Origin of the sequence: Corynebacterium tuberculostearicum (genome assembly GCF_013408445.1) — a bacterium.
Taxonomy (GTDB): domain Bacteria; phylum Actinomycetota; class Actinomycetes; order Mycobacteriales; family Mycobacteriaceae; genus Corynebacterium; species Corynebacterium tuberculostearicum.
Genome location: NZ_JACBZL010000001.1, coordinates 1089582 through 1147252 on the forward strand (window position 1 = coordinate 1089582; position 57671 = coordinate 1147252).

Sequence of the window (57671 nt, forward strand, 5' to 3'; positions counted from 1 at the left end):
GCGCCCACCAGTCTTTCTTTGCGACGACGCGGTTCGACTCATTCTTCCTTTTCCACACGCCTATAGAGGCAGTCCCATGCTGTCCCGGTGTGGAAACTTTTATTTCACTGCGATAGTGATCACTGACCAAACTGCGGTATTTCTGGAAGCACCGCCGTAGCAGTTCGGAATTATGCTCTGCAAGGTCGTCAGAAACGGTAGAGCGAAGCTTCTTCTTAGGCACCGCCAAAAGGTAAATGGACATCCTAGCTCCTAGATAGTTTCCGTAGGCTCAGACTCCTTGACGGCAATATTTTGCCCGGTCAAGGCTTCGATCCATTCGGAAATAATTTTCTTAACCCCCCAACGGGAGGCGTATTCACGTGCCTTTTGGCCCTCTTCTGCAAATGTCTCCGGTTCACGTAGGGCGAGTACGCGATCGATTGCGAGGTCACTACCTCCATCTACATACGGACCAAAAATGTTCTTCGCCCCTTCTCTCTCCCACACGATGGGGACTGCACGCGAGGCCATTCCTTCTGCAGGCGCAAGATGGAAACTTTCCTCATCACTTGGCGACAACACGATGCCGATCTTCCTAAACCAAGACGCCATATCTGGCCCAAAATCTTCAAACACTACGTGATCCCGTAGTCGCTCGTTCGAGGCAATAGATGAGAAAAAATCTAGATACAACTGCTTCTGCAGCGGCTTACTCCATTCGTGAGGGTATTCCCATGGGGCCCTGCCTCTTATGTGAAGGATGTACCGGTCGTCTTGTTCCAATAGCTCTTCAAAAAATGAAACAGCTCTATCTGGTCGCTTCAAGAAGGGAACGTAGCCGACCAGACCAATATGGAACTGAGCTCCAAAAAGCTTTTCCCGGTCAAAGTCCACTAAATCAATTGCATTTGGAATTACCCGAGTAGCCGTGGATTGGAGCGGAAGTCGTTCCAGCGCCAATTCCTCGTAATGCTGCGAAACGAAAATCAATTCGTCCACGGCCTGCCAGTCGATTTCCTTCATCCATGGACCGGGACCACGAAGTTCGAATCCATGTAGACGACTAATTAGCCTCTGCCCTGCTCGCTTATGCTCTGCATACCAGCGAACTGACGGACCACGGACCTGACCCCTGTTTGGTGGACACCTGATATCCAGCCCAGTCGGGCTGGAAGAAAGGTAATCTACCACCATGTCCAGGTACTCCGAACAGTTCAAACGCGATGCCGTGGCCCTCTACGAAAACAATGAGGACCTCTCACTGAACTCAGCATCAGCAGAGCTCGGTATCAACCGTGCCTCGCTGCATTCTTGGATCAAGAAGTACGGCACCGGCAAACGTGCCCGCACAAAAAGCATGCGCGACAAGGTCCAAGCAGCGAATGATTCCGAACGGATCCGCCAGTTAGAAAAAGAGAACGCAAAGCTGCGCGAAGAACGTGACATCCTGCGCAAGGCCGCGAAATATTTTGCCGAAGAGACTCACTGGTGATCCGCTTCCAGTTTGTCTATGACCACCGAACCGAATTCTCGGTTAAGCGGATGTGCCAGGTGTTAAAGCTCAATCGCTCCTCGTTCTACAAATGGGTGCAAACCCGCGAAGAACGCAGGTTAAAGACGTGTTCGGATGCTCTTATTGGTGCAAGAATCAAGACCATCTTCGATGATGAATACGGGCTTTATGGTGCTAAACGCATCGCTGCAAGCCTTAAAGCCGATACGAGCTTTGGCCCGATAAATCACAAGAAAGTCGCACGAATCATGAAATCCATGGGACTTAAAGGCTTTACCAAACGCCGCCGATGCGTCACTACCAGGCGTAAGCCTGGTCACCGCGTCATGCCAGATCTAGTAGGCCGCAGATTCACAGCTGACAGGCCAAACCACGTCTATGTAGGCGACATTACGTACCTGCCGTGTAAGGGCGGCAAGAACATGTACCTGGCCACGGTCATCGACGTCTACTCGCGCAAACTTGTCGGACATGCACTCGCCGATCACATGCGGGTATCACTGGTTATCGAAGCTTTGTCCCATGCCAGGAAAGTCCGCGGAAGCCTTAAAGGGGCAATTTTCCATTCTGATCACGGCAGCGTGTACACCTCACAAGCCTTTAGGAACTATTGCTCGTCGTTGGGTGTGCGCCAGTCTATGGGAGCGGTAGGAACGAGTGCTGATAACGCCCTAGCAGAATCGTTTAACGCCACGCTCAAGCGGGAAATCTTGCGTGACAGGAAAGTCTTTGACAATCCGATCTCCTGCCGCCAAGAAGTCTTCCGGTGGTGCATGCGCTACAACACACGCCGACGGCACTCCTGGTGCAATCTTTCAGCTCCTGACGTCTTTGAAGCCGAGAATTCAGCTACACTGACTAGAGCAGCATAGCTAACCCCCGACGTGTCCACTTTCCGGGGGTCAGGCCCCACACCATTCGCAAAATACAACGTCCGCCCAATCGACTAGTTTTCGGCTGCGTTCTTCGTCATGCTGATGCAGAGACGACCACACGTCCTTCTCGAGTATGAACCGTGGATCCTTCTCAAGCGCATCCACTAATTCGCCCATGAACTTGAAATCGTGGGATGCGATTACGACCTTAATCGCATCCATAGGCACTGCACGCTTACTAGAACGGACTATGCCGGCCGCTTCGAAGTAGCCAGTTAGACGATCTACCGCTGAATCCATTGAAAAGTTTGCTACCTTGCCCCGAACCTTTGGGCTCATTAGGTCAATAGAGTTTGCGGTTTTCGCAATGACCTTTGCGGCATCCACTGCGGTAGCTTGCGCATCGATAAAGAATGGATAATCGCTACCGAAGAGAGCACGGGAGTCTTCGTTAAAGTTAACTAAGGCAGGAGTTCCAAGGGCAGAATATTCTAACGCCTTTGTGGAAACCTCAAGGCTTGAATCTAGTACCGCTGTCCGCCAACCTAATCCAATATGGGCGGACGAAATGGCTGCCATGGATTCATCCCGAGATACACCACCTAACCATTCAACTCCGCTATCAGCATCTGCCGCTGCCTTCTCTAGCGCATCTTTCATCTGAATGTGCCAAGAAGGTTCTCTCTTATCCCTATTTATCTTGTCTCCGACAACTAATAGCTCTGAGTCGATTCCCAACTTTCTCAGATGCTTGGGAATCTCCAGCATTTCGAGTGTCTTCCAGTCCTTAGCCATCTTTCCCGCATAGACAATGCGGAGCTTGTCCGACTGTTCGTAGTTCTCCCCGCGTTTCTCCTTGGAAAACGCCTCACTCGGTACCATCGGAAGCATCAAGCAGGTCTTCCCTGCCGCGAATGGAGCGATCGATTCTAGATAGCTTCGGGCCGCTTCAGTTTGTACAAATACTCTCCGAGAGTTCGCCGAGATTCTTTGCAAACGGCCTACATTGGTTTTAGAAAGCTTGGTGATTGGGAAAGGAAGATCCGTTATATAAGCCCAAAGTATCGGCGCCAAGGTCGAAGAGCGACTTAATGTGTGTGCCAAATTCAGTCCTCGAGAAACGAGGATGTCAGCACCGACCTTATTCGTCAACGATTCAAGGACAGGAACCGCGGCTTCCTCGTTGAGTGGAGAACTGGTGTCCGGAGGAAGATGTAGAACGACGTTTTCAATCTTGTCTACGGACTGTAAGAGACGATAGTTATCCGGCTTCATTTTGAGCTGGAGATGGACCTCATCGCATGTCTTTGAAAGCGTTTCGGTTATTGACATGAGCCAAATGGACGAACCATCGACAACATTCGGGCTGATGTCCCCATAAACTACAGCTATGCTCACTTCTTAACCTCACTTACACGCGTATGCGTCGATGGCCTTTATCACTGGGTTCGCCATTTCGGCGCTCCGAGAATCTTTCCTTGACTTCTTAGAAAGCACAACATCAGCGGCGTCACGCAAAACGCTCGTCATGTGTGAAGCTGGTGCATTAGCCACTACCGCCGTAACGACATTACCGTTTCGTTGCGCTTTCATAATCTGGCTATGGAGCTCCTGGAAAAGATGCGTTCCCTGAGCTGAAAGACTCCCGAACCAGCGACCAGAGGTTAAAGATGCTTCTTCGATAACGAGGTAGGAAATGTCGTTCCCTGCCTTCGCCAGGTCAACGGCAGAATCTATTTTCCGGACGGAGCAAAAGTCTGAAAGAATTTCACGTAGTTCGGAAGAGCCTAAAACGGCCACTACTCGACTCACTTCGCTGGCAGGATAGAGCAGTTCCCGTAGTTTTTCCTTGGAACCCTCCCCAGTGTCTTGCAGCGCCGCCTGTCGCCCAGCCACATGGGAGTTGGGCTTTTCGACAGGCTTCGATGCAGAGATACGCCTAGGCGAAAAATAGGATAGAGGTTCTGAGCTTCTGCCCCCTGAGCCTGTCTCCCCGTCCCGCCATTCCTCGACCGCGGAATTGATTTGAGTGAGTTGCTCTTCTTGAAAGCGTTGACTTTCTCTCGATTTAGCTATACTCCCCGACATGTTTCGGAGCAGCGACAACTCCTTTGCAACGGACATTACATTGCGGTAATCCTGACGGCGTTGTGCCTCCACTCGTCGTGCCCAAGAAACGCTCAAGACCAAAATCAGAGCTGCTATTAACACCGCCAAGATCAGCAGCCCCGCGCGAACCATATTGCTCGACAGCACCGCGGCTATTAACAACACAGCGGCTAACACGGCAAGACTTGCAAGCGACTTGCCGGATTCCAACCTCTTCATCCCTAGGATCAGCTCCACATGCCACGTGTGTCAACGACATTCTTTCCTTCCAAGACGCTCTTTTCGAGGCTCTTGAAAGGTGTATGGTCCACTAAGACAGCAACCACGGGGCTTGAAGATATCGCGTGAGAAGCGTCAACTAGCTGCACGTTTTGATATGCGGTTAGACTCTCGGGCAGCTCATTCACATTAGGCTCAGCTACTAGGATGTTTTTCTCTGGCCACTTCTCGGCCATTTGTTGCACGATAGACAGAGCAGGGGATTCTCTCAAATCATCGATATCCGGCTTAAATGCTATTCCCAGTGCGGCGATTGAATCTGCGCCTTCGGCCTCGACTGCTTCAGTAATTTTGGCAATAACGTAGGCAGGCTTGCCGTCATTAACCTCCCTCGCCGTACGGATCAGCTTGGCTTCCTCCTGAGCCGAAGAAACAATGAACCAAGGATCAACTGCAATGCAGTGGCCACCCACACCAGGGCCCGGATTCAGAATATTGACTCGTGGGTGATGGTTGGCGAGTTCAATCAATTCCCAAACATCAATTCCAAGCTTGTCTGAGATGATTGACAGCTCGTTTGCAAAGGCAATATTCACGTCCCTGAACGAGTTCTCGGTCAGCTTTGCCATCTCAGCGGTTGTTGCATTCGTCAATAGCATCTCGCCATTGCAGAAAGAGGAGTATAGCTGTTTCGCCCTATCCGTCGACAGGGGATTTAGGCCTCCGATAACTCGGTCATTAGCGGCCATCTCCTCCATAATCTTGCCCGGTAATACCCGCTCAGGACAGTGTGCGACTAAGAGACGGTTAGCACTTTCAGGATCCGTCGATAGGTCCGGCCTTTCGGCTAAAAGAATTTCAGCCATCTTTTCAGTGGTCCCTGGAGGGGAGGTTGATTCTAGGACCACGAGCGCCCCCGGTCGAAGCACAGGAGCAATATTCTTCGCTGCCGCTTCGATGTAGGACATATTGACTGAATAGTCATCATTGAACGGCGTCGGGACAGCCACAATGAACGCGTCTGCTTCCGCTACTTCTGTATCAGCCTTGAGATGTCCATCGGCGACTACGCTTTTTAATAAAGCTTCGAAGCCAGGTTCAAAAAAGGGCATTTCACCATTGTTGATCTTCTCCACATGGCGCTCATTGATGTCCACCCCCACTACGGAGATACCAGAATCAGCGATAAAAGCTGCAGTCGGGAGACCAATGTATCCCAGCCCAACAACACAAACCTTGTTTATGGGTCCCAATTGTTTCTCTTCGATGCTCACTAAAACCCCTCCTCGGGAGAAAAAGTATTTTCAAATTTTAATTCGACGTTCTAGAACCGCAGTATATTATTCCACAAAGGGGACGCTCCTACATCGAAAACCCTTGGGGAGCACGCGGTCCATCTAGCATTCAACAGCCTCGAAATTCCGACCAATCCCCACGACCTGCCCGTTAGCCAGAAACGATGCATTTGAGACTTCCCAAGTATGTTGTCCAGCATTTCTCATCTGAACAAAGTTGAAGCGGTCTGTGGAATATATTTTCCCCCCTTTCCTCAAAAGAGAACGAATAAACGCAGTGTCTTCCCCTCGGGAACGCGCCTCAAATTTATTTTCCGCAAACGTATTGCGGGGGCCGAAGAAAGTAGGGCCAGCTACGAAGTTCGTCCAGCGATGTTCCCTCTCCGGCCGCCTAACTATCAGCAATTCTTCATTGCCCAAAAACGCATAGTTTGCCTGTTTGCCTACCAGGTCAGCACCAGAAAAGGACCACGAGTTATACATATCCAAAAGATATGAAGCAAAGTAAAAATCATCATCATCAAACTTGGCGATGAAATCGCCTGACGAAGCAGCGATACCTGCATTTAAGCACTCTCCTAGCGAGGAACTTCGCTCCTCCCTAAGTACACGGTATTGATGAACTTTCGCCTCCTCAGCGAAGTTTGCAATCTCCTTGTCACCAACTTGAATCCCGTGCAGAACCAAAATCAGCTCGACATCCACTCCGGATTGCCGACCTACCTGCTCAAATACATGCTTCAATTGCCCTTCCCGCACCGTAGAGCAAATAACACTAACTTTTGGTTTAGTCTTCAGACCTTCAAATTCAGAGGGACTAACTCGTTCCAAAATCTCCATTGCCCGAGTTGTATAGGTATGGCTCTCCCAGATCCTTCTTTGCGCCCGATGTACCAGCCTGTCTCTCAACTCAGGAGAATTAACCAAGGCACGAATAGACAACGTGGCTTCTTCCCTACTATCTACAAGCACTAATTCAGTAGAAGGAAAAGTCTCCTCAAGTGCCTTGCTCCATGTAGAGACTACAGGCGTGCCAGAAGCAAGAAGTTCAAACACTCTACGGGAGCACATACTGGGACTGTCGACTACAGAGTTTACATTTAGGAAGACTTTGAAATTCTTGTAAGCCGCAATCATTTTTTCGTACGGCAGAGACCCCACAACTCTTTGGGAAAACGGCTGCGGGAAAAGATAACGCTCGTCTTTTCCCTCGAATCTAGAGAAGATACGGAGACCGTCTTCAAGATGCCCTGATGCGTCCATAGCTCCGCCCAGCAGCATCTCCATTTGCTCACGGCGTTCTGGATATTTGTGAGCAAAATACATGCCTGCAAAAGCCACGTCTCCTTTCTGATAGTTAGGCATATCAGTCCGGATAGGGTTATGAATCGCAGGCTGAGCAGCAAAGCTCAAAGGCCACACTCGGTCATGCCCCAAAGCCTGCTTATAGGCACCTACCAAATTGACATCACTCGTAAACACGAAATCGAACAATCGTGCAGTATCCAAGAAGTCCTCAAAATGGGGAGGATCCTCTTTATTCCAGAAGGCCGTAGGAATCCCAAGTTGCTTACATTGCTCGACGATCACGGAAAGCGCGGTGCTGGGAGCGGCACCGCCAGTCAATTGGTATTTCCAGGCTCCTCCATTTCCGTCCCAAGCACTCTCGACCAAGAATAAATCAAGCTCAAGGGATTGAAGTTTCGATTCTTCCCCAGGCAAGATTGGCACGATTGTAAATTCCTCTCCCCATGCCAGGAGAGAAAATTCATCCATGATTACGCCAACGCGTAGGTCCTTGAATGGGCTTGTCCTGTTAGTTTTCCCTTGGGCGGTTACTGCCAGTGGGTCAAACGTAGCGGTCCTTTTGCTTACCGTTCCTACGTTAAATCGCCTTTTAGTCTGGCGTATTAATTCAGAAGGGCCTTCATCTCGGGCCACCTGACGCGCCCGTTTAAAATAGTATTCAGTTTTATTCACCATCTTGTTTATTCTTCCATTTTGAGTCACAGAGGCCACCCACTCCAACGAATTATTGTTTTGTACACTGCTTTGTTTAACCGATTCTCGTACGACAAATTGAGCATTGGCCAGATTATTCTCCTAGTATTGAACGGAAGACCTATTGAGGGCCCTAACTCATATTCGGAGTATCCCGCAGCAGCCCAACTGGTCATTCGATTTTCCCAATAATAGAGGTCATAGAAGCTTGCTAGCGACGGGGAGACTGAATCTAGCTGCGTATAAGCTATGTACTCCTCCATCTCTGCGACAAGGCGAGAATTGGAGGAAAATTTACTCGTCGTAAACTTTTCGGCTAGAATTTCGCCGTTTACTGGACTTTCAGTCCTATCTCTATAAAAGACTGTGCCGATTTCACCACCGATCCCAAAAAGGACTACGGATTCTTTGGGGAAGTTCTGCCACATAGTTTTGGCTAAAGCCGGAAAACGAGCCCAAGTAGGAAACGATCGTTTGTACGCGGAAGCAAACTTGGGCCTGACCCCCGGAAAGTGGACACGTCGGGGGTTAGCTATGCTGCTCTAGTCAGTGTAGCTGAATTCTCGGCTTCAAAGACGTCAGGAGCTGAAAGATTGCACCAGGAGTGCCGTCGGCGTGTGTTGTAGCGCATGCACCACCGGAAGACTTCTTGGCGGCAGGAGATCGGATTGTCAAAGACTTTCCTGTCACGCAAGATTTCCCGCTTGAGCGTGGCGTTAAACGATTCTGCTAGGGCGTTATCAGCACTCGTTCCTACCGCTCCCATAGACTGGCGCACACCCAACGACGAGCAATAGTTCCTAAAGGCTTGTGAGGTGTACACGCTGCCGTGATCAGAATGGAAAATTGCCCCTTTAAGGCTTCCGCGGACTTTCCTGGCATGGGACAAAGCTTCGATAACCAGTGATACCCGCATGTGATCGGCGAGTGCATGTCCGACAAGTTTGCGCGAGTAGACGTCGATGACCGTGGCCAGGTACATGTTCTTGCCGCCCTTACACGGCAGGTACGTAATGTCGCCTACATAGACGTGGTTTGGCCTGTCAGCTGTGAATCTGCGGCCTACTAGATCTGGCATGACGCGGTGACCAGGCTTACGCCTGGTAGTGACGCATCGGCGGCGTTTGGTAAAGCCTTTAAGTCCCATGGATTTCATGATTCGTGCGACTTTCTTGTGATTTATCGGGCCAAAGCTCGTATCGGCTTTAAGGCTTGCAGCGATGCGTTTAGCACCATAAAGCCCGTATTCATCATCGAAGATGGTCTTGATTCTTGCACCAATAAGAGCATCCGAACACGTCTTTAACCTGCGTTCTTCGCGGGTTTGCACCCATTTGTAGAACGAGGAGCGATTGAGCTTTAACACCTGGCACATCCGCTTAACCGAGAATTCGGTTCGGTGGTCATAGACAAACTGGAAGCGGATCACCAGTGAGTCTCTTCGGCAAAATATTTCGCGGCCTTGCGCAGGATGTCACGTTCTTCGCGCAGCTTTGCGTTCTCTTTTTCTAACTGGCGGATCCGTTCGGAATCATTCGCTGCTTGGACCTTGTCGCGCATGCTTTTTGTGCGGGCACGTTTGCCGGTGCCGTACTTCTTGATCCAAGAATGCAGCGAGGCACGGTTGATACCGAGCTCTGCTGATGCTGAGTTCAGTGAGAGGTCCTCATTGTTTTCGTAGAGGGCCACGGCATCGCGTTTGAACTGTTCGGAGTACCTGGACATGGTGGTAGATTACCTTTCTTCCAGCCCGACTGGGCTGGATATCAGGTGTCCACCAAACAGGGGTCAGGTCCCTTTCCCTCAAAAATGAACGGTTCCACTTTCACTACCTTGTGTTGCAGACCAGACAGCAAAGCTAGGAAATTGGCTCCTTGGAGATCATTGATCCCTAAAGGATCCTTTCTCTCCGCGAAAATGTAGGTCATAGCTTTCGTGAAGTGTTTTTGGAAAAGATCAATGCATGACAACAGAACTACCAAAGAATCTTGGCCTGAGGTCAAAGCGAGATAGGTTTTATCAGAGGAATTGAGCCACGCCGAAGTCTGCACCCTAAGCTCACCAATCAGAATGCGAGCGACCTCTTTTGGCGAATATTCTGCTGATACTCGGTGCTTTTCCAATGGGAAAATGCGGGAGTGCAGGGCCCTTTCTCCGTCAAAAGACAGCACACAATTAGCACTTACTAGGTCGGTGCAATCATGCGGCGTAATGCGGCCTGGCAACCATTTTCCCGCAGCACTCACATAGTCAGGATTTGAAAGAACCCAATATGCTCGCTTCCTCGAGAATTCTTCTATCTCTCTAGCGACCAACGCAGAATGCGATGCAGCGAAAAGTTGTTTATTTCTGACGGTCCAGTAACAACTTCTGCTTGCCATTGCATCTACGTGAATACGCCACTGGTCATCACGCCCGGCGATAAGGACGAACCGGCCCCCTAGCCACAGGACGTACTCATCAATCGCATCGAGGCTATTTCCAGACAATATTAGATCAGCAATACGGTCAGCGATGAGGTCACTATCAGATATTCCTTCTTCCGAGTCGATAGCAACCCCCAGCACGGCAACTGAGACTCCACGTTTCTGGGCCAATGCAACAGGAAGGTTTTCTTCAACCCGAAGGCGCCCCTCACCTAGAGCCAGCTCTTTCCAACGCGGTGAAGGCGGTGGTTGAAGAAACCCTTGGTTGCTGAACTCGTATCCACGCGAAAAAGCCCGCACTTCCCCGCTATTGCCAGACCTTCGCCGATTCTCTCCCACCGCAGCGTCTGACAACCCGCGCCAAGCTCTTTGCAGGGTGGATTTCGCGTTTTCGTCCAAATCCGGTCCGAGAAAGCGAGTACCCACAGTCGCCTCGACTCTGGAACGCCCCCGATATACTCGCGCTCTAATACCGTGCGGGATTTGACGAGCTCCCTTCAGCAAGGAAGCCAGCAAACCTTCTAGTTTCATATCTATGCCGCTAATTCCTAGTCTGGTGTACTGATTTCTTAATCTCGTACTCCATCGAAGCATACGCCGAACGAGTGAAGTGGAATGGTGCATTTCCCCACTTATGGTTCTCGTCAGCTACTGTGCCGTCGATCCTTGACACAGTAATCCCCAGTCTTTCTAGAACCACGTAATATTTACGGAACATCTCATTGTACTGCGAGGCAGATAAACCACGTATCCGGCCAGTCTTCTTATTGTCTGAGCGATACTCGGCCCATTCCGGTGCCAAGACTAGGCATTTTTGCTTCAAACCAAGAAAATCCAAAAACTCAGTAAATAAAGCTGCAGCCCCCTGCCAACGCTGGAAGTGCTCGGCGGACCCGAAAGGAATCTTTCTGGCCGTTTTCAGGATTTGGGGCACGCCCTCCAGCCGCCTAAGTTCCGCGCTATTGGTAGCAATGCTCCCATCTGGAAACTCCCAAACCCCGGTCCGTTCAACGACCAAGTCCCAGACAAAAACATCAATACCGTTTTTCTTCGATATTTCGCGCATGAGGTTTCCCGACAAATCACTCTCTAACATGCGCTGCTGGAAAGAGCTTTTCAGTTTGAAATCAGGAATATTGGATTTCGCGTCTGAGCCCACGGAAAGTAGAGACTGACGTGCCACATAGCGGAGCACTTTGAAGTCGGTGTGCTTAGCGAACTCAACAGTGTCCCGACTCACACACCCACCAAAAATAAAGGTACGGACAGGCGTGGCTTCTCCTTTGGAAGATGCCGGCTCAAAGTTTCCTAACTGCATACGATGATTCTAGACTATCCTCAGTGACAGTTTAGACCGTAACTACAGAGCAATCATCACAGTGGAGAAATTGTGGAATCACAATTGAACAACGACAGCGACAGTGCTCCCGAGGGGACCAACGCAAAACAAGAAAAGCCCAAGCGCGTTAAAAACGCTAGTTTCCGCAACTTGGAGCTCGTTGACGATTCCCAGTTATTTAACCTACAGAGCCGAGATAACCTAGCGTCTTATACTCGTCGTCTTCTTGACCGCCGACATTTCATCTTGGCTTATGCACGCAGTAAATCGCTTAGCCGAGGTAGAAATATGTTCCTCGGACGCGCTTGGCTTATCCTTCAACCGATCCTAGACGTGGCAGTTTATGCTTTCATTTTCGGCTACGTTCTTCACGTTTCCAGGGGAATGGACAATTTCATTGGATTCCTAACAATCGGTGTAATTTACCTCAAGTTCGCAACCGGCGGCTTATCAGCTGGCACTTCCATCATCCGTGGCTCAAAGGGGTTGATTAGCAGTTTTAACTTCCCCACAGCAGCCATCCCCATTTCGACGACCATTAAGCAAATGATCGACCATGCAATCCCCGCCATGGTTGCGATAATAGGCGCACTTCTTTTTCAGCTCGATAAAGGAGTTTCTTGGACCATCATTCTAGTGGTTCCCTTGTATTTCTTAATCCATTGCTTCTCGCTCGGTTGCATGTTCATTGTGGGACGAGCTACAGCATTTATTCCCGATCTAAAGTCAGTAGTGGGAATCATCAATCGAGGTCTCTTTTTCATCTCGGGTGTATTCTTCGATCTGAGCAAATTTGATAAAAATCCCCATATTCAAGCAATCATGCAAGCTAATCCCATTTACCAGTTTCTTACCGCAGTGCGGCAGCTGGTTTTGGACGGTGAGGTACCGCCCTTAGGCACTTGGCTGTATATTGCAGCTTGGTCATTCGGGCTATTGATTATTGGATACTTCTACTTTTGGCAAGCCGAGGAAAGGTACGCAGTTGTCAAATAACCCAACGGTTGTCGCTCGTAATCTCAAGAAGTCTTACTACCTTAATCGCTCCGGTTCTGAGCATGTTTTATCCAAAAAACTTTCGAAGCATACTGTGGAAGCAGTAAAAGACGTTAGCTTTGTAGCTTATTCTGGAGAATCGATCGGCATCCTGGGTAAAAACGGCTCCGGGAAGTCAACCCTTCTACGAATGATTGCTGGGTCATCAAAGCCCGATTCCGGCGACGTGTTTGTTTCCTCCCAGCCCACCTTGCTCGGCGTCGGGGCGGCTCTCCAATCAAATTTAAGCGGTCGCCAAAATATCAATTTAGGACTCTTGGCAATGGGGCTAACCCCAGCGGAATCTTCGAAGCTCGTGGATCCGATCATCGATTGGGCGGATCTCCGATCCGCAATCGATCGTCCCTTAAAGACTTATTCGTCGGGCATGAAATCTCGCCTGACTTTTGCGATCTCTACAGCAGTTCGGCGCGAGCTACTACTAATTGACGAAGCCCTTTCCACCGGAGATTCCACGTTCAAAGCTAAGGCTAAGGATCGTATGGACGAGTTTCTCGCTGGATCCGGAACAGTCTTTCTCGTATCTCATGGTGCCGCGACAATTCAAACGCACTGCACTCGTGCCATATGGCTGCACGAAGGCGACATGATTGCTGACGGAGATGCGGAAACTGTAACTACAACTTACCGTGTCTGGGGAAATAGAGTTAGTACGGGAAAACTTGAAGAAGCTGACCGCATCATCAAGCGGCAGCGGAAGGCGTTTAAACCGCACAAAATCCTACTGGATTCTGAGGCCGCAAAGTTTTTGACTCATTCATCTTCCCCTCAGTAGCTCTAAGTACAGCCCCTCCAAGATGTGCGCATTCCGCTCCCATGATCGCTTCTTGGCCCATTCTTCAAGCTCCCGAGGATTCACGCTGAGTTCCCCCTGCCGGACTAAATCAACTGATTTGGCAAGCGCGGAGGGGTTATCCGGTTCAACTTCAACCATTAATCCACCGGTGATTTCCTTTAACGCTGGTAGGTCAGTTCCGATTACCGGTACCCCGCAGGCCATAGCCTGTAGCGGCTTAAGCGGAGTGACCTTCCTACAAACTTCAACGTCTCGCCGCGGTACCACGAACACATCCAAAGCAGCGTACCAAAGGTGAATATCAGAGGCCGGCTGCTTACCAGCGAAGACAACCCGATCGTTCAATTCAAGCTCATCGACCAAGTCTTCAAGCCCTGGTCGAGCCACTCCATCTCCGACGATAATGAGAGTTGCGTCTGAAATCTCCTCCATCGCAGTTATAGCAATGTCCAGCCCTTCGTAATCCACGACTGAGGTAATTGCACCGATTAAGAACTCGTCGCCTAGGCCCAATCGTTTTCGGGCGTGTGCTTTGTCAATATGAGTTTTAAGCTGATTGGCTTCCAAAGCGTTCGGAACGACCTTGATTTTCGATTCTGGAACGCCTCGACGCGTTAGGTCCCCTTTCGACACCTCACTTAACGCTATTACTTGATTTGCAGCCATCATCGCCGCTGTTTCGGCCTGGCGCGCTAATTCAAAAAACTCCGAGCTGCGGCGTTTTTCTGGGTCTGGTGACTGCGAAGCCCACGTGCTCTCGGGCTCGCCTCGGACCTCATAGATCCATGGGACGTCAAGTAGAGCGGCTGCGCGAGCCACCACGCGTGCGTTTGTGTACGGGGTGGTGGTGTGAAGTATGTTTACTTGCTTTTCCCTCGCGAGTCTTACCAGTTGGCGTACGGCCAGATCCTCCTGGCGAGTAATAGAAAACGGAGCAAATACGGAGCCCAACACGAAATATTCGAGACCATCGTTGACAAAATATGGACCATGATGGAATCTACCGATATTCTCTGGATATCCGTAGCGCGTACAAGCAAACGCTTCTACTCCCCTTGCCCTTAAACTCTTGAATAGTGCTTTAGACCGAAGCGTGTATCCAGATTGGGTATAGGGCAATGCATTCGTGAAATGAAACAGTACCCGCGGGGCGGCTGCGCTACCGCTGCGTTCAACTGCTCCCTCAAAGCATTCAACTGACTGGAGTTGCAGAAGTTTCCCGCGGAGATATCTCTCAAACGAAAACGTCAATGGCCTAAGGAATCGCGACTTTTTCAGCTGTTTTATCGCCCTACTCAATTCCCCGGCCTCGGCGGTCTCGTACCCAGGGCTCCTCATTGCCGAAAGTACAAAGTGCGCCCCCTTCACACATGCTCGGGCTACCTTGGACTCTGAGTTTAGGCGCACGAATTCAACCATTTGATTCGAAAATCGCACAGGATCCTGTACAAGTCCCACAACATTGATGGACCAAAATTTGATGACCGAGCGACCAATTCCAGCAGGCATGCTTATGGCTCCATCTGCTTCAAGAACTTAGCAATCAAGCCGGGCACAACGTTGTTCCGTTCGTTCTCAACCCAATGTCGAGCTCTTTCGCTCGCCTTGAGAGATAATTCGCCCTGAGCTAAGGCACACCATAGGTTCGCTAGAGCTTCCGGCGACTCGGGAGGAACCGCATAACCGGCTTCCAACGACTCGATCAACCTGACTGATTCCCCGGCTACAACACCTGTAATTGGCACCCCATACTCCATGAGCTCGAACAGTTTAGAGGGAACAGTTCTTTCTAATGGCTTCCAATCAGTTAAATGGACAAGCGCGGTATCTGCCCAGTCGTAATAGTCTGAGATGGAGTCAGCTGACTTCCGCTTAATGAAAGCTGCGGGAACTTTTCTTTGCTTTGCGTAGTCTTTCACTGACATGCGAGCATCTCCTGCGCCCACGAACTTTAGCTCAATCGGCACTCCGCGATCCGCCGCGATCACCGCTGCATCAATCACGTTTTGAAGTCGTTGAGCGCGACCTATAGTGCCGGCATATAGCACCTTTAGAGGTCCTTCCCCTGAGTCTGGAGCCTTCTTCTGCCCCAATCCCCCTCGGGGAAAAACATTCCGGATGGTGACCATATTGCTCAAAAGTGTTGAGTTCTTCCGCAACTGAGGTCGACTCTGAAAATCTAACTTCAAATCATCTGCTGTGAAAATGACACCATGGGCTTTCCCCAAGACATAATAAAGTGTCCTAGCAACCACAAAACTAACGAACTGAATCGGCCCTCTACTCAAGATTTTTTGCTTTAGCGAGGCACTCTTGACCCCCTTATTCCACTCACTTGAATAGGCTAAGAGGTCAGGCCAGGCGTCCCTTAAGTCGATAGCCAATTTCGCCCCTGAGATTTTAGCTGCTGCAAAGGCGACCACGGCGGTTGGCAAAGCCGGCACTGTACCTATAACCAAGTCAGGCTTCCAAGATTTCCGAATTCCGAACTCAACTATTACTGCGTAGAGAGACCCCAGAGCGATGCCCGCTTGACCGATCGCACGCTGGATCAATGAGCCACCACACGGGATAAACCCACTCCGGATGACTAAATCTACAGCGTTACTCTTTGCTACCTCCGTTCGAGGATGGAAGAGAGACGCGCTCCACCAATGACTCATAGAGGTTCGTCGAACAGATGCCGGCGGAGGAGCAACAACCCTGACCTCGTGGTCTTGAGATTTTAGAATACTAGCGATCCATTCCCAGCGACGCTGCGGCACGTTACTCTCTGGCGACCAATACTGCGAAATGATGAGGATCCGCAATTTTCTCTCTTTCGTTAGTACCAAATCCGTCGCTCTCTAGCGCCAACAGCATACTGAGCCGCTATTCCTAGATTACTGGTTCCCATAGAACTAGTCTTCTTACCTACCATTTTTACACAGGGGCCCCAGTGTGTGGAGTCCTGGCCCTTTCCTGCCGCGTTCCCGCCACATACGAACAACAAATTCAGCCATTTTGCCGCTGTGTACTGCTAATTTGTTGAAACGGCAGGAACCCTATATAGTTATTTCTCGTTGCACAGAGAACACAAAGTTCGCCGTACAACGAATATTCCTCCATAGCTCAGTTGGCAGAGCATTCGACTGTTAATCGAAGGGTCACTGGTTCGAGCCCAGTTGGAGGAGCAAATAGCCTGGTGGAGTTATCCATCAGGCTTTTACTTTTAGCTTGCTTCTCTCTAGGAATCCTCTCACTTCTCATGCTCACCCGCCGCGATAATTTCTCTCCTCATCATAAGTTCGATTCATTGCTGGACTTTTACTCATCCTTCCCCCCCCTTGACGGGGTTTCCACGATTGGATACGGCCAAGGAGAGCTCGATATCAAAGTCGTTAACCGCGGTTCGGATACTACTCTCGTCTTATTCCACGCAGCTATCTACCGGCGAAAAGTCAAACACTACCCACTTTTTTCGGGACAACGGATCACCCGCGATCTGAATGCTAATCTCATATTTGTCTCCGATCCTTCTCTGGCCCTCGGATTAGATCTCGGCTGGTTTGCTGGTAGCCGAACTCAGTGGTTACAAGCTGATCTCCCGGGGATATTGCGGCATGTCTCATATGCATTTGGATGGGACCAGAAAATGATATTTTTTGGTGCTTCAGGAGGAGGTTTCGCGTCCCTCTATTATTCTTGGCATTTCCCTGGTTCTACAGCCATTGCCGTAAACCCACAGACAAATATCGCCGAATACACCTCTGATCCGGTCGAAACATACGCCAATATTGCCTGGGATGTTCCCGACATTGAATCTTCACCAATTACTTTTGATTTGCGGTCTTTATACTCTCATGGCTTTCCCAACCGCGTTATCTTCCTCCAAAATACCTTCGACGGACTGCACAGAGACAGGCACCTAGCACCGTGGTTACGGGCGACCCCCGCACCCGACAAAAATATGTGGCTATTAATGGGCCGCTGGGGGCGCGGTCACACCCCTCCTGAATCCGCTCTTCTGAAGCAGGTCTTAGAAGCTTCTGTCTCGCCGTCCACGTCTCCGTTGGAGACGCTGGGGTTCGAACAGGCTCCGCCCAGAAATAGGCCTAAAACTTGGCACAAAGCTCTGAAACAAAACGGCTCGACCTCATAGCCGGTCTAAGGCTCCGTTTCCTGAGAAATAGAATCGTCAAGTGCCAACTTGGCTGCTTTCCTAAATCCGGCGATCCAGCACTCTAATTCCCGATTCTGGGAACCTCGTTCCTATACTGATTCGACTGGGTAAATATCACATACTCACTAATGATATAAACAGGTCTGAAATCTTACACAGTGGCATCCCTCGCCATAAAACGGCTGGCTGGGAGCCGGATCATTAAAGCAGTTAAAGAAGCCGCTCGGCGGTGTTTCCTCTAGTCTCGAGCGTTCCATTAAGGATGCTGCTGATTTCCAAACCCGTCAGGGGCGACGACGAAACTGCAACTGGTGACCAGGGTTTTGCGCCGGCCGAAAGATTTTGCACCGAAGAGGTACTAACCTAAATTGAACTGAACCAAATCTGCATAAATCGAGCAGACATTTCTGTTAGCGTTTCCGATATCAGAAATAAAGTCGGCAACGCCTTGTCTGCACGGGGGACACGAGCTATCTCCACCGATTTTCTGTAAATCCTGGCTACGGCGCCAGATACATCTTCGGAGTAGGAGTGGGGCTCACAGGAACGAGAAAAAGGCCGTTAGGTTTGCAACAGGTTGCTAACTCACACGGCCGACTACTGTTGCAGATGCTTTCGCCGTTATCTAAAGCTGCGCAGCAGCTGATTTGTTGTTCGAGTTTTCTCTCCGCAAGGAAAGCGCTCCCTGTACTAGGCAGATCAGGCAAAGGCATTGAGAGCACGTCCGAAAGAAATACCACCACGCTTCAGATGTGACCCAGGTCAGCCGGCGATATGCTGGCGGGGTCGACAAATAGTAATAGCTATTCTCCGTAGCGGCGCCCCACGTGAACGTCTACGCCACCAAAGAGGCTGTAGCAGTTGACGATGATTTCGGGTGCGTCCACTGGAAGGTCATTCGGATGTATGGCGCCGTGCTCGACCTTCAGGTCATGCCCACCAAAAAGGCCAAAGCCACCCACGCGGACGCGGAAGCCCTCTGGGATGTAGACATCGGCACCACCGAAAACTCCTACCGCATTGATGGTGGTCGTGCGGTTACGAAGAGCCACGCCGGTCAGGTCAATGTCAACACCGCCGAAGGCTCCAATAGCTGTCAGGGTACGGGCTACTGCCCCGCCATTGACCGTGGAGCCACCGAAGATGCCCAGAGCCAGGGATTGCGGCTGTCCTACCGAAGGCTGAATCTGCTTCATCGCCTGCTCAACTTTGGCTATGGCGTTGGATTCTTGGTGGCCGGAGTAAGCTTTGGTGACCTGGCTATGGGCACCAAAGAGGACTTTTTCCGGGCTTTCCGCAAGGTCAGCGAGGGGCTTGATCAGCTCGCCACGCGTTGTGGCGCTCTCACAATCGGCCGAACGCTTTTCAAATTCAGTGAGGTCAATCTGACCTGCCGACAGCGCATCCCCGAGGATGTCTGCGGCCTTCATACGCTCTTGGTGGTTACAACGGATCTCCAGCGGTTTCATACTTTTATAATATCCGCTATAGCCACCATTCGCGCGGCTTATTCCTCACTTTGAGGGGACTTGGAGGTATCGATCTCCGGACGGAAGTCAGCTTCCCGCTCGCCAACTCCGGTTAGCTCGGCAATAGCCGCTACAGCGCGCTGCGCACCCTTGCCATCGCCATAGGGGTTGACTGCGTTGGCCATGGCGTCGAATGCGGCGGCGTCGGAAAGCAAAAGCTTAGCCTCAGCCACGATGAGCTCACGGTTGGTGCCCACCAGCTTTACGGTGCCGGCAACGACGGCCTCGGGGCGCTCGGTATTTTGGCGCATAACCAGGACTGGCTTGCCTAGCGCAGGAGCCTCTTCCTGGACTCCGCCGGAGTCAGTCAAGATGATGGTCGCGCGGTTTTGCAGCTGCGTGAACTGGTCATAAGGCAGCGGATCCGTGATGATGATATTCGGCAGGTGCTCGACCTCCGGCAGGACGGCCTCGCGCACCTTGGGATTCAGGTGCAGCGGCAAGGCAAAGTTGATCTCTGGATAGGCTTCTGCCAGATCCTTGACCGCGCCACCGATTTCCTTCATAGCCTCAAGGTTCTCGCGGCGATGGGTGGTAACTACGACAAGCCGCTTATCGGAATCTGCGGCTTCCTGCAGGGCAGGGTCCGCGAACTTCGTGTCCCACGAGGCTGCTTCCAAAAGCGCGTCAATGACAGTATTACCAGTGACCACGATGTCCTTGGAACGAACGTTCTCGCGGCGCAGGTTCTCCATAGACCCTTCGGTAGGGGCCAGGTGGAGCTCGGCTACCTGGCCGATGAGCTTACGGTTAGCCTCTTCTGGGAACGGCGAGTGGATATCGCCGGTGCGCAGGCCCGCCTCCAGGTGCACAATCTTTACGCCGCGGTGGAATCCCGCGAGCGCTGCGGCCATGGCGGTAGAGGTATCGCCCTGGGAGATGATGACGTCTGGTTGTTCCTCTTCAATGATGGAGTCCAGTCCGGCAATCGCACGGGAGACGATCTCATTGAGGCCTTGACCCGGCTTCATAAGGCCGAGGTCATGCTTCGGGGAAATACCAAACATGGTGTTGACCTGCTCCAGCATCTCTTTGTGCTGTCCGGTAGAAACCGGAATGGATTCAAAGCGCTCATCTTTATCCAGCGCCTTGATCACAGGGGCAACCTTGATAGCCTCCGGGCGGGTGCCATAGATGGTCATTACCTTGGGCTTAGTCATTACTCATTTCCTTTTGGTTGATGGGGATACTTCTTTATTGAACCATGTGCGGGAGCGTTGTACCCCCACGCGGCTTGTTGGAATCGTTAGCCGCTGACACTCACGCCGCCGTCTGGGGTGATGGTCACCGTGGCCGCCATGGCGCGGGCTAGGTCGAGGCGTTGCCACGAGCCTCCCTCTGACTGCCAATCCAATGGATTGCCGGCTGGGCGCGCGGTCTGGCGGAGGACCTCGGCACGCTGATCCCAGGTCAGTTCTGGGTGGGACGCTGCTAGCAGCACTGGGGCGGCCTGCGGGACGACCATCGCAGCGTCGGTGCGGTAACGTGGGGCGAAGTCATAGTCCATGAGCTTGGAATACTGCTCCACCGCATCCTCTGTGGACCGATAGTCGGTACCCTCTGCCCTATCCTGGGCCACCAATTCTTCTACCGTTTTGCCGGTGCGCCACTTAATTTCCTTGCGCACTTCCATCGAGGCTTGCCAGAGAGCATGGCGCATGCGCTTGTCATTCAAGCGGTCAGCCGCGGCGGCTTGGCCAGTCATGCGGCCGCCGATGACATCCAGCGGGTAATGCACTCCTAGGACCACGCGGTGGTTGCCGGCCTCCGCGCCCCGCAGCATGAGCTGTGGACCTACCTCAGGCAGCATGAAGGACATCAGCGTGGTAATCCACGTTGCCTGATTGGTATGGCCCGAAGGGAAGGCTGGCGAGGTGGGGTAAAGATCCTTGGAGCCATCGTCAAAGCGCTTAATCGCCTGCGGCGCGCGCTGGTACGGGCGTTGATAGTTGAAGTAGTACTTCTCAGACATCGTGGAATTGGCCAGTCCACCTGCGCGGGCCGCATAGCCATTTCCTAGGAGGTATTCGGTCTTGGGCAGGCGGTGCTCGGCCAAGGCGGCGCGGAAGGCATCGCCTAGGTTCTTGCCCATCGAGTCAGAAACCGCGTTGAGCACGCTGGTGGAGCTGGCCTTGGCATCGGACTGCGCGCGGCGGATCAAAGCGGAGTCACCGGCTGCGGCGTTATTGATAGCCACGGCCTTGTCCATATTTTCTTGGCGGATTTCTGGTTGGGCCTTGATGTGATCAAAAAGCTGGACTACCTGCCAGTAGTTGCCAAACTGATAAGAGGAAACATCGGATTCAAAGCCCGCGATATAATCCGTGCTAAACGGCTCTGGAACCGGGGCGCCGGGGTGCTGGACTGGGGCCGGACCGGTGGTCTGCTGGGTGACAGGCTCACGCAGCTGGGGCACGGCTACGGGAAGGGCTGTGGCCGACGGTGCGAGGGCTATAGTCAGCCCAGTAGCCGCACACAGGGCGAGCCCACGGACTGCGGGGCGAAGATTATTCCGATAGTTCAACGTAGAAACCTTTAACTAGCATCAAATTCCCACGAATAATATCTAGCTAAAGTTAAGGGGAAGTGAACGCTACGCTAAACTCGCATGCACAATCGTGGATTGGCGGGTAGACCTTTGCGGTCACCGCTCAGCACTCTTCAGGCCAATTGGGGCCTTGGTGCGCCGCGGCGGCATCCGGTTGGTGGCCGGAAGATTCCGCAGAAATGCTCGCGGTAAAAAGCGCGGCCAGCGCTACTGCTGAGGCCGCCGCCGAATCCCTGCGCTTGTTATTTTCCACACACTTAAGCTAGCGCGTATTCCGCGCCATGAAAAGCGCTAGTCCAATGCGGGGCTAGCGCTACCCCTCACTCGTGGCTGGCGGCGCGCGGCAAGGCTTCGCGGTAGGCTGGTGGGGAACTTTTACTCGCACAGAAATAAGGGGACACGCTAGATAATGATCCAATTCGTCTTCGGCGCCGCAGCAGGATACGTTTTTGGCACTAAGGCTGGCCGCAAGCGCTACCACCAGATCAAGGGCGCCTACGAAAAGGCCGTCAACTCCCCCGTGACTAAGTCCGCCGTCACCTCGGCACGCAAGGCGGTGGCTAATCGCCTGGACCCGGAACCGCGCATGCGTGAGGTTCGCGATTTGTCCTCCAAGCGCAAGGGCAAGGGCCGGCTGCGCGGATCGCAGGTGGATAATGCGGACCGCATTTATGAACCTGATGAGGACTAGGGCGGTAGCAATCTAGCCTTTCGGCCTCCTCCCCCTCAGCGCGCACCTTATTTGGGTTCGTGCCGAGGGGAGATTTTTATGCCTGGGGAGGCGTGCCGCGGAAGGCGCGGTCATTGAGCTCGCGGCGGGCCTGCTCGAGGGCAACGAGGTCGGCGAAGAGCGAGTTATAGCTGGCCTCATCATCAGAGGGGCGCATGCGGCCGAGGCGAGCTTTGAGCTGGGCGATCTGATCGCCCACCACGGTTTCTTGCAGGCGGGAAAGGACGGAGTCGGCGTATTTTTCGGGGCCGACGTCGGTAGGCAGGATTGCTTCTACGGCGAGCTCGGAGACGAAATTGCGGCCGGTGAGATCCTGCATCTCGCCGGCTACCGCGGCAATCCATTCCACGGCGGGCATGGACGCACCCTGGGCGGCGCCGCCGGCGGTGGAAATAGCCTGGCGGACGAGGCGGTAGGCGTCGTTAGTATAGGCGTCGGCAGTAATGCCATCGAAGTACGAGCCTGCCACCTGCGGCATCTGCAAGGCTAGCTTGAGGGCCTCGCGCTGTGGCCACAGGTGGGTTTCCTTGGGGCTCGGCGGATGGATCATCGGCACGTCCTGTTGCGCCGGCTGCTGCTTCGCGTTATCGAAGCGGCGGATGGTGGGTTTTTCGGCCTTTTTGGGCTTGCGCGCCTCCGCGCGGACCTGCTGGAGAACCTCCTCCGGATTGGCCCAACCCACCCAACCGGCAAGGCGGCGGGCGTACTCGCGCTGCAAGGGCTGATCGCGGATCTGCGCGACCACGGGGACTGCGCGGCGCAGGGCCTGCAGGCGCCCCTCCGCGGTATCGATGCGGTACTCCGCGATGACGGATTGAATGACGAACTCGAACATGGGGATGCGGTCCGCGATGAGCTCGCGCACGGCGGCGTCGCCCTTCTGCAGGCGCAGATCGCACGGGTCCATGCCGTCTGGCGCCACGGAGACGAAGGACTGGCCGGTGAATTTCTGCTCACCGTCAAAAGCGCGCATGGCGGCCTTCTGCCCTGCCTCATCGCCGTCGAAGGTATAGATGAGCTCGCCGTTGAAGTAGGAATCATCCAGCATCAGTCGGCGCAGCACCTGGAGGTGCTCCCCGCCAAAGGCGGTGCCGCACGATGCCACTGCGGTCTTCACACCGGCGGCGTACATGGCCATGACGTCCGTATAGCCCTCGACCACCACTGCCTGGTGGTTATCGGCAATATTGCGCTTGGCCAGATCGAGACCGAAGAGCACCTTGGACTTGTGATAGAGCATGGTCTCGGGGGTGTTCATGTACTTGCCGAGCTTGTCGTCGTCGAAAAGCTTGCGGGCGCCAAAGCCAATGACGTTGCCGGAAAGGTCCTTGATGGGCCACAGCAGGCGGCGGTGGAAGCGGTCAATGGGGCCGCGCTTGCCCATCTTGGAAATGCCGGCCGCCTCCAGTTCCTCGAAGGAAAAGCCCAAGCGCAACAGGTGCTTAGTGGCGGTATCCCACCCCTCCGGCGCATAGCCGCACTCAAAGTCATAGATGACCTCGCGGGAAAAGCCGCGATCCAGCAGAAAATCGCGCGCGGTAGCCGCCTGCGGCGTCTCCAATTGCTGACGGTAGAACTCGTGCGCGGCCTTATTCGCAGCGATGAGGCGCTGACGCGTGCCGGGCTTCTCATTGCGCGCGCCTGTGGAACCGCCCTGGTAGTTAATGTGGTAGCCAATCTTCTGCGCTACCGCTTCCACCGCTTCTGGGAAGGAAACCTGCTCCATTTCCATCAGGAAGCTAAAGACATCGCCGCCCTTGCCGGTGGAAAAGCAGTGATAGTAGCCGCGCTGCGGGCGTACGTGGAAGGACGGGGTCTTTTCATCTTTGAAGGGGCTCAGGCCCTTCAGCGAATCATGTCCGGCGGGCTTGAGCTGAACGTACTCGCCCACGATTTCTTCTAAAGGCGCGCGTTCACGGATAGCTTGGATGTCGCTGTCCGGAATTCTGCCTTTTGCCATGCGTACAGACTACCCCGCGCGCGGCGGGAATGTTCAAATGGCTTGGCCAGGATGGTGTGGTGCCTGTGGGTTCACGGTTTGGGCGGAAATTACCCTCTGATGGGGTGTATTCCGCATGCCTTTACCTACCCCCGTGACGGGGGAATTTTTGGCCTTGTTGGGAGCGCCGGCCGATTTCGGTATTCACCGCTGCACCTGCAAGAATAAAGGTATGTCCAAGTCCCAAGCGTCCAAGAAATCGCTCCCGGTAGCCCTCGGCGGCCTTGCGCTTGCCGTCGTTGCTGGCTACTTCGGCTTCGACCTCGGCGGCAATGATGATTCCTCTGCTTCTTCGCCGTCTGAGTCCGCAGGTGGCGCTAAGGCTGGCGACGCCGATACCTGCGAGATGTCCTCCCTCCCCGCCGAGGCGAAGGACACCGCGGGCGATATCTTGGCCGGTGGACCCTATGACTACCCGGATAATGACAACGCCCGCTTTGGCAACTACGAGGGACGCCTGCCGCAGCAGGACAAGAATTACTACCGCGAATACACGGTAGAAACCCCGGGCAGCAAGAACCGCGGCGCCCGCCGCATCATCACCGGCGGCGGCAGCGAGACCGACCCGGACGTGTGGTACTACACCGATGACCACTATGAAAGCTTCTGTTCTATCCCAGACGCGGAGGAGTAATCATGCAACGCATCCTCATTACTGAGCACATCCGCACCCGCGCGGACTTCTTCAACGCGCTAGGCCGCACTCGCGGCTGCGAAGATTGTGGGCCACGCAACCTCGATGGCCTCGCGGACTTCCTACGCGAGCAGCGCACCAGCGTCATCATTGCCTCCAATATGGATATCGAAGGCGAGGACCTAGCGGCGGTAGCTAGCGTGCTCGAGGACCAAGGTGCCGCGTTGGTGCGCTAGCGACTCAGGCCCTGGGGCTGGAGCGGGAGCTGAGGAGTTAGGTCCATAGATTTGAGGCCGAATTGAGGGTTGTGAGCTCTCAATTCGGCCTTTTCGCGCTCAGATCGGCCTGATGAGTATCGACCTAACTCTAGCGCGGTGCTGGGTGGGTGAGCCAGGTTTAGCTGAGGAACCCCGAAAGCTCCGCACTCCTGCGGGCCAAGCGCTCCAGGCGGGACTCTGTCATGGAGGCAATCTGGTCGATGATGGCGCGGTCGCGGGCTGCGTCGGTATCGGCCTGCTCCCACCACAGGCGGAAGGTGGCATCGAGGGAGCCGGGGGCGCCGGCTACCAGGTAGTCGTAGACGCGGTAGATGCGCTCGCGCTGGCGGTCTTGGCGTGCGAGGTGGGCGGGCTCGTCCATGACGTAGAGGACGGCGATGGTTTTCAGCAGCTTGACCTCTGCTTCGGCTTGCTTGGGCACGATGAGGTCGCCGTGCATGCGGCCAAGGCTATTGGAGGCGATGAGTTCGGCATTGGCCTCGCTGGTGGCGCCAACCGTCGCGCCCACATAGCGGCCGACGAGCTCGGAGGTCATCTTCTTCAGGTTGGCGTAGTCGCGTAAGGAATAGTCAAAGTCGCCGATGGCGTTGATGACGCTTAAGTTGCGCAGGCTATCGGCTGCTTCTAGAAGCTCGTCGGCGGTGCCGCCGAAGGCCTTGGCGCCCTTTTCTGCTAGTTGGGCCAGTTCCACCAAGTCCCAAAGCACGTTCAAAGAGATGCGCCGGGAGATGATGCCATCTTCCACGTCGTGCACGGAGTAGGCGATGTCATCGGACCAGTCCATGACCTGGGCCTCGATGCACTTGCGGTTATCGGTATGACCCTCGCGCAGCCAGTCCAAAAGGTGCGCATCCTCGTCATAGGCGCCGTACTTGCGGTTGGTGGTGCCATCCGGGTTGGTCTTGGTCCACGGGTATTTGCAGGCGCCGTCGAGGGCCGCGCGGGTGAGATTGAGTCCAAAGCTCTGTGGCTCACCGCGGGCATCGTCCACGATGACCTTCGGCTCCAGGCGGGTGAGGATACGCAAGGTTTGGGCGTTGCCCTCGAAGCCGTTGAGGGCAACCTCATTGAGCGCATTCTCGCCGTTGTGGCCATAGGGCGGGTGGCCGATGTCATGGGTCAGGCCGGCCATATCGCAGAGATCGGGATCGAGGCCCAGCCCGGAGCCGATGCTGCGCGCGATTTGGCCGACCTCCAGGGAGTGGGTCAGCCGGGTGCGCGGGGTATCGCCGTCGCGCGGGCCGACGACCTGCGTTTTATCCGCTAGCCGGCGCAGCGCGGCCGAGTGCAGCACGCGGGCGCGATCGCGGGCGAAGAGCCCGCGGTGCTCTTCCACGGGGTGGAAGGCTGAGCCCTTCGGCTTTTCATCGGCCAGGCGGGCGAAGTCGGCGGCGGAATAAGAATAGGACACGGCCTCAAGCTTATTCCGCCAACAGGCCTTGTGGGTGAGCAACGTGGCTTAAGCGCGGTCGTCTTCCTGCTGAATCGTCTGATGCCGCAGCTTTTGATTGGGCCGCAGCACTTGTTCCACGCGGTAGAAACCATTGCGCAGCGCCGCGGCGCCGCGCGGCGGTAACAGGCCGGCCACCAGCGCGTAGGCCACGCCACCGGTTTCGTGGGCGAGGTAGCGCCACCAAGGGGCGGAAAAGCGCGCGGCCGGGTAGTACGGCGTGCCGGAGACGGTGGCCGTGATGCCCTCTTGGCGGGCGATGAGTGCGGTGCGCAGGCGGTGGAGGGGATCGGTGATGATGGTGGCGTCGGAAAGCGCGAAGGCTTCCTTGACCGCGCACAGGGAGCTGCGGGTATCCATCCCCTCTTCCACCGCGTGCACGGTCAGGTGCGGGAAGTGCTCGCGCAGGTAGCTGCGGCCAACACCGGCCTCAGTAAACCTATCCCCGGGCAGCTTGCCGCCCACGGTAATGACCTCCAGTCCTTCGGCGGTGGCGAGCTCACCAGCGTGGCGCAGGCGGCCGGCCAAGATCCGGGAGGGGCGGCCATCGTATTGGGCGGTTCCTAAAACAATTGCGTACTTCACTGCCCCACTACACTACCTGCCGGAAAGCTAGGGGGAGCCGGTAAAGTGGTGGGCATGAATTTGAGTGCACGTTTGGGCCGCGCGGCCATTGCCGCTTTCATTTTGGGCTGCACCTCTATCGGTGCGGGGTCTGCCTTTGCCGCCGAGACCACCACGGTGGCGCAGGGCGCCGGTACGGCGACCCTCACGGAGAAGGTCACCGATGAAGCCGGCGTATTAAGCACGCAAGAAAAGGCCGAGCTCAGGGAGAAGATCGGCCAGCTGCAAAAAGAGGAGCACTTAACGCTATTTGTCTACATCACTGATGAGTTGGGTACGGATCCAGAAACCTTTGCCGCAGCGACGGTCAAGGACAAGGGGCCTAATTCCGCGGTCTATGCGCTATCCATCAATGACCGCAAGATGGGCGTGCAGACCGGCAAGGATTGGCCCAAGGGCCGACTCGACCAGATGTATGACGCCGCCTATGACAAGCTCGCCAGCGATGAATACGGTGCTTCGGCCCTCGCGCTTGCCGACGCCGCCCTAGGCAACTCCTCCAGCAACTCCGCCTCCGATTCCTCTGGCCTAGCGTGGCTGGGCGGTGGCGCGGCCGCCATCGTCGCCGCCGGTGGCGGAATCATGTACTACTCCCGCCGCACTACCAAGAAGAATAATGCGCAGACGCTGGAGTCGGCCCGCGAAATTGGCCCGGGCGATACCGATCAGCTGGGCCGCCTGCCACTGGAGACCTTGGACCAGCTGGCGCAGGAGGAGCTGGTCTCTACCGATGAGTCCATCCGCCGCGGCAAGGAGGAGCTCAATATCGCGCTCTCCGAGTTCGGCCCAGAGCGCGTACGCCCGTTTACCAAGGCCATGAACCACTCCACTTCTACCCTGCAAAAGGCCTTCCACCTGCGCCAGCGCCTGGATGATGCCGTGCCGGAGTCCCCGGCCGAGCGCCGCCAAATGCTGGTAGAAATCGTCTCCTCCTGCGGCCAGGCCGATGACGCCCTCGACGCGCAGGCCGAGGAGTTTGCCAAGATGCGCGACTTGCTCATCCACTCCGATGAAAAGCTGGACGAGCTCACCCAGCGCACCGTGGGCCTGCGCGCCCGCCTGCCGGAGGCCGAGTCCACGCTGGCCGGCTTGAAGTCCAACTATGACGAGCACGTGCTCTCCTCCATTGCCGATAACCCCGAGCTTGCCGCCGCTTCCCTCGATGAGGCCGAAAAACTGCTCGACAAGGCCCGCGGGGTCCAGGCCCAGCCGGCCGGCCAGCAGGGTCCGCTGGTCGGTCTGATTCGCGATATCGAGCACGCCTGCGAGATGACGGATCGCCTCATTTCCGGCGTGGAGAACGCCGAGGAAAATATCGCCACCGCCCGTGGCAACCTCGAGGCGCTTATCGCCGAGGTCGAGGGCGAGATCAACGAGGCCCGCGAGCTCGAGCGCCAAGGAAAGGCCCAGGGAACCACCGCGGATTGGGACAAGCTCGAGGATCTGCTCGGCCGCGCCGGCACCGCGGTGAACGACGCCAAGGCCCACGGCCAGCAGGACCCGCTGGGCCAGCACACCGCGCTGACCTCCATCGATACCGAGCTGGATGAGGCGCTCGACCGCGTGCGCGAGAAGACCTCCACGCACGCGCGCCAGCTAGACCTCTTCCGCCAGCAGATTTCCGTAGCGGAATCCAATATCCAGGCCGCAGAAGACCTCATTTCCTCCCGCGGTCGCATCATCGGCTCGGGTGCGCGCACCGCGTTTGCCGACGCCAAACGCCTCCACGCCCAAGCCCTCCACACCGAGCGCAGCGATATCCGCGCCGCGCTGCAGTCCTCCCGCGAGGCGGTGGCCGCCGCCCAGGCGGCGCTACAGCGCGCCAAGGATGACATGGACGAGCACCGTCGCCGCCAGCAGCGCCAACAGATGGGCAATGCCGCCGGCAATGTCGTGACCGGTATGGTTCTTGGCCAAATGCTCAGCGGCGGCCGCGGGTTCGGCGGTGGATTCGGGGGCGGCGGCTTCGGCGGAGGAAGCTTTGGCGGCGGCGGCTTCGGCGGTGGCGGTGGAGGCGGCTTCCGCGGCGGTTCCTTCTAGCACCCGCCGAATCGGCGCACCACCGGCCCGGCTCCCCTACTCCGCAGGTGACGGGCTAGGTGCGCAGGGTGCGCGGGGTGGCGTCGAGAAGCGCGCAGGCGTAGCTCAAGAATATGGCGTCGAGCTCCGGCAGCTCGCCCACGCTCACGCGGAGGCCATCGCCGGCCGGCGCGGTGCTGGCAACCTCGGCGCCTGTGCCGCGGGCCACGATGCGGCGCTCGCGGCGGAAGGGGTTGCGGCGCTCGAGAAGGTACTCGCGGTCGGCGCAGGTCGCGCGCAGGCGGGTGACGGTAATCCCGGCCTGGGTGACCGAGAAGTCCTCGCCCGCGGCGGTCTGCGCGCGCAGGAAGAACCGCGGGGAGGAAGAATCCAGCGAGGATTCTAAGGTGAGGCGCTCGCCGGCCGTGGTGGCAAGCACACCGTCGCGCACGGAGGCAAGCTCGTGCCCCTCGGCGTTGGTGAGAGCGCCCGCGCGCCAGGTCCACTGGATAGGCATTAGAGGACGAATAGTGCGACGAGGGCGACGATGGATGCCAGGACCAAGGCGATGATCCACGCCCAGGCTTTGCCCTGGGTATTGGCATCCAGGATGACGCGGGTAAACCAGCTCAGGCCGGCGATTTCCGCGCTGGTCAGGCCCTCGGCATCGTGCTCGAATTCAAGGATGGCCTTGCGCACGCCGGAATTGCGGGCGGTAAACTGCCCTACCTTTTCGTCATCGACGTCATCGATGATCCAGTCGCCGCTGTTTTCGTTGATGAAGGTGAAGGTACGGCCGTTGAGCGATGCCTCTAGGCGCTTGTCGCGGCCGGGGCGGCCGGCGAGGCGGTAAATGGAGCCGTCGGCAAGTGTGGCAGAGGCGCCAAGGTCACTGACCTCGGTACGCCAGAAGTGGCCGTCCACCTCCGCGGAATGCTCCGAGAATACGCCCAGCTGCTCCGGGCCTTCCTCGGCCAAGAGCACGGGCTTTGCGCGGTCGGAGCGATCCCAGCTGGTGTAATGCATTACTAGCACCCAATCAGGCGGGCGGCGAGGTAAGCCTCGAGGTCATCGAGCTTCACGCGCTCCTGCTCCATGGTGTCGCGCTCGCGCACGGTCACGGCATCGTCCTCGAGGGTGTCGAAGTCGAAGGTGACGCAGAACGGGGTGCCGATCTCATCCTGGCGGCGGTAGCGGCGGCCGATGGCACCGGAGACGTCAAAGTCCACGTTCCAGTGTGCGCGCAGCTTATCGGCCAGCTTGCGGGCCGGCTCGGAAAGCTCTTCCTTCTTGGACAGCGGCAGGACGGCCACCTTGATCGGTGCCAGGCGGCGGTCCAGGCGCAGGACCACGCGCTTATCGGTGCCGCCCTTGGCGTTGGGAGCCTCTTCCTCGTCGTAGGCATCCACCAGGAAGGCCATCATGGAACGGCCCAGGCCGGCGGCCGGCTCGATAACGTACGGGATCCAGCGCTCCTCGTTGGCCTGGTCATAGTAGGACAGATCCTCGCCCGAGCCCTTGGCGTGAACGGACAGGTCATAGTCCGTGCGGTTGGCCACGCCTTCCAGCTCGCCCCACTTGGAGCCCTTGAAACCAAAGGCGTACTCCACGTCCACGGTGCGCTTGGAGTAGTGGGAGAGCTTTTCCTTCGGGTGCTCGTACAGGCGCAGGTTTTCTTCCTTGATGCCTAGGTCCACGTACCAGTTATAGCGGTCATCAATCCAGTACTGGTGCCACTCTTCGTCCTCGCCCGGCTTGACGAAGAACTCCATTTCCATCTGCTCAAACTCGCGGGTGCGGAAGATGAAGTTGCCCGGGGTGATCTCGTTACGGAAGGACTTGCCGATGTTCGCGATGCCAAACGGCGGCTTCATGCGCGAGGAGGTCATCACGTTCTTGAAGTTGACGAAGATGCCCTGTGCGGTCTCCGGGCGCAGGTAGTGCAGGCCCTGCTCATCGTCCACCGGTCCGAGGAAGGTCTTGAGCAGGCCGGAGAAGGCCTTCGGTTCGGTCCAGTCGCCCGGCTGGCCGGTTTCTGGGTCATTGATGTCTGCCAGGCCGTTTTCCGGCTCGTGGCCGTGCTTTTCCTCGTAGGCCTCAATCAGGTGGTCGGCGCGGTAGCGCTTGCCGGTGTGGCGGGATTCCACCAGCGGGTCAGAAAAGACCTCGACGTGACCGGAGGATACCCAGACCTGACGCGGCTGGATGACGGAGGTATCTACGCCCACGACGTCTGCGCGGGACTGCACCATGTGGCGCCACCACTGGCGCTTGATGTTTTCCTTGAGCTCTACACCAAGAGGGCCGTAGTCCCACGCGGAGCGGGAACCGCCGTAAATTTCACCTGCCTGGTAGACCAAGCCGCGGCGCTTACACAGGTTTACAACGGTATCGATGACGGATGCCATTAGTTTTCGGACTCCTCTGGTAGGGGACAGTCTTGACAATCTCGTTCAGTCTAACCCGAAGCGCTTCCCGGCGGTGGGATTGGGGCATGAATTTAATCTGAAATAAATACAACGTATTGCAAGTATCGGGTAATATAAGGGTAACCGACAGGTAATAGGTATTTAATTGAAGGTGACATTCCCTATGACGACCACTTACAAGGCCCCAAATACTTCTGCGGCTGCCGGCGTTATCGCTGCCCTTGATTCGCCCCTACGCATCGCAATCATCTCCCGCTTGGCCGAGCGCGATCACTTTGTCCATGAGCTGGTCAAGGCCACCGGCAAGTCCCAGCCCCTTATCAGCCAGCACCTGCGCGTGCTCAAGCAGGCAGGCATCGTGGACTCCGAGCGCAGCGGCCGCGAGGTAACCTACTCGCTCATTGCGCCGCGGGTTTTGGACCTGCTTGCCGACGCCGCCAAGATCGCCTCCTAGCCCCTCCCCTCCTGCATAAAAAGCCGCCTGACTGTGCAGTTATTGAAAAAGCACTGATAATATTGCGGTCATGGCTTTACACGACAGTATTCCCAAACTAGGCGCGCGCAATACCAAACAGCGCACCGCAGTCGTCGAGGTGCTCCGGGAAATGGAGAAATTCTCCTCCGCTAAGGAGATCTACCACGAGCTTCAAGAGCGCGAGGAGAAGGTGGGCCTGACCACCGTGTACCGCACCCTGCAGTCCCTGACCGATATCGATGCAGTGGACGCGCTCCACATGCCCAATGGCGAAACCCTCTACCGCCACTGCGAGACCGACGCCCATCACCACCACTTGGTATGCACCAAGTGTGGCCGCACCGAGGAGATCGACGGCGGCCCGATTGAAAAGTGGGCCACCTCCGTAGCGAAGGACTATGGCTTCGAGCTCACCGGCCACGATGCCGAGGTCTTTGGCATCTGCAGCGACTGCGCCGCCTCCGCCTAAACGGCCGCACGCCCTCGCGCGCAGCCACTCCCCCTCACCTCAGCCTCCAGTTTCCGGCGGCTGAGGTTTTTCTTTTTGCGCTACTTCTTCACGCCACCGAAGCGGCGGTCGCGCCGCGCGTACTCCTCGATGGCAGCGAAGAGATCCTCCGGAGTGAAGTCCGGGAAGAGCTTGTCCTGGTAAATCATCTCCGCGTAGGCGGACTGCCAGAGCAGGAAGTTAGAGGTGCGCTTCTCACCAGACGGGCGCAGGAAGAGATCCACGTCCGGCATGCTCGGGTCATAAAGATGCTGCGCGATGGTTTCTTCCTTAATATCGCGCGGATTGAGCTCGCCGGCGGCAACCTGCTTGGCGATGTCCCTAAAGCCATCCACCAGTTCTGCCCTACCGCCGTAATTAACGCACATGGCCAAAGTCATCTTGGTATTGTCCTTGGTCAGCTCCTGGGCGGCCTCGAGCTCCTTAATAACCGAGCGCCACAGGCGCGGGCGGCGGCCGGCCCACACCACCCGCACGCCGCGCTCGTTGAGCCATTCGCGCTGGCGGCGCAGCACGTCGCGGTTAAAGCCCATAAGGAAGCGGACCTCCTCCGGGCTGCGGCGCCAATTCTCCGTGGAGAAGGCATAGGCCGAAAGGTAGGGAACGCCGGCGGCAAGGCAGGCATCGACGACGTCAAGAAGCACGGCTTCTCCGCGCCTATGCCCCTCGGTGCGCTTCATGCCTTTCTCCTGGGCCCAGCGGCCGTTGCCGTCCATGACCAGCGCAATATGGCGCGGCATGAACTCATCCGGGATATTCGGCGGGGTCAAAGTGCGGTTCGGGTCTGGCGTAATCACGGGCTATATTCTACTGCTCCATAACCTGCAATGCGGAAACATTGCGCTCCATGTGCCACTGCAGGTGCGCCCGCGCTAGGCGATGCCCCTCCTGCTTTTGCGCATTCGTCGGATTCGTCGGGTGATTATGCGCCAAAAGCCACAGGTGGTGCAGGGTTTCCGGGTCTACCTCCGCAGCACCTGGCGGACGGCATTCGTGACACGCCGCGCCGCCTACCGCTGGGTGGAAGGCATGGTGCGGGCCCGGCCGGTTGCACTGGGCGCAGTTGAAAAGGCTCGGCGCCCAACCGGCATGCGCCATCGCTTGCAGCAAGAACGCATCCAACGTCATGGTGGGGTCTGCGGTCTGGAGCTGCTCCAAGGTCGCGGTGACGGATTCGTAGAGGTAGGGGTCATGGGCGGCGTCGGCAAACGCAAGGCGCTCGGCCGATTCCAGCACCGCGCACGCGGCCGTGTAGCGCTCATAGTCCTCAATGAGGCGCGCGCCAAAATAGTCGACCGTATCCGCCTGGGAGATGGTGGCCAGGTTCTTGCCCACATACAGCTGCACATCAAGGTTGACGAAGAGCTGCAGGCGCGACCCAAAGCGCGACTTGGCACGGCGCACGCCCTTGGCCACCGCGCGCACGAGGCCATGATCGCGGGTAAGCAGGACTATGACGCGATCGGCCTCACCAAAGTCGTAGGTGCGGATGACCACTGCGCGGTCACGATAGTTCTCGCGCATAGCGGTTTAGAACCCGAGCCTACCCAGCGACTTCGGGTCAGACTGCCAATTCTTCAGCACCTTGATTCGCAGATCCAGGTACACATTGTGGCCGAGCAGCTCGATGATCTCCTTGCGGGCATTGCCCACAATGCGGCGGAAGCGCAGGCCATCCTTACCCTCGATAATGCGCTTTTGGCCGGGGCGCTCCAGGTACAAAATGGCGTGGATATCCAACACGCCCTCGCGGGTGCGCGACGGAAGCATCTCATCGACCTGCACCGCCACCGAGTGCGGCAGCTCCGCCTTCAAGCCGGACAAGGCGGCTTCACGAATGAGTTCCTCGATGCGCTTTTCCTGGCCCTCATCGGTGATGTGATCATCCGGGTAGAACTTCGGGCCTTCTGGCAGGTGGTCCACGATGACCTGCACCAGCTCATCAAGCTGCACGCCCTCCTTGGAGGAGACCGGGATGACTACCGCATTAGGATCTTCCTGGGTAAGCAGTTCGTGCAGGGCCAGAAGCTGGGCGCCAACCTGGTCTTTGCTGGCCTTATCCAGCTTGGTGACGATGCCGATGATCGGGGTCTTTGGGGCGATGCTGCGCACGTTTTCCAGGATCCAGCGGTCACCAGGGCCAATTTTTTCATCGGCCGGGATGGTCAGGCCAATAACGTCCACATCAGCGTAGGTATCCTTGACTACCTCGTTGAGGCGCTCGCCCAACAGGGTGCGCGGGCGGTGCAGGCCCGGCGTATCCACGACGATAACTTGAGCGTCTTCGCGGTGTACCAAACCACGGATAGTGTGGCGGGTGGTCTCCGGCTGGTCGGCCGTAATCGCAATCTTCTGGCCTACTAGGGCATTGGTCAGTGTGGACTTGCCGGTATTCGGGCGGCCAACGAAGGACACGAAGCCCGAGCGGAAACCCTCCGGGGTATCGGTGTACTGCGAATAATCAAGCGGGGCTGCCGCATTCTCGGCGCCTTCCGGCACGGCATCATCGGGGTCTTCCGGAAGACCCTCGAATGCCGCATCAAACTGTGCATCAAAATCAGAACTCATTACCCGCAATAATAGCCCACAGAGTCAAGATCTCCGATTAGTTCGCGGCCAATTCGCACCGGTGAAGCGGCATAGGACTAATCTATGGAGAAACCTCTTCTCTCCAGCGCATACCGCGCTCACTCTCCGAAAGGCTCCTCATGCCCCGCAAATCCCCTGCCCTACTTTTGGGCGCTGCCCTTACTCTCATCCTTTCCGCATGCTCCTCGCCTAATTCCGAGTCACCCGCCGAGACGAGTACTAGTTCTTCGGCTACCTCTTCTTCATCCGCCACCAGTTCTTCAAGTACGGCCTCTTCTGCCGCTACCATCAGCAGCGAAGAGAGCATGGCGGAAGAACCTGCAAAAAGCGCCGCTCCTGAGCCGGAGACCCAGCCTCAAACCGCGGCTGCCGAGCCGGAGCTGCTGTATTGCGATCCGGGAAATTTGACCATCATCGGTACATTTTCCGACGGCACGCAAAGGCCCACAGAGCTATGCGATACTCCCGCTCATCGCCGATCTGCACGCGCAGAAGGAGTGTGCGGCAGTCTAGACGGACGATATAAGTACCCCGAAGAATGGGCCGAGCTGTGCAATGGAGGCCTTCCGCCTTCAGATTCAGATTCGTTGAATGACTATGGCGACGTAGATGCTGGATACACGCCAGAGTCCGACGCAGTGTTAGATACGCCAGCCGATGCCGATACTGGTGCGGTAGAAGGCTACGAGTATTAGCGGGAAAGACCGCACGCTGGACAACGCCAAAGCCCTGCGCCCGTCGAAACGGGTGCAGGGCTTGCCGCTAAATTAGTGAAGCTTACTTAAACTCATCCGGCAGCGGTCCAAGCTGCGGGCCGTCCGGGTAGTACTTCCAGCCATCCTTGATGCGGACGTCGTCAGCCCACGGCAGCTTATACTTGCCCTTAGCCAAGTCCTCGACCCAGGTGAGATAGTTGTCGGTCTTGCCGCCGGGGTAGCCCACGTATCCGCGGTTGCCCAGGTTGAAGATGTTGTTTTCTAGGCCCCAATTGATACGGGCCTTGTCAGCCAACTCTGGGAAGATTTCGGCGGTGACGATCTCGCCGGGATTGCGGTGGCCCTCAGAAATCATGTGGCCGTCGTAATTGCAGACGTTACCTTCACCGAAGTAGTAGAAGGTGTTGTCGTAGCCAGCCAAGTTTACGGATGCGGTGTACATCAGGTTCTGGAAGGCATTCGTCTTATTGGTCATGATCCACTGATCCTGGGTCTGTGTGGAGTAGCCAGAGATGCGGATATAAACGTTGGCGCCCTTGTATGCAGCCTCGCGAGCAAGCTCAGGGAACATGCCATCGTGGCAAATGTTCACGGCAAGCTTGGAGCCCTTCGGGCCGTCGCAAACCGGCATGCCCAGATCGCCCGGGTACCACGGTTCGATAGGAGTCCACGGCTGGAGCTTGCGGTAGTGCAGCGCAATTTCACCATCGGAGTTGATGATGATGGCGGTATTAAATGGCGGCTTTCCTTCCTCATGGTTTGGTTCCATGATGGAGAAGACGCCCCACACGTCATTTTCCTTACAAGCCTGCTTGAACTGATCTACCTTGGGATCATCGAGTCCAATGAGGAATTCATCATAGGACCAAATCTTGGTGTTGAGACCGGAGGAAGAATATTCCGGGAAAACAATAAGGTCGAGGTCTGGGTAGCCGGCCTTGGTGGAACCCACCATGCGGCAGATTTCGTCCACACTAGCCTGGACGTCTTCCGGGGTATTGACCACCGGAACGGGATACTGAATGAGGGCCATCAACAGGCCGTCGGGGGATGCGCTAATGCTGCCGGTGCTGGACATAGTGGACTCCTATCGCAAAGTAGATGATGTGACGGGAGCCATATTACCGACGCACTAGTGGTACGTCACACTATTAGCCCGGAGAAGTAGTCTCGTATAAGAGACTCATCGTAAGCCGCCTTTGATGAAATAAGAGAGCCGAGCTGAGGGGAAGGCTACTCAGCTCGGCCGACACTCGATAGACCTTGGGTGGGCGTAGGTACGGGTTCTTAAGGGGGCGGAAAAGAAAAGTCGAAAGAGATCAGGCTGAATTGAGGGCGAAAAGGCCGATCTGAGGGGTAATTTTCCTCAGATCGGCCCGATCAGAATGGACCTAACTTTAGGAGGCCCAATTTAACGGGATCCCACGCGCGAGAACGGGGGCCGCGCAGGGTTTAGAGCTCCTCGGCGCTGAATTGCATGCGCGGGTGCGCAAAGACGTCCTGGGACTGGATGAGCTGGAGCTCGGAGGTCTCAGCCTCGTAGGTGTTTTCTAGCAGGTCATACACGGAAGAGGCGGTGCGGCGCAGGGACTCCTTGACGTCGCTGGTCTCGGTGTAGTGGCCGGTAAACAGGGCGGCGGTTACGTCGCCGGAGCCGTTGCGCTTGAACGGCAGCAGCGGCGTGGATACGAGGAAGGCGCGGTCGCCGTCGACGGCAAGCATCTCAATCTGGTCGTCGGCAGTCTCGGGGCGCTTAACGGAGGTCACCAGCACGGTCTTTGGGCCGATTTCCTGCGCCTTCTTTACTGCGGCGAGGGTCTGATCAAGTGTGCCGACCTCGGAATCGGTGAGGTAGCCCAGCTCAAACTGGTTGGGGGTGATGATATCGGCGACGGGCACGACGCGGTCGCGCAAAAGCGGCGGGATCTCATCGGAGACGAAGCAGCCGGACTTGGCATTGCCCATTACAGGGTCGCAGGCGTAGAGGGCCTTGGGGTTGGCAGCCTTGATGCGGCGGACGGTTTCCACGATGGCGTCGGCAATGTCGGCGCCGCCCTGGTAGCCCGAAAGGATGGCGTCGATCTGCGGGAAGGCGCCGCGCTTTTCAATGCCATCGATGATGGAGGTAACGTCGCTGGCTGGAATCATCGGTCCGCCCCAGTCGCCGTAGCCGGTGTGGTTAGAGAAATTCACCGTGTGGACCGGCCATACCTCATGGCCGGCGCGCTGCAGGGGAAAGACGGCCGCGGAGTTGCCAACGTGGCCGTAGGTGACGTGGGACTGGATGGAAAGGATAGTCATAGCTACCCATTGTGCTACGCTGCCCGCGCGCTCACCAAGGAAAAGACAAAAATTATTCCTCGGGGCGATCTTGTGGCTCGCCCACCGCAGGGATTCCGCCGCCGGGAACCTGCTTGTCTAGGTTGGCGCGCTCGGCAGCGTCAGGAAAAGCCTTCGGGCCAGAAGGCTTGGGCTGATAGGAAACGCCGCGCTCGGCTGCGTCGTCGTACCAATCCGCGAGCAGCTCGTTTTGGCGGCCAAACATTTCCTTCTCCTCGGCCGGGGTGGAGTGGTCATAGCCCAGCAGGTGCAGGCAACCATGGACGGTAAGCAGGGCCAGCTCGTGGCCTAGGGAGTGGCCGGCGGCCTCCGCCTGGCGCAGGGCAAACTCGGGGCACAGGACGATATCGCCCAGCATGGCCGGGCCCGGGTCGGCGGCATCGGGGCGGCCGCCACCGGCGATGGCGCCAGGGGTGAGCTCATCCATGGGAAAGCTCATGACATCGGTGGGGCCTTCCAGATCCATCCAGCGCACGTGGAGATCCTCAATGGTCTTCAAATCCACACAGGTGACGGTGCACTCGGCATCGGGGTTGATGTCCATCGCGCCGAAGGCATAAGAGGCGACGTCAATCAGCATCTCCTCGTTGACGCCTTCGAAGCCGGATTCATTGAGAAACTCGATACTCATTCCATTTCCTCGTATTCTGCGGCTTTCTTATTATCAAAGGTCTCATAGGCATTGACGATGCGCCCGACCAGCTGGTGGCGCACCACGTCCTTGGAACCCAGGTCCGCGAAGTGGATATCATCCACGTTTCGCAGGATGCGGCGCACGATGCGCAGGCCCGAGACCTGGCCGTGTGGGAGGTCTACCTGCGAGATATCGCCGGTGACCACAATCTTGGACCCAAAGCCTAGGCGGGTCAAAAACATCTTCATCTGCGCAGGCGTGGTGTTTTGGGCCTCATCAAGGATGACAAAAGCATCGTTCAACGTGCGGCCGCGCATATAGGCCAGCGGGGCGACCTCGATGATGCCGGCTTCCATGAGCTTAGGAATCATCTCCGGGTCGAGCATGTCCCGCAGGGCGTCGTACAGCGGGCGCAGGTACGGGTCAATCTTGTCATTGAGCGTGCCCGGCAAAAAGCCGAGCTTCTCCCCTGCTTCCACGGCCGGGCGGGTAAGGATAATGCGCGAGACCTGCTTGGTCTGCAGGGCCTGCACGGCCTTGGCCACCGCCAGGTAGGTCTTGCCGGAACCGGCCGGGCCGATACCAAAGACCACCGTATTATCGTCGATGGCCTGCACGTATTCAGACTGCCCCACCGTCTTCGGGCGGACGGCCTTGCCGCGACGCTTAACGATGTCCGCCGCCAGCGCCGCCGATACCGACTGCGGCGCCTCCACGGCCACCATGTCCATGGTGTGCTTGACCGTATCGGTGGACACGGCGTGGCCGCGGCGGGCGATGGCCTCGAGCTCATCGAGGATCTTGGCGGCGCGGGCCACCTCATAATCAGGACCGGTGACGGTGACGACATTACCGCGGGCAAAAAGGTCCGCATCCAGGCGGTTATTGAGCACGCGCAGGTTATCGTCCGCACTACCCAGCACACTGCTGACGTAGGCGGAATCTAGCTCACATTTCTTCGTGATGATAGGCACGTGCTTTAGGCTACCAGCGCCTGCTACCAACGCTCGGTGCGCATGCCGATTGCCGCCAGCGCCACCATTGCCGCACTAGCTGTACGCAGCACTTCTGGGCCGAGCTTGATGGGCGTGGCGCCGGCTTCTTTGAGGCGATCGAGCTCGGCGTCGCCGATGCCGCCCTCAGGGCCGACGAGCAGGACGACGTCCTCTGTGAGCGGCACGTCTTTGATGGAGGCGGTAGCCTCTTCGTGCAGGACGAGCACGGTGGGTGCGTTGGAGGAAGCGCCGTCGCGGTCGCCGGTGAGCTCTTGAACGAGCTGCGGGGTGGTCAGCGGGCCGCGCACCTGCGGGATGCGGGCGCGGCGGGATTGCTTGGCCGCGGAATCGGCGGCCGCCTGCCACTTGGCCACCGCCTTCGGTGCCTTCTTTCCGTCCCATTTAGCCACGCAGCGATCCGCCTGCCAGGCGATAATCTCATCCGCGCCGGCCTGGGTGGCAAGATCCACGGCGAGCTCGGCACGCTCGGACTTCGGGATGGCCTGTACCACGCTCACCCGGGGGGTGGGATCGGGCGCGGTGTCGATGGATTCGACCATGCCCTCCAAGGAGTCCTTGCCCGAGGTAGCGGTGATGGTGAGGGTGAGGCGGGTACCGGTGCCGTCGATAAGCTCGAGGCGCTCGCCCTCCCCCATGCGCTTGACCGTGACGGCATGGCGGGCCTCCGGGCCGGAAAAGCTGAAGGCCTCGCCGGTGCGCGCGGCGGAAAGGTCCGGGTGGATGAAGACGGGCAGCGACATTAGCGGCGGAACTTATCGCGGATACGGCTAAAGAAGGATTCCTCTTGGCCGTCGCCGGTGGTGCGCACGCGCGCGCCCTCGTCGCGGGAGTTGCGGATCCTCTCCAGGGACTCGCGGGTCTTGCGGTCCAAGTCCTTCGGCACGACGACGTCCACGTGAGCAAAAAGATTGCCGTAGCCATCGGTGCGCAGGCGCGGCATGCCGGCGCCATCGACCTTGATAGACTCGCCCGGCTGGGTGCCCGGCTCGATGTCGATGGTGAGCTCTTCGCCATTGAGCTGGTCGATGGTGAAGTTGGTGCCCAAGGCGGCGTCAATCATCGGCACGCGCACGGTGAGGTTCAGGTCATCGGCGTTGCGCTGGAAGACGGGGTGCTCCTCCGTGTGGACCTCAACGTACAGGTCGCCGGCCGGGCCACCGCCGTGGCCGACCTCGCCCTGGGAGGCCATGCGGATGCGCATGCCATCATTGATGCCGGCCGGGATATTCACGGTGAGATCGCGGCGCTTCTTCACGCGGCCATCGCCGGCGCAGTGGTTGCACGGATCGGTAATGACCTCGCCAAAGCCCTGGCACTTCGGGCACGGACGGGTGGTCATGACGTTGCCCAAGAAGCTGCGCTGCATCTCCTGGATTTCACCCATGCCATTGCAGTTATCACAGGTAACCGGCTTGGCCTTGGACTCGGAGCCGGTACCGCCACAGCTATCGCACAGCACGGCGGTATCCACGGTGACCTTCTTCTTCAGGCCGGTGTAGGCCTCCTCAAGGGTGATGCGGGTGCGCAGCAGGGCATCGTTGCCCGGCTGGACGCGGGACTTCGGGCCGCGGGAACCGCCGGCACCGCCGCCGAAGAACTCGGCGAAGATATCGCCGAGGCCGCCGCCACCGAAGCCGCCAAAGCCACCGGCGCCGGCACCGCCGCCACCCTGCTCCATGGGGTCGCCGCCCATGTCCACGATCTGGCGCTTTTGCGGATCCAGCAGGACCTCCTGGGCCAGCGCGGCATCGCGGAACTTTTCCGCGGCAGCGTCATCATCCGGGTTCAGATCCGGGTGATACTTGCGGGCCATTTTGCGGTAGGCCTTTTTAATCTCCTGGTCAGTTGCGTTTTTATCAACACCGAGGATGCCGTAATAGTCACGAGCCACTGTAAGAGATATTCCTTCTAATTCGTCTTGTTGGGGTTAACTTGAAAAAATAATGCGCGGCCAGCCAGTTTACTCGCACTGCTCGCCGGCCAAAATTTCGCTCACATACCGTGCAACGGCAGAGACCTTAGAAATTGTTCCCGAGTAATCCATAAAGGTAGGCCCCACCACGCCAAGGCCGCCCAGCGTGGCCACCTCATCGCCGGTGCCCAGTCCGTAGCCCGTGGCTACCACGGAGGCTTGGCGCAGCTGGTCTTCCTCGTTTTCCTCGCCGATGACCACGGAGACGTTGCCGAGATCCGGCACGCGGGCGAGCAGCTTGAGGACGACGACCTGTTCCTCTAGCGCCTCAATAATCTTGGGTAAACCTTCTGGAAACTCGCGCGCCACGCGCGTGAGGTTGGAGGCGCCGGCCATAATCAGCCGGTCGGAGGGCTGTTCCACTAGGGTCTCGATGAGCGTGGTGGCCACCTTTAGTACGTGGTGTCGGATATCCAAGGGGGCGTCGTCGACAAGGTGGGCGAGCTCCACGGAGGCGTCGGTAAGCGTCTTGCCCACTAGCGCGCTGTTGACGATGTCGCGCAGGCGGAAGGTCTGGTCCTGGTCGATGATTTCATCGAGCTCCACATTGCGCTGGTCCACGCGGCCGTTATCGGTGATGAGCACCAGCAGCAGGCGCACTGGGGAGAGCGCCACGACCTCGCAGTGTTTGACGCGCGAGACCTTGAGATTGGGCAGCTGGACGACGGCCGCCTGCTTCGTCACCTGCGCCAATAACTGCACCGAGCGGCGCAGCACATCCTCCAAGTCGACGCCATCTTCCAAGAAGTTGAGCATCGCGCGGCGCTCCGGGGCCGACAGCGGCTTGACCTCGTGGAGGGAATCCACAAAGTGGCGGTAGCCCTGTTGAGTGGGCACGCGGCCGGAGCTGGCGTGCTGCTGGGAGATAAGGCCCTGGGATTCGAGCACGGCCATGTCATTGCGGATGGTGGCCGAGGAGACGCCCAATTGGTAGCGCTCCAAGAGCGACTTAGAGCCAACGGGCTCCTGGGAGGCAATATAGTCCGCCACGATGGCGCGCAGGACTTCCTTGCGGCGGGCATCGGTTGAGGTAGACACTATGGCGCTCCTATTCGCTTCGGCGAATGATAAATTCTTTGAAATTCGGGACGGTGTACCTGACTTTACCGTGCTCAGGGGAATAAATGAGACCTTTGTTTATGAGCTTAGCCCGAACCGGACCAAGAGCCTTATTATCCTTCCCCAGGCGTTCACCGATTTCTTTTGTTTCCGCTGAACCATCGCCTAAGGCAGCCATGGCACTGAGATAGTCTCTTTCAGCTGGCGTAGCTCGATCCCAGCGAGCTTGGAAGAAGCCTGCGTCTAGTTGCTTTGTTCCCAAGCGAGCGGCCTGCCTTGCATCCGCAATGGTAAACGGTGAGATTTCGCCTACCTTCCAAATTTGGGATCCAAACTCCTGTAAAAAGTACGGATACTGTCCACTTGCCTCCGCAAGAAAATCCAGAGCGTCATCTTCGAATTCCACGTCTTGGCGCTCAGCGGGTGCAGATAGAGCTTTGCGCGCCGAATGCAGGCCAAGGCGGTCAATGGTGTGTACCTCAAACATGCGCTCCGCATAGGAGCGCGACCTAGCAACTTTTCCGGGCAAGCTCGGTAGGCCAGCGCCGATTATATAAAAGGGTAGACGGTTTTGGCCTGCTTCATGCTGGGCTGAAATTAACGCCTCCATCATTTCCTCATCTAGGTCTTGCATTTCATCGATAAAGAAAGCAAGGGCCTTTCGATCCCTTTTTAGGGTTTCCGCTACAGCAGAGGTGACATCCTGAAGGTCGAGCTCTAAGTTTCCGGTAACAGGAGCTAAATCCTTAGTCTCCACTCCTAGGTTCATTGCTCCGTCCCCCAAGGAAAGGTGAAATGATGCAACCGCCCGCGACAGTGCCAAAGCACTCTCTTTCACCAACGCCTTCGCACGGTAGCGCAGCGAAGCTTTTCCTAGCCCGTTGGCAATTGCCCGCCGTACGCTCTCTGCCCCGCGCACTCCTTGCGAAGCTTCAACTTTTACCGTGAGCCAGTCACACTTATCGGCCCGTGATTTCAATTGGTTCAAAAGGACCGTCTTGCCGACTCCACGAAGGCCAATGAGCAACATCGGGCGGCCAAGCAAATTGTTTTCTGCACGCTTAATCAAGTTGTCAAAAGCTTGTAGATCCCTGTCACGCCCGGTGAGGACTGTAGGGGCAAGTCCCGAACCGGGCGTATACGGATTTAGTGCATCGTCCATATCAAAAGACTAACAAGAAAATAGCGGAATAACAGGTTTCCCATCGACTGAGTCAAAACTAACTGGTTTGGTTTCTACTGAATTAAGTCTAAAGGTCTGGGAACGAGGATTAGGTTTCTTCGGCGACGAGGAGATCGGTGATGATGCCATCGGCTAGCAGGCGGCCGGGCTTGGTGATGCGTACGCGATCGCCGGCACGCTCGAGCAGGCCGCGGCCGATGAAGCGCTCGAGGGCGGGGGCGGCATGGGCATCGAGCCAGGCCTCCGGGATGCCCTCGCTCAGGCGCAGGCCGAGCATGATTTTCTCCATGTGGCGGTCGGCGTCGGTAAGCGTTTCGGTTTCTTTGATGGGCAGCTCGTCGCGGCCGAGGGCGTCGATGTAGCGCGAGGGGTGCTTGACGTTAAAGAAGCGCTCGTTACCCAAGTGCGAGTGGGCGCCTGGGCCTGCACCCCACCAATTGCCGTCTACCCAGTAGATGCGGTTGTGCTCGCACTCGCCGCCTGGCTTGGACCAGTTGGAGACCTCGTACCACTCGAAGCCTTCTGACTCGAGGGTGGAGGAAATCATCTCATAGCGCCGTGCCAGCACGTCCTCATCGGGGGCGGGCAGGATACCTTTATTGACCTTGCGCGCCATGCGGGTGCCGTCTTCCACGATGAGCGAATAAGCACTGACGTGGTCCACGCCCGTCTCTAGCACTCGGTCGAGCGTCTCGCGCACGTTGTCATCGGTTTCGGTGGGAGTGCCGTAGATCATGTCCAGGTTGACGTGCTCGAAGCCGGCAGCGCGGGCCTCGCGGGCGGCGGCAAAGGCGCGGCCGGGTGTGTGGGCGCGCTCGAGGACCTGGAGAACGCCCGGGGATGCGGACTGCATGCCAAGGCTGATGCGGGTATAGCCGGCGTCGGCAAGCTGGGCAAAATACTCCGGTGAGGTGGACTCCGGATTGGATTCGGTGGTGACCTCCGCCCCAGGTTTCAGGCCAAAGGTGGAACGGACGGTGTTCAGGATGCGGCTCAGGCCCTGCCCGCCCAGCAGCGAGGGCGTGCCTCCGCCAATGAAGACGGTCTCGGCCGGGCGGCCCACGCGCGCGGCCGCCAATTCCAGCTCGCGGTCCAAGGCATCCAGGTAGGGCCCAGTGAGATCGCGCGGGCTGCCAAGCTCGCCCGGGGTATAGGTATTGAAATCGCAATACCCGCAACGAGTGGCACAGAAAGGAACGTGGATATACAGCCCGAAGGGTTCAGTCATGGATAAAACCCTAATAGGCCGGGAACAAAATGGCCGAAAGCGGGGTTGAGCATGTAGTATGTTTCCATCTTCCCAAGTAGAAAGGCACCCTCAGTGGAACCTCCGAGTCGATGTCCCTACCTCCTTCTAGGCGGTGGGGAGTAAATCATGTTATCGGCTATTTTGATGATCCTGGCCGGCTTTGTAGTCATTGGCCTCATCATCGTCGCGAACGCATACTTCGTGGCCCAAGAATTTTCCTTTATGTCCGTGGACCGCACGCAACTGCGGACCCAGGCTGCTGAGGGGGATAAGACAGCCCAACGCGCGCTGGCTATTACCCAGCAGACCTCCTTCATGCTCTCCGGCGCGCAGCTCGGTATTACGATTACCGGCCTGCTCATCGGCTATGTGGCCGAGCCGCTCGTGGGCCAAGGACTGGGTACGTTGCTTGGCGGCGTCGGCGTTCCCTCCGCGGTGTCAGTCACCGTTGGTACCATCGCGGCACTTTTCATCTCCACGATTGCGACGATGCTTTTTGCGGAGCTCTTCCCCAAGAACTACACCATCGCCGCACCGATGAAGACGGCGCGCTGGCTGGCCGCCTCCACGCAGCTTTACCTGCGGATTTTCGGCTGGCTCATCCACTTCTTCGAGTACTCTTCCAATGCCATCCTCAAGGTCTTTGGCATCGAACCGGTAGAAGACGTGGACTCCTCCGCCACCGCCGATGACCTGGAATCCATCGTGGATTCCTCCCACGAGGCTGGCGATCTGGATGAAAATACCTACATGGTGCTCGACCGCCTGCTGGACTTCCCCGAACACGATGTTGAGCACGCCATGATTCCGCGCTCCCGCGTGGACGTCATTGACCCGGACACCACCCTCGGTGAAGTCCGCGAGATGATGTCTACCGACCACACGCGCTACCCCGTCATTGATGACGACCACAACCCGGTGGGTGTGGTGCATCTTATCGACGTCCTGGGAAGCGACCTGCCCGCCGCCACCAAGGCCACCAGCATCATGCAGGAGGCCGTCGTGGTCCCTGAGCTGATGCCGCTGCCGGATGTGGTGGAAGAGCTGCGCGATAGCGACCAGAAGATGGCGTGCGTGATCGATGAGTACGGCGGCTTCGTGGGCATCGTGACCATGGAGGACTTGGCCGAGGAAATCTTGGGCGATGTCACCGACGAGCACGATATCGAAGAAACCGAGGAAATCACCGAGCAGGACGAATCCCACTGGTTGGTCGACGGCGATACACCGATTGATGAGATCGAGCGCGCCATCGGCCACGACCTGCCTGAGGGCGACTTTGAGACTGTCGCCGGCCTCGTCATTGCCCACTCCGGTGCGCTGCCTGAGGTAGGCGAGGAACACACCATCCAGCTCGAAGCCGAGCCCGATGACTGGGTGGACCACGATGAGGCGCCCGTTCGCTCCATTCGCCTGCGGGTGCAAGAGGTGGACCGCCACGTGCCGTCCGTCCTTGCCATCGAGCTGGTGGAGGATTACTCCGACCACTCCGATGATGACGATGAGAAGGAGGATGCATAATGACCGAGTCTTGGTGGTTTAACCTCCTCGTTACCCTGCTCATCATCGCCGCTTCCGGATTCTTTGTGATTATCGAGTTCTCCTTGATGGGCGCTCGCCGCAACCGTTTGGAAGAGGATGCGGAAAACTCCCGCACCGCCCGCGCCGGCCTGCGCTCGCTCAATGAGCTGACCATCATGCTCGCCGGCGCGCAGCTGGGCATTACCGCCGCCACCTTTGTGCTCGGTGCTGTAACCAAGCCCTGGGTGCACCACCTGCTCATGGCGCCGCTGGAGGCCGCGGGCCTGCCGCTGGGCATTGCCGACGTCGTCAGTTTCCTCCTCGCCCTCTTCATCGTCACCTTCCTCCACCTCGTACTCGGTGAGATGGCGCCGAAGTCTTGGGCCATTACCCACCCGGAGACCGCCCTGCAGTTCATCGCGGTCCCCGCACGTGGCTTCGTGTGGATCTTCCGCCCGCTGCTGAAGTGGATCAACGTCATGGCCAACAAAATGGTGTCCCTGGCCGGCGAAGAGCCCGTCGACCGCGCCGGTGCGGCCGGATACGACGCCGAAACCCTGCGCACCTTGGTCGAGCACTCCCGCGAGACCGGTGCTCTGGATGATGAGTCTGCCAACCAGATTTCTGATGTCATCGAGTTGGAAAACTCCACTGTGGGCTCCATGGCCCGCGAGCACGGCTCTGAGGTAGTGCCCCTGCCTTCCGACGCCACCGTGGAGGACCTCCAAGACCTCGTCGTACGCAAGAACATCATGCGCGTGCTGGTCTTCCCTAAGGACTCCCGCGTCCCCCGCGTGGTCCACGTGCGCGATACCTTGCTGGCAGAACCAGAAACCCCGGTTCTCGAGTTCTCCCGCCCTGCCCTGTCCGTGTCTTCTTCCACCACCGTGCAAAAGACCTTGGACCACATGCGCGCTCGCAATGAGCAGCTCGTCATGGTGGGCAAGGCCGATAAGGACAACGCCGTGTGGATCCTCACCTGGGACGACATCATGGGCCAGCTGTGGCCGCAGATTACCGAGCAGCTAGACAAGGTCACCCCTCCCCCGGCCGTCTAGTTCTCGCCGCGTCCTCGCCCGCGCCCGCGCCCGCTTCATTGCGGCCGGCGCGGGCGTTGCCGTTTTCGCACCCGCGCGCAAGGGACGTTGCTCCCGACTGTGGATAACTGCGGCTGCGACTTTCCCAACCGCCACTTCGCTCACTCGCCTTTCCCGCGGCCTTGTTATCCACAGGCCCGGCCGCCACCTCCTCGCGCCGGCCGACGGCGTGCCCTTTTCTAGGAGGCATGACACCACCACTGACCAATATCGACTCCATCCGCACCAACCACCCCACCTTTTGGACCGACCTGAAAAACGGCACCTACCTCAAACTCGCACCGCGCATCGCAGTCCGGCGCGATCACTACCACTGCCTCGACTGCCCCTCCCAGCTGCGCCTGCGCGCCATCGCCGCCGCCCGCAGCGCCTATACCGCGGTGCTCATCTCCAAGTCCGCCGCCCGAGTGCACGGACTGTGGGTCATCGCCACGGCCGAGGAAAAGATCGAAATGGCCCTTCCCACCAATACGCTTCCCCACAAGGACCGCCGCCATCCCGAGCGCATCTACCGCAAAGCTTTACTCCCTGAGCCCGTCCTTGTGGACGGCACCCGCTGCGTTTCCAAGGCCCGCGCGGTTATCGACGTCGCCCGCTACCACGGCTTCACCGACGGCCTCATCGCCGCCGACTCGGCTTTGCGTTCTGGCCTCAGCCGGGAAGACCTCAAGGAAGAGTTCGCCCGCATGGGCCGAGTGCGCAATAGCCGCATCGTCCGCTCCGTAATCCACCACGCCTCTTCCCTTTCCCGCTCTCCTTACGAGTCTTTCGCCCGCGCCCTCCTCATTGAGGCCGATTTCCCCTGGCCCATGTTCTTCGAGGCGCCGTTTAACGCGCTGCCTGGCATCACGACCGCCCTATGCATCAGCAGCGCCTACCTCATCGACATCATCCCCGCGAAGGCACTTCCCCATCAGCGTGAGCGCCACCGACGTCTGCGCGAGGCCGGCTTCACCGTCCTCTGCTATACCCCGCGACAGCTCATCGACCACCCCACTCGCTTCCTGACCGACCTCATTTCCACCATCTCCGCCAGACAAGAGGCCGCCCGTTCTGCCTAAGTCCCCGCTTCCTGCCTCCCGCCATCCTCTACCCCGCCGCCCTTCGCGCTCACCGGCGACGATTTCGACGCAGAATCCGCTGCGCCGGTGAGCGCGAAGGGAGGGCGAAGGCGAACACCTCGCAAGAGAACCCACCGAGACTTCGCCCGCAATAAGAAAAAGCCTCCGCGAGCGCATGCTCGCGGAGGTTCCAATGACTCCAGCTACTGCCTCAACAGGAAGGTCTTACTGGTTGATGCGCCATGGGACGCTGTTCTTCGGCAGCATACCGTGGGTGTAGAGGTAGTCAATGGTGGACAGGATGCCCAGCACCGTGCCGCCGCCTACGAGCGCAGCCAGGAAGGAGAACCCTGCGACGGAAGACATGTCTGCGTCCTTGCCGTCCTTACCGTTGATGCCATCGCGGCCGTCACGCCCGTCGCGACCGTCTCGGCCATCACGTCCGTCTCGGCCATCGCGACCATCCTGGCCATCTTCGCCGTCGCGGCCGTCCTTACCGTCTTGGCCATCTTCGCCGTCGCGGCCGTCCTTACCGTCCTGGCCATCCTCGCCATCGCGGCCGTCACGACCATCGCGGCCATCGCGGCCGTTCTCGCCATCCTTACCGTCACGGCCGTCACGGCCATCGCGACCGTCGCGGCCATCCTGGCCATCCTGGCCATCTTCGCCGTCCTGGCCGTCCTTACCGTCCTGGCCGTCTTTGCCCGGAACAACCGCAGCCTCGGTAGTGGAAGGTTCGGTGGATTCCTCAGAGGTCGGCTCTTCAGCGGAAGTTTCTTCTGCGGAGGTCTCCTCGGTGGAGGTCTCTTCAGCGGAGGTCTCCTCGGTGGAGGTCTCTTCAGCGGACTCGGATGGAGTGGTCTCCTCAGAGGTAGCATCCTCAGAAGCCGGAGCCTCGGAAGTGGTCTCCTCAGAAGAAGGCTCCTCGGAAGTGGTCTCCTCGGAGGAAGGCTCCTCGGAAGGGTTCTCCTCGGAAGGCTGGTCCTTGGTCTTCTTGCCGTTGAGCATATCGGAGCACAGCTGGCCAGCGGGGGCGTTCACGGCTGCAAGATCGGAGGCTGCGGTGGAGATGTTATTCAGGGAGTCTTCGATGCTCTTCTGCTGGTCCTTGCTCAGCTTCAGGTCGCCGGCGACGCTCGCACCTGGAACCAGGCCGGCGATGGTAACGGCTGCATTAAAGAGCTTCAAGATAACCTTGGTGCCCTTGCCAAAGGCGCCGTCGGCGAACTTAAGCAGGCCGGAGACGGTCTTCTTAGCGCCATCCGGGTTATTCATATCAACGTCGGCATCGGCGTTATCGATACGGCCGATGGCCATGCCCTGGGCGCGGGAGAGATCCCAGGTAACGGTCTTGTCCTTCTCGCCTTCCTTGACCAGCTTGGCAATGCCGTCCCAGGTCTTACCGGAAATCTTATCGATGAAATCAGCCGGAACGAGGTCGCCGACAACCGGGATGATCTCCCAGACGGTCTTGAGGATCTTTTCGCCGCCATCGTAGAAGGCCTTAGCCAGCGCAAGCTTGAGGTCGAGCATGTTGCCTTCCTTGTCAGGGGCATCAGTGACCTCGCAGACGAGCTTGTCCTTCTGCTCATCCTTGACCACCTTGACGTTGACGTCGCCGTTGGAGGCCTCAGTCTGTGCGAGTTCCTCGAGGCTGGTTGGCTTTGCAGACTCCTCAGAAGCCGGAGCCTCGGCGGTCTCCTCCGCGCCGTCTACTGCGTACGGGGTGATGGACTCGGCGGCGTCTTCTTCTGCGTCGAGTTCTTCCATCGCCTTATCGCCGGCGTTGTTTTCCTCGAGCAGCTTGCCGTTCTCATCGAATTCGATCCCGTTGAGGCTAACGGTATCGTCGGTGGTCTTTTCCTCGACAAAGGTGGTGTCGTCGGCGGCGACGGCGTTAGGCACAACAGTGATGGAAGAGAAGGTGGCTACGGCCACTGCGCTGGCAATGAGGCGAGAAGTTCGGCGTGCGCCCATGGTTTAACTCCCTGTAGATGTGGTTAAAGAATGTGATTGCGCGCGCCGCGTGTGGATGCTGCTAGGTCACGGCGTTCGCTTGGACGGGAATTACCCTACAGCGCGTTGAGAGTATTTTCTACTTAGATTTTAAGGTTGATCCAGCAACAATACCGCTGGATACACAACCCAACCCACTGAACAGGCATAACAGAAATCATATGGAACGGCTGTTAACCTAAAATTTCCCTAACTGCTTCCCCGAATCGGGGCGCCCTAGCGCAGAAAACTTCAACGGCCACCGAGAGAGGGAATCTCGGTGGCCGTGAACATCCCCTTGCGTGAAACAAGGAAGTCTATGTGGTTTATGCAGTTGTAGCCCGGCGGGCCGCCTCGCGCTTAGCCCGGACCTTTTCCACCACCGCGGCAACCCGGGCGCGCTCTTCTAGGAACTGCGGTGGGTTATGCCCGCGCATCGTGCGGACATAGGCCGGGTGGGTATCAAGCACCGTGTGCTTCCACGCTTGGACCGCAATGAGGGCGGACTCGCCGGTGCGCTTGTACAAGTGCGGCAGCGAGACCATGTCGAGGTTGCGGGCTACGGCGTCGGTTTGCGCAAGCACGTACTCAACTACCTCGCGCAGGTAATCTGCCACGGCCTGGGTGCGAGAGCGTAGGGACTCGGCCAGCTCGTGTACCACGATGGGCTTGGAGATGGGGAATCGCTCATCCAATAGGCGCGGGGTCAGTTGTTCCGGCTCTTCCACGTCGTTCACGCCGGAAGAAGCAGCGGAAATGGTGCCGGAGCGCACGCCGGAGACCAAGGCTTGGCGCAGGCCCATCAGCTCGCCTACGCAACGGCCGGAGTCAACGCGGGCATCTTCGACGATATCGCCCAGCTCAGCTAGGCAATCCATGCACAGCTCTTCGTCCCAATCCTCGATGGCTTCAATGAGGTGCTCAAGGTACTCTGCGACTTCGTCGCCGATATTGTAAATCTCTTGCGTAAGCTCGCGGTGGCGCAGCTCGGCGGCGATTTTGTGCATTGGCTTCGAGCCACTCCCTTCCACGATCCCATTTCTAACCTCTAGTAGAGGTTGAGGTTTGCTGTAACGCCTCACGACTTTATGCGAGATCCGCCGCCGCGAGCGCGCGACACTCCGAAGCCATTCACAGGTTTATGGCAGGTTCGCCCGCACTGGGGTGAGGATGGTGGGGTGAGCTGCAGAAGGGGGCGTCGGCAAGCAGGGCAAAAAGAAACACCCGAGGGAATTCCCTCGGGTGTACCCGTCGCGCGGACTAGCGCTTGTACAGGTGCTCGATGGCCGCGGCATAGCGCTGCGAAACCACGTTACGCTTGACCTTCATGGTGGGGGTCAGCTCGTTTTCTTCCTCGGTAAGGTCAGATTCGAGGATGTAGAACTTCTTAATCCCCTCCGCGTGGGAGACGGTGGCGTTAACCTGGTTGATGGCATCCTGCAGCTCCGCGCGCAGGGTCGGATCGGTGGCCAGCTCGCGCATGGAGCGATTCTCCGGAATGTTGTGGTCTAGCTTCCAGCGCTTCAAAATATCCGGATCCAGGGTCAGCAGCACGCCGACGAAGGGCTTGCCATCGCCTACCACCATGGCCTGGGAGATAAGCGGGTGCCCGCGCAGGATATCCTCCATCGGGCCAGGCGAGACATTCTTGCCGCCGGCCGTGACAATGAGGTCCTTCTTGCGGCCGGTGATAACGAGCTTGCCGTCCTCATCAATCTCACCCAGGTCGCCGGTGTTGTACCAACCATCCTCGAGGGCCTCGGCCGTGGCCTCCGGATTATTCCAGTAACCGTGGAAGACGATATCGCCCTTGATGCAGATTTCACCTTCCTCGTTGATGCGGAAGGTCACGCCACCCATCGGCGGGCCAACGGTGCCGATGGACTGATCCACAAAGTCCACTGCGGCCGCGGCGGCGACCTCGGTCAGGCCGTAGCCCTCATAGACCGGGATGCCGATACCGCGGTACCAGTGCAGCAGGTCATGGCCCATGGCCGAGCCACCGGTAATGCAGTAGTTCACGTTGCCACCCACGCCATTGCGGATGGTGGAGTACACCAGCTTGTCAAAGACCTTGTGCTTGGCCTTCAGGAGGCGGTCCGGGCCCTCCGGCTTATCCAAAGCCTTGGAGTACTCGATGGCTACCTTCTCGGACTGCTCAAAGAGCAGGGTCTTGATACCGGAATCGGCCGCCTTAGCGGCGGCAGAGTTGCGCACCTTTTCAAAGACGCGCGGCACGCCCAAGATGACATTCGGGCGGGAGCGGGCGAATTCGATGTTGATGGTGGAAAAATCCGACCAGTGATTCTGGGAGGCGCCGCGCAGGGCCACCGCAATGGATACCGCGCGGGCAAAGACGTGTGCCAACGGCAGGAAGGTCAAGGTATGGCTGCCCGGGACGGCGAAGATACCAATCGGGTTGGTGCACAGGCCGCGGGTCTGGGCTAGCCAGTTGCGGTGGGTGAGGATGCAGCCCTTGGGGCGTCCGGTGGTACCCGAGGTATAGACCAAGGAAGCCAGATCATCGGTGGAGGTGGCCTTGATGCGGGCGTATACCTCGTCGGCGGCCACGCCGCGGCCCTCGAACTTGAGGGTGTCAATGGCGGAGGAGTTGATTTCTAGGACGCGGCGCAACTGGGAGGGAGAGCCCTTGAGGTTGGGCTCGCCGTCTTCTTGCAAGACCAGGTTTTCTACCAATTCGGAGTGCTCGCGGGTTTCGGTAATGGCGAGCACGGCACCGGAGTCCTCAATGATCCAACGCACCTGGGAGGCGGACGAGGACGGGTAGACCGGTACGGAGGCGGCACCGGCGGCCCAAATGGCAAAGTCCAGCAGGGACCACTCATAGCGGGTAGCAGAGATGAGAGCGACGCGGTCCCCCTGCTGCACGCCTAGGGCGATAAGCCCTTGGGCTACTTCAAAGACCTCATCGATGAATTCTTTGCCCGTTACATTGACCCACTCGTAGTTTGCCGGGCGGGTGAACATGACGCCGTGAGGGCGCTTCTTCGCGGTGTCCATGAGGGCGGTCAGGCAGGTTTCGCCCGGCTCGATAGTAAATTGCGCCGGGGTATGCACTTCTTGCAGGGTCACGCGGTGTCCTTTCGAACAGCTAATTATTAATCTTCGCCTACTGTACCAATCTGTTTCCCAGCAGGTGCGTTGTCCCCGTGGCACAATGTGGCCTGTGACTACCCGCGACTTGCTTGAAGAACTCGCTCAGCGCCACGGCGTGGCCACCAGCTATACCTCCCAGTCTGGTTTCCCCGTCCACGTCGCTGAAGACACTATTACCTATACCCTGCGCGCCTTGGGCGTGGCCATCGATGACAACCCGGACGATGCGGCGCTAACGCAGCTGCTTTACGACGACTACCTGGACCGCTCCTCCCAGCCCCTACCCCACTGCGTTGTCGCACCCCAGGGCCAAGAGCGCGGGTTCGTGGTCCACGTGCACGCGGGCGATGCCGCCAACGTACACATTGAGCTGGAGGAAGGAGGCACCCGCGAGGTCTACCAAGACCCCAATGACGCCCCAGATGCTGACGTTGATGGCACGTTGTGGGGCGAGGCGAGCTTCCACATCCCCGGGGATCTGCCCATGGGGTACCACGAGTTGGTGTTGGAGTCCGGGGGCATCGGCAAGCATGCCTGCCCGCTGATTATCACCCCGGCGCGCCTTTCCACGGCCGATGAGTTTGTAGAGCGCCCCATTAGCGGCGTGATGGCGCAGCTGTATTCGGTGCGCTCGGAATCCTCCTGGGGCATCGGCGATTTCCAGGATTTGGGGCAGTTGGCAGAAACGTTGGCCCCGCACGCGGATTTCTTGCTGGTCAACCCGCTGCATGCGGCCGAGCCGCTTCCACCGGTGGAGGACTCGCCGTACCTGCCCACCACGCGGCGCTTTATCAATCCGCTGTACCTGCACATCGAATCCATCCCGGAGCTCAAGCTCCTGCCGGAGGACCTGCAGGATGATGTGCGCGAGCTAGCCGAGGAGTTTCGCCAGCGCAATCGCAGCGCCGAGGAGATTGACCGCGACACCATTTTTGAGGCCAAGCTGCAGGTGCTGCGCGAACTCTTTAACTACCAGCCCTCCCCGGAACGCGAAGAGGCCTTCGTGCGCTACGCCCGCGAGGAAGGCCGCGGCCTGCGCGATTTTGCCTATTGGTGCGCGCAACAAGACGCCGCCGCACAGTCGGGCCAGCGCCATGCCGAAGGCCTGGACATGGACACGCTCACGCGCTTTTATTCCTGGCTGCAGTTCCTGTGCGATGAGCAGCTGGCCGCCGCGCAGCAGCGCGCGCTCGATGCCGGCATGCGCCTAGGTTTGGTTACTGATCTTGCCGTGGGTGTGCACCCGGGCGGCGCCGATGCCGTGAACCTCACTGAGTATTTGGCGCCGCAGTGCTCGGTGGGGGCGCCGCCGGATGACTATAACCAACAGGGCCAGGATTGGTCGCAGCCGCCGTGGCACCCGCAGCGCCTGGCCGCCGCGGGCTATGCCCCGTGGCGCGAGATGCTCTCCACCGTGCTGCGCCATGCTGGCGGCGTGCGCGTGGACCATATCTTGGGCCTTTTCCGCCTGTACTGGATCCCGCGCATGGCCAGCCCGCTGACGGGCACCTATGTCTCCTATGACTTTGAAGCCATGGTGGGCATCTTGGCACTAGAGGCGCAGCGCGCCGGTGCGGTGGTCATCGGTGAGGACCTCGGCACCGTCGAGCCGTGGGTACAAGACGTGCTCGCGCAGAAGGCGGTGCTGGGTACCTCCATCGTGTGGTTTGAGCGCGACGATGATGACTACTCCCCGCTGCCGCAGGACAAGTACCGCCAGCTGGCGCTGTCCTCGGTCAATACGCACGATCTGCCGCCAACCTTGGCGTACCTGCGCGGCGATCATATTTCGCTCCGCGCGCGCTTAGGCGTGCTGACCCGATCGGTGGAGGACGAGCAGCGCGATGACATCGAGTGGCAGGCCCGTGTACTCGGCACCGTGGCGGATCGTGGCCTCTTGCCGCAGCGCGATTACCTGGTAGATCCGGACGAGCGTGCTTCCCGCGGCGCGGAGGAGGATATAAGCGTAGCGCTGCATCGCTATATCGCAGGTACACCTTCGGCTCTCGCGTGCACCAGCTTGGTGGACATGGTGGGCGATGTGCGCGCACAAAATCAGCCGGGCACCACGCACGAGCTTTATCCCAATTGGTGCGTGCCGCTATGCGATACCAACGGCACCGCCCTGCTCATCGAGGATCTTGCTGGGTTGGAATTCTTCCAGCGCTTAGCAGCAACCAGCCGTAAGGACTAGCGTTGGGCCTGGGCCTCGCCGGCCGGTGGACGCGCCTAGGTCCACAGGCCGATGAGGGCAACGACGATGACCAACGCGATCATCGTCCACAGTGTGAGAGAGACGCGGGACTTGGGTAGGGCGCGCTTGCGCTTTGCCGGCTGGGCACCGGGCGTGGTTGCCGGGGCGGAAGGCTGGCTGGTGCGCTTGGCTTCGGGGTCCCACAGACCCTCGCGGGGGTTGGCGCGCAGCTCAGCGCGCTCTTGCCGTGCGCGCTCGTTATTTTCCTCAGCCATGGTGGTCTACTTTAGTGCTGCGGCTGCGTTGCTGGGAAATCACTCCGGCGGCCCGATTGGCCACGCTGTCAACCGCCCACATCAGGCACCAGGCTATAACCACCATGAGTGGCACGGCGATGGCCACCACGATGACCATTTGAATCCACACGGGCGCCTGCACCAACAATTGCGATAGCGTGCTGCCCAAGCTCGTCAACCACTCCATGGCTACTTATTCTACTTGCTCGCGGTAATCTGGCTGACATGTCGAGCGCCCAGATTCCCGTTACCGTCGCCACCGCCTCCGGCCGAATCACCGGCGTGCGCCGCGATGGCCTGCATTATTTCCATTCGGTGCGCTATAGCACCATCCCCAGCCCCTACTCGCCTGCCGAGCCGCTCCAAGGCACTCGCGACCAGGATGCCCGCGAGCCGCACCCAGCAGATATTGCGCTGAGCATTACCGCGCCTGCCGACGCCGCCGAGTGCCCCGTCGTGGTCTTTATTCACGGCGGCCGCTTTGAGCACGGCTCGCACGAGGATCCACGCCTGTCGGGGGAAAAGAATGCCCGCCACGGGGTAATCCAGGTCAACGTGGGTTACCGGGTGGGCTTGGCTGGCTTCGCGCGCTTCGACGGCGACGAGGCGGACCGCTACCGCGGCATTGATGATTGC

Annotated in this window: 54 protein-coding genes and 1 tRNA gene (2 of these 55 cut by a window edge); 17 read left to right on the forward strand and 38 right to left on the reverse strand. The window is 57.9% G+C overall.

Annotation, left to right across the window (positions count from 1 at the left end):
* Together BJ985_RS05145 and BJ985_RS05150 are read right to left on the reverse strand one after the other, a co-directional pair.
* Positions 1 to 244 carry the 5' end (the start) of a hypothetical protein gene (locus tag BJ985_RS05145; protein ID WP_179386810.1) on the reverse strand. Its footprint begins 1604 nt before the window's first position, so the window shows 244 of its 1848 coding nt (coding positions 1-244); it begins with the start codon at positions 242 to 244; its stop codon lies off the left edge, out of view.
* A gap of 8 nt (positions 245 to 252) precedes the next feature.
* Positions 253 to 1005, reverse strand: coding sequence for a glycosyltransferase (locus BJ985_RS05150; protein ID WP_179386811.1), 753 nt, complete (start codon positions 1003 to 1005; stop codon positions 253 to 255).
* A 169-nt stretch (positions 1006 to 1174) separates the two neighbouring features.
* On the opposite strand from BJ985_RS05150, the gene BJ985_RS05155 reads away from it, so the two are divergent.
* A protein-coding gene (locus BJ985_RS05155) for an IS3 family transposase (RefSeq protein ID WP_100067808.1) occupies positions 1175 to 2367 on the forward strand; the annotation gives its coding sequence in 2 pieces (ribosomal slippage) (positions 1175 to 1454 and positions 1454 to 2367; 1194 coding nt in all).
* 30 nt (positions 2368 to 2397) lie between these two features.
* Here the strand turns inward: BJ985_RS05155 and BJ985_RS05160 are convergent.
* The 7 genes from BJ985_RS05160 to BJ985_RS05190 all read right to left on the reverse strand — a co-directional run bounded on the left by BJ985_RS05160 (position 2398) and on the right by BJ985_RS05190 (position 11738).
* Entirely contained in the window at positions 2398 to 3768 is a 1371-nt protein-coding gene (locus tag BJ985_RS05160) for a glycosyltransferase family protein (protein ID WP_179386812.1), read from the reverse strand.
* 9 nt (positions 3769 to 3777) lie between these two features.
* Positions 3778 to 4698 carry a hypothetical protein gene (locus tag BJ985_RS05165; RefSeq protein WP_179386813.1) on the reverse strand — a complete coding sequence of 307 codons (921 nt, stop codon included), beginning with the start codon at positions 4696 to 4698 and terminating at the stop codon, positions 3778 to 3780.
* 8 nt (positions 4699 to 4706) lie between these two features.
* The gene (wecC, locus tag BJ985_RS05170) at positions 4707 to 5972 is read right to left on the reverse strand and encodes a UDP-N-acetyl-D-mannosamine dehydrogenase (RefSeq protein ID WP_284815461.1); all 1266 of its coding nucleotides are present in this window, start codon (positions 5970 to 5972) and stop codon (positions 4707 to 4709) included.
* Positions 5973 to 6095: 123 nt separating this feature from the next.
* Positions 6096 to 7976, reverse strand: coding sequence for a glycosyltransferase family protein (locus BJ985_RS05175; RefSeq protein WP_236587104.1), 1881 nt, complete (start codon positions 7974 to 7976; stop codon positions 6096 to 6098).
* A 550-nt stretch (positions 7977 to 8526) separates the two neighbouring features.
* Positions 8527 to 9719 (reverse strand): IS3 family transposase gene (locus BJ985_RS05180; RefSeq protein WP_100067808.1). Its coding sequence is split into 2 segments (ribosomal slippage): positions 8527 to 9440 and positions 9440 to 9719, totalling 1194 coding nucleotides; the frame shifts between segments, so codons are not numbered across the junction.
* A gap of 41 nt (positions 9720 to 9760) precedes the next feature.
* Entirely contained in the window at positions 9761 to 10951 is a 1191-nt protein-coding gene (locus tag BJ985_RS05185; protein WP_179386814.1) for a hypothetical protein, read from the reverse strand.
* A 10-nt stretch (positions 10952 to 10961) separates the two neighbouring features.
* The gene (locus BJ985_RS05190; RefSeq protein ID WP_179386815.1) at positions 10962 to 11738 is read right to left on the reverse strand and encodes a DUF6270 domain-containing protein; all 777 of its coding nucleotides are present in this window, start codon (positions 11736 to 11738) and stop codon (positions 10962 to 10964) included.
* A 72-nt stretch (positions 11739 to 11810) separates the two neighbouring features.
* Here BJ985_RS05190 and BJ985_RS05195 point away from each other — a divergent pair, with 72 nt between their 5' ends.
* Both BJ985_RS05195 and BJ985_RS05200 read left to right on the forward strand, forming a co-directional pair.
* Positions 11811 to 12755, forward strand: coding sequence for an ABC transporter permease (locus tag BJ985_RS05195; RefSeq protein ID WP_236587105.1), 945 nt, complete (start codon positions 11811 to 11813; stop codon positions 12753 to 12755).
* Positions 12745 to 13590, forward strand: coding sequence for an ABC transporter ATP-binding protein (locus BJ985_RS05200; RefSeq protein ID WP_218840688.1), 846 nt, complete (start codon positions 12745 to 12747; stop codon positions 13588 to 13590). The genes BJ985_RS05195 and BJ985_RS05200 overlap by 11 nt, the downstream gene beginning before the upstream one ends.
* Here the strand turns inward: BJ985_RS05200 and BJ985_RS05205 are convergent.
* Positions 13573 to 15120, reverse strand: a complete 1548-nt coding sequence (locus BJ985_RS05205) for a glycosyltransferase family 4 protein (RefSeq protein ID WP_179386816.1) — start codon at positions 15118 to 15120, stop codon at positions 13573 to 13575. The genes BJ985_RS05200 and BJ985_RS05205 overlap by 18 nt on opposite strands.
* 2 nt (positions 15121 to 15122) lie before the next feature.
* On the reverse strand, positions 15123 to 16046 hold the full coding sequence (locus BJ985_RS05210; RefSeq protein ID WP_179386817.1) for a glycosyltransferase: 924 nt from the start codon (positions 16044 to 16046) through the stop codon (positions 15123 to 15125).
* A 665-nt stretch (positions 16047 to 16711) separates the two neighbouring features.
* Here BJ985_RS05210 and BJ985_RS05215 point away from each other — a divergent pair.
* A tRNA-Asn gene (locus tag BJ985_RS05215) sits at positions 16712 to 16784 on the forward strand.
* A gap of 11 nt (positions 16785 to 16795) precedes the next feature.
* Positions 16796 to 17752, forward strand: coding sequence for a hypothetical protein (locus tag BJ985_RS05220; protein ID WP_179386818.1), 957 nt, complete (start codon positions 16796 to 16798; stop codon positions 17750 to 17752).
* A gap of 824 nt (positions 17753 to 18576) precedes the next feature.
* On the opposite strand, the gene BJ985_RS05225 is transcribed toward BJ985_RS05220, so the two are convergent.
* The 4 genes from BJ985_RS05225 to BJ985_RS05240 form a co-directional block, all read right to left on the reverse strand.
* The gene (locus BJ985_RS05225) at positions 18577 to 19242 is read right to left on the reverse strand and encodes a DUF1707 SHOCT-like domain-containing protein (protein ID WP_179386819.1); all 666 of its coding nucleotides are present in this window, start codon (positions 19240 to 19242) and stop codon (positions 18577 to 18579) included.
* Between the two features lie 38 nt (positions 19243 to 19280).
* Complete coding sequence (wecB, locus tag BJ985_RS05230; RefSeq protein ID WP_179386820.1) at positions 19281 to 20462, reverse strand: non-hydrolyzing UDP-N-acetylglucosamine 2-epimerase; 1182 nt, start codon at positions 20460 to 20462, stop codon at positions 19281 to 19283.
* An 86-nt stretch (positions 20463 to 20548) separates the two neighbouring features.
* Positions 20549 to 21826 (reverse strand): acid phosphatase, encoded by a 1278-nt coding sequence (locus tag BJ985_RS05235; protein WP_236587106.1) that lies wholly within the window; start codon positions 21824 to 21826, stop codon positions 20549 to 20551.
* 127 nt (positions 21827 to 21953) lie between these two features.
* Positions 21954 to 22103, reverse strand: a complete 150-nt coding sequence (locus BJ985_RS05240; protein WP_179386821.1) for a hypothetical protein — start codon at positions 22101 to 22103, stop codon at positions 21954 to 21956.
* Positions 22104 to 22259: 156 nt separating this feature from the next.
* Between BJ985_RS05240 and BJ985_RS05245 the strand changes: the two genes are divergently transcribed.
* The gene (locus tag BJ985_RS05245) at positions 22260 to 22541 is read left to right on the forward strand and encodes a hypothetical protein (RefSeq protein ID WP_005324241.1); all 282 of its coding nucleotides are present in this window, start codon (positions 22260 to 22262) and stop codon (positions 22539 to 22541) included.
* 76 nt (positions 22542 to 22617) lie between these two features.
* On the opposite strand, the gene dnaG is transcribed toward BJ985_RS05245, so the two are convergent.
* On the reverse strand, positions 22618 to 24540 hold the full coding sequence (gene dnaG, locus BJ985_RS05250) for a DNA primase (RefSeq protein WP_179386822.1): 1923 nt from the start codon (positions 24538 to 24540) through the stop codon (positions 22618 to 22620).
* 211 nt (positions 24541 to 24751) lie between these two features.
* On the opposite strand from dnaG, the gene BJ985_RS05255 reads away from it, so the two are divergent.
* On the forward strand, positions 24752 to 25213 hold the full coding sequence (locus tag BJ985_RS05255) for a guanyl-specific ribonuclease (protein WP_179387588.1): 462 nt from the start codon (positions 24752 to 24754) through the stop codon (positions 25211 to 25213).
* Positions 25214 to 25215: 2 nt separating this feature from the next.
* The gene (locus tag BJ985_RS05260) at positions 25216 to 25449 is read left to right on the forward strand and encodes a barstar family protein (protein WP_179386823.1); all 234 of its coding nucleotides are present in this window, start codon (positions 25216 to 25218) and stop codon (positions 25447 to 25449) included.
* A gap of 160 nt (positions 25450 to 25609) precedes the next feature.
* Here BJ985_RS05260 and BJ985_RS05265 read toward each other — a convergent pair whose 3' ends face one another.
* Positions 25610 to 26902 (reverse strand): deoxyguanosinetriphosphate triphosphohydrolase, encoded by a 1293-nt coding sequence (locus tag BJ985_RS05265; RefSeq protein ID WP_179386824.1) that lies wholly within the window; start codon positions 26900 to 26902, stop codon positions 25610 to 25612.
* A gap of 48 nt (positions 26903 to 26950) precedes the next feature.
* Positions 26951 to 27526 carry a YdcF family protein gene (locus tag BJ985_RS05270; RefSeq protein ID WP_179386825.1) on the reverse strand — a complete coding sequence of 192 codons (576 nt, stop codon included), beginning with the start codon at positions 27524 to 27526 and terminating at the stop codon, positions 26951 to 26953.
* 54 nt (positions 27527 to 27580) lie between these two features.
* Here BJ985_RS05270 and BJ985_RS05275 point away from each other — a divergent pair, with 54 nt between their 5' ends.
* Positions 27581 to 29605, forward strand: a complete 2025-nt coding sequence (locus BJ985_RS05275; RefSeq protein ID WP_179386826.1) for a TPM domain-containing protein — start codon at positions 27581 to 27583, stop codon at positions 29603 to 29605.
* A gap of 55 nt (positions 29606 to 29660) precedes the next feature.
* On the opposite strand, the gene BJ985_RS05280 is transcribed toward BJ985_RS05275, so the two are convergent.
* The 3 genes from BJ985_RS05280 to BJ985_RS05290 are packed head-to-tail and all read right to left on the reverse strand — an operon-like array spanning position 29661 to position 31992.
* The gene (locus tag BJ985_RS05280) at positions 29661 to 30101 is read right to left on the reverse strand and encodes a hypothetical protein (protein ID WP_179386827.1); all 441 of its coding nucleotides are present in this window, start codon (positions 30099 to 30101) and stop codon (positions 29661 to 29663) included.
* Positions 30101 to 30610, reverse strand: coding sequence for a hypothetical protein (locus BJ985_RS05285; RefSeq protein ID WP_179386828.1), 510 nt, complete (start codon positions 30608 to 30610; stop codon positions 30101 to 30103). Before BJ985_RS05285 ends, BJ985_RS05280 begins: the two co-directional genes overlap by 1 nt.
* 2 nt (positions 30611 to 30612) lie before the next feature.
* On the reverse strand, positions 30613 to 31992 hold the full coding sequence (locus BJ985_RS05290; protein WP_005324222.1) for a glycine--tRNA ligase: 1380 nt from the start codon (positions 31990 to 31992) through the stop codon (positions 30613 to 30615).
* A gap of 184 nt (positions 31993 to 32176) precedes the next feature.
* Here BJ985_RS05290 and BJ985_RS05295 point away from each other — a divergent pair, with 184 nt between their 5' ends.
* The gene (locus tag BJ985_RS05295; RefSeq protein ID WP_005324221.1) at positions 32177 to 32467 is read left to right on the forward strand and encodes an ArsR/SmtB family transcription factor; all 291 of its coding nucleotides are present in this window, start codon (positions 32177 to 32179) and stop codon (positions 32465 to 32467) included.
* 70 nt (positions 32468 to 32537) lie between these two features.
* Positions 32538 to 32957: a Fur family transcriptional regulator gene (locus tag BJ985_RS05300; RefSeq protein ID WP_049378544.1), complete on the forward strand. Its 420-nt coding sequence runs from the start codon at positions 32538 to 32540 to the stop codon at positions 32955 to 32957.
* An 80-nt stretch (positions 32958 to 33037) separates the two neighbouring features.
* On the opposite strand, the gene BJ985_RS05305 is transcribed toward BJ985_RS05300, so the two are convergent.
* Genes BJ985_RS05305 through era form a run of 3 tightly spaced genes read right to left on the reverse strand, consistent with a single transcriptional unit; the run spans position 33038 to position 35564 of the window.
* Complete coding sequence (locus tag BJ985_RS05305) at positions 33038 to 33793, reverse strand: isoprenyl transferase (RefSeq protein ID WP_005326452.1); 756 nt, start codon at positions 33791 to 33793, stop codon at positions 33038 to 33040.
* Between the two features lie 10 nt (positions 33794 to 33803).
* Positions 33804 to 34520, reverse strand: coding sequence for a DNA repair protein RecO (gene recO, locus BJ985_RS05310; protein ID WP_179386829.1), 717 nt, complete (start codon positions 34518 to 34520; stop codon positions 33804 to 33806).
* 6 nt (positions 34521 to 34526) lie between these two features.
* The gene (gene era, locus BJ985_RS05315) at positions 34527 to 35564 is read right to left on the reverse strand and encodes a GTPase Era (RefSeq protein ID WP_005324210.1); all 1038 of its coding nucleotides are present in this window, start codon (positions 35562 to 35564) and stop codon (positions 34527 to 34529) included.
* A 326-nt stretch (positions 35565 to 35890) separates the two neighbouring features.
* On the opposite strand from era, the gene BJ985_RS05320 reads away from it, so the two are divergent.
* A complete protein-coding gene (locus tag BJ985_RS05320; protein WP_005324208.1) occupies positions 35891 to 36280 on the forward strand; it encodes a hypothetical protein in 390 nt (129 codons plus the stop codon).
* An 82-nt stretch (positions 36281 to 36362) separates the two neighbouring features.
* On the opposite strand, the gene BJ985_RS05325 is transcribed toward BJ985_RS05320, so the two are convergent.
* The 9 genes from BJ985_RS05325 to hemW all read right to left on the reverse strand — a co-directional run bounded on the left by BJ985_RS05325 (position 36363) and on the right by hemW (position 45733).
* Entirely contained in the window at positions 36363 to 37379 is a 1017-nt protein-coding gene (locus tag BJ985_RS05325; protein ID WP_005326447.1) for a formamidase, read from the reverse strand.
* 374 nt (positions 37380 to 37753) lie between these two features.
* On the reverse strand, positions 37754 to 38602 hold the full coding sequence (pdxY, locus tag BJ985_RS05330) for a pyridoxal kinase PdxY (protein ID WP_005324206.1): 849 nt from the start codon (positions 38600 to 38602) through the stop codon (positions 37754 to 37756).
* A gap of 52 nt (positions 38603 to 38654) precedes the next feature.
* Positions 38655 to 39272 carry an rRNA maturation RNase YbeY gene (gene ybeY / locus BJ985_RS05335; protein ID WP_005324205.1) on the reverse strand — a complete coding sequence of 206 codons (618 nt, stop codon included), beginning with the start codon at positions 39270 to 39272 and terminating at the stop codon, positions 38655 to 38657.
* Complete coding sequence (locus tag BJ985_RS05340; protein WP_040425220.1) at positions 39269 to 40249, reverse strand: PhoH family protein; 981 nt, start codon at positions 40247 to 40249, stop codon at positions 39269 to 39271. Before BJ985_RS05340 ends, ybeY begins: the two co-directional genes overlap by 4 nt.
* Before the next feature lie 23 nt (positions 40250 to 40272).
* Complete coding sequence (locus BJ985_RS05345) at positions 40273 to 41031, reverse strand: 16S rRNA (uracil(1498)-N(3))-methyltransferase (protein ID WP_179386830.1); 759 nt, start codon at positions 41029 to 41031, stop codon at positions 40273 to 40275.
* Positions 41031 to 42182: a molecular chaperone DnaJ gene (dnaJ, locus tag BJ985_RS05350; protein ID WP_179386831.1), complete on the reverse strand. Its 1152-nt coding sequence runs from the start codon at positions 42180 to 42182 to the stop codon at positions 41031 to 41033. Before dnaJ ends, BJ985_RS05345 begins: the two co-directional genes overlap by 1 nt.
* A gap of 69 nt (positions 42183 to 42251) precedes the next feature.
* On the reverse strand, positions 42252 to 43301 hold the full coding sequence (hrcA, locus tag BJ985_RS05355) for a heat-inducible transcriptional repressor HrcA (RefSeq protein WP_179386832.1): 1050 nt from the start codon (positions 43299 to 43301) through the stop codon (positions 42252 to 42254).
* Positions 43302 to 43311: 10 nt separating this feature from the next.
* Positions 43312 to 44484: an ATP-binding protein gene (locus BJ985_RS05360; protein WP_086589206.1), complete on the reverse strand. Its 1173-nt coding sequence runs from the start codon at positions 44482 to 44484 to the stop codon at positions 43312 to 43314.
* Between the two features lie 109 nt (positions 44485 to 44593).
* Entirely contained in the window at positions 44594 to 45733 is a 1140-nt protein-coding gene (gene hemW / locus BJ985_RS05365) for a radical SAM family heme chaperone HemW (RefSeq protein WP_179386833.1), read from the reverse strand.
* Positions 45734 to 45880: 147 nt separating this feature from the next.
* Here hemW and BJ985_RS05370 point away from each other — a divergent pair, with 147 nt between their 5' ends.
* The 3 genes from BJ985_RS05370 (at position 45881) to BJ985_RS05380 (ending at position 49433) form a co-directional block, all read left to right on the forward strand.
* The gene (locus tag BJ985_RS05370; RefSeq protein WP_179386834.1) at positions 45881 to 47275 is read left to right on the forward strand and encodes a hemolysin family protein; all 1395 of its coding nucleotides are present in this window, start codon (positions 45881 to 45883) and stop codon (positions 47273 to 47275) included.
* The gene (locus tag BJ985_RS05375; protein ID WP_179386835.1) at positions 47275 to 48333 is read left to right on the forward strand and encodes a CNNM domain-containing protein; all 1059 of its coding nucleotides are present in this window, start codon (positions 47275 to 47277) and stop codon (positions 48331 to 48333) included. The genes BJ985_RS05370 and BJ985_RS05375 overlap by 1 nt, the downstream gene beginning before the upstream one ends.
* Before the next feature lie 227 nt (positions 48334 to 48560).
* Positions 48561 to 49433, forward strand: a complete 873-nt coding sequence (locus BJ985_RS05380) for a hypothetical protein (protein WP_179386836.1) — start codon at positions 48561 to 48563, stop codon at positions 49431 to 49433.
* Between the two features lie 225 nt (positions 49434 to 49658).
* On the opposite strand, the gene BJ985_RS05385 is transcribed toward BJ985_RS05380, so the two are convergent.
* From BJ985_RS05385 to BJ985_RS05395, 3 genes are all read right to left on the reverse strand, one after another.
* The gene (locus tag BJ985_RS05385) at positions 49659 to 51410 is read right to left on the reverse strand and encodes a hypothetical protein (RefSeq protein WP_179386837.1); all 1752 of its coding nucleotides are present in this window, start codon (positions 51408 to 51410) and stop codon (positions 49659 to 49661) included.
* 344 nt (positions 51411 to 51754) lie between these two features.
* Complete coding sequence (locus tag BJ985_RS05390) at positions 51755 to 52435, reverse strand: hypothetical protein (protein ID WP_005324183.1); 681 nt, start codon at positions 52433 to 52435, stop codon at positions 51755 to 51757.
* 253 nt (positions 52436 to 52688) lie between these two features.
* Entirely contained in the window at positions 52689 to 54521 is a 1833-nt protein-coding gene (locus BJ985_RS05395) for an AMP-dependent synthetase/ligase (RefSeq protein ID WP_179386838.1), read from the reverse strand.
* 94 nt (positions 54522 to 54615) lie between these two features.
* Between BJ985_RS05395 and malQ the strand changes: the two genes are divergently transcribed.
* A complete protein-coding gene (malQ, locus tag BJ985_RS05400) occupies positions 54616 to 56739 on the forward strand; it encodes a 4-alpha-glucanotransferase (protein WP_179386839.1) in 2124 nt (707 codons plus the stop codon).
* A 35-nt stretch (positions 56740 to 56774) separates the two neighbouring features.
* Here malQ and BJ985_RS05405 read toward each other — a convergent pair whose 3' ends face one another.
* On the reverse strand, positions 56775 to 57014 hold the full coding sequence (locus BJ985_RS05405; RefSeq protein WP_023020989.1) for a hypothetical protein: 240 nt from the start codon (positions 57012 to 57014) through the stop codon (positions 56775 to 56777).
* Entirely contained in the window at positions 57007 to 57222 is a 216-nt protein-coding gene (locus BJ985_RS05410) for a hypothetical protein (protein ID WP_023020988.1), read from the reverse strand. Before BJ985_RS05410 ends, BJ985_RS05405 begins: the two co-directional genes overlap by 8 nt.
* A gap of 38 nt (positions 57223 to 57260) precedes the next feature.
* On the opposite strand from BJ985_RS05410, the gene BJ985_RS05415 reads away from it, so the two are divergent.
* On the forward strand, positions 57261 to 57671 hold the 5' end (the start) of the coding sequence (locus BJ985_RS05415) for a carboxylesterase family protein (RefSeq protein ID WP_179386840.1). It continues 894 nt past the right edge of the window; 411 of the gene's 1305 nt are visible here — the first part of the coding sequence; the start codon lies at positions 57261 to 57263; its stop codon lies beyond the right edge, outside the window.

Coding starts and splice junctions, on each gene's coding strand:
- BJ985_RS05150 (WP_179386811.1), bottom strand. CDS start 1,005: ATGAAGGAAATCGACTGGCAGGCCGTGGACGAATTGATTTTCGTTTCG.
- BJ985_RS05165 (WP_179386813.1), bottom strand. CDS start 4,698: ATGAAGAGGTTGGAATCCGGCAAGTCGCTTGCAAGTCTTGCCGTGTTA.
- BJ985_RS05175 (WP_236587104.1), bottom strand. CDS start 7,976: ATGGTGAATAAAACTGAATACTATTTTAAACGGGCGCGTCAGGTGGCC.
- BJ985_RS05185 (WP_179386814.1), bottom strand. CDS start 10,951: ATGAAACTAGAAGGTTTGCTGGCTTCCTTGCTGAAGGGAGCTCGTCAA.
- BJ985_RS05190 (WP_179386815.1), bottom strand. CDS start 11,738: ATGCAGTTAGGAAACTTTGAGCCGGCATCTTCCAAAGGAGAAGCCACG.
- BJ985_RS05205 (WP_179386816.1), bottom strand. CDS start 15,120: ATGCCTGCTGGAATTGGTCGCTCGGTCATCAAATTTTGGTCCATCAAT.
- BJ985_RS05225 (WP_179386819.1), bottom strand. CDS start 19,242: ATGAAACCGCTGGAGATCCGTTGTAACCACCAAGAGCGTATGAAGGCC.
- wecB (WP_179386820.1), bottom strand. CDS start 20,462: ATGACTAAGCCCAAGGTAATGACCATCTATGGCACCCGCCCGGAGGCT.
- BJ985_RS05245 (WP_005324241.1), top strand. CDS start 22,260: ATGATCCAATTCGTCTTCGGCGCCGCAGCAGGATACGTTTTTGGCACT.
- dnaG (WP_179386822.1), bottom strand. CDS start 24,540: ATGGCAAAAGGCAGAATTCCGGACAGCGACATCCAAGCTATCCGTGAA.
- BJ985_RS05255 (WP_179387588.1), top strand. CDS start 24,752: ATGTCCAAGTCCCAAGCGTCCAAGAAATCGCTCCCGGTAGCCCTCGGC.
- BJ985_RS05260 (WP_179386823.1), top strand. CDS start 25,216: ATGCAACGCATCCTCATTACTGAGCACATCCGCACCCGCGCGGACTTC.
- BJ985_RS05275 (WP_179386826.1), top strand. CDS start 27,581: ATGAATTTGAGTGCACGTTTGGGCCGCGCGGCCATTGCCGCTTTCATT.
- BJ985_RS05280 (WP_179386827.1), bottom strand. CDS start 30,101: ATGCCTATCCAGTGGACCTGGCGCGCGGGCGCTCTCACCAACGCCGAG.
- BJ985_RS05285 (WP_179386828.1), bottom strand. CDS start 30,610: ATGCATTACACCAGCTGGGATCGCTCCGACCGCGCAAAGCCCGTGCTC.
- BJ985_RS05290 (WP_005324222.1), bottom strand. CDS start 31,992: ATGGCATCCGTCATCGATACCGTTGTAAACCTGTGTAAGCGCCGCGGC.
- BJ985_RS05295 (WP_005324221.1), top strand. CDS start 32,177: ATGACGACCACTTACAAGGCCCCAAATACTTCTGCGGCTGCCGGCGTT.
- BJ985_RS05300 (WP_049378544.1), top strand. CDS start 32,538: ATGGCTTTACACGACAGTATTCCCAAACTAGGCGCGCGCAATACCAAA.
- recO (WP_179386829.1), bottom strand. CDS start 34,520: ATGCGCGAGAACTATCGTGACCGCGCAGTGGTCATCCGCACCTACGAC.
- era (WP_005324210.1), bottom strand. CDS start 35,564: ATGAGTTCTGATTTTGATGCACAGTTTGATGCGGCATTCGAGGGTCTT.
- BJ985_RS05320 (WP_005324208.1), top strand. CDS start 35,891: ATGGCGGAAGAACCTGCAAAAAGCGCCGCTCCTGAGCCGGAGACCCAG.
- BJ985_RS05325 (WP_005326447.1), bottom strand. CDS start 37,379: ATGTCCAGCACCGGCAGCATTAGCGCATCCCCCGACGGCCTGTTGATG.
- pdxY (WP_005324206.1), bottom strand. CDS start 38,602: ATGACTATCCTTTCCATCCAGTCCCACGTCACCTACGGCCACGTTGGC.
- ybeY (WP_005324205.1), bottom strand. CDS start 39,272: ATGAGTATCGAGTTTCTCAATGAATCCGGCTTCGAAGGCGTCAACGAG.
- BJ985_RS05345 (WP_179386830.1), bottom strand. CDS start 41,031: ATGTCGCTGCCCGTCTTCATCCACCCGGACCTTTCCGCCGCGCGCACC.
- BJ985_RS05360 (WP_086589206.1), bottom strand. CDS start 44,484: ATGGACGATGCACTAAATCCGTATACGCCCGGTTCGGGACTTGCCCCT.
- hemW (WP_179386833.1), bottom strand. CDS start 45,733: ATGACTGAACCCTTCGGGCTGTATATCCACGTTCCTTTCTGTGCCACT.
- BJ985_RS05370 (WP_179386834.1), top strand. CDS start 45,881: ATGTTATCGGCTATTTTGATGATCCTGGCCGGCTTTGTAGTCATTGGC.
- BJ985_RS05375 (WP_179386835.1), top strand. CDS start 47,275: ATGACCGAGTCTTGGTGGTTTAACCTCCTCGTTACCCTGCTCATCATC.
- BJ985_RS05380 (WP_179386836.1), top strand. CDS start 48,561: ATGACACCACCACTGACCAATATCGACTCCATCCGCACCAACCACCCC.
- BJ985_RS05385 (WP_179386837.1), bottom strand. CDS start 51,410: ATGGGCGCACGCCGAACTTCTCGCCTCATTGCCAGCGCAGTGGCCGTA.
- BJ985_RS05390 (WP_005324183.1), bottom strand. CDS start 52,435: ATGCACAAAATCGCCGCCGAGCTGCGCCACCGCGAGCTTACGCAAGAG.
- BJ985_RS05405 (WP_023020989.1), bottom strand. CDS start 57,014: ATGGCTGAGGAAAATAACGAGCGCGCACGGCAAGAGCGCGCTGAGCTG.
- BJ985_RS05410 (WP_023020988.1), bottom strand. CDS start 57,222: ATGGAGTGGTTGACGAGCTTGGGCAGCACGCTATCGCAATTGTTGGTG.